The 57,671-nt window shown below is 63.7% G+C and carries 32 protein-coding genes and 1 pseudogene (1 of these 33 running past the window's edge); 25 read left to right on the top strand and 8 right to left on the bottom strand.

All coding sequences use genetic code 11. From position 1 onward, the window contains the following. From ACOVRJ_RS21270 to ACOVRJ_RS21220, 11 genes are all read left to right on the top strand, one after another. A protein-coding gene (locus ACOVRJ_RS21270; protein WP_422045819.1) for a VCBS domain-containing protein crosses the window boundary here: on the top strand, positions 1 to 13,009 show its 3' portion. Its footprint begins 7,604 nt before the window's first position; only the last 13,009 of its 20,613 coding nucleotides appear in the window; the start codon falls outside the window, past its left edge; it ends in the stop codon at positions 13,007 to 13,009. A 62-nt stretch (positions 13,010 to 13,071) separates the two neighbouring features. Continuing rightward, on the top strand, positions 13,072 to 13,356 hold the full coding sequence (locus ACOVRJ_RS21265; protein ID WP_295081154.1) for a DUF3467 domain-containing protein: 285 nt from the start codon (positions 13,072 to 13,074) through the stop codon (positions 13,354 to 13,356). Positions 13,357 to 13,438: 82 nt separating this feature from the next. Beyond that, positions 13,439 to 15,391, top strand: a complete 1,953-nt coding sequence (locus ACOVRJ_RS21260) for an efflux RND transporter periplasmic adaptor subunit (protein WP_422045818.1) — start codon at positions 13,439 to 13,441, stop codon at positions 15,389 to 15,391. 7 nt (positions 15,392 to 15,398) lie between these two features. Next, positions 15,399 to 17,570: a PqqD family peptide modification chaperone gene (locus ACOVRJ_RS21255; protein ID WP_422045817.1), complete on the top strand. Its 2,172-nt coding sequence runs from the start codon at positions 15,399 to 15,401 to the stop codon at positions 17,568 to 17,570. Then, positions 17,570 to 19,561, top strand: a complete 1,992-nt coding sequence (locus ACOVRJ_RS21250; RefSeq protein ID WP_422045816.1) for a hypothetical protein — start codon at positions 17,570 to 17,572, stop codon at positions 19,559 to 19,561. The genes ACOVRJ_RS21255 and ACOVRJ_RS21250 overlap by 1 nt, the downstream gene beginning before the upstream one ends. 5 nt (positions 19,562 to 19,566) lie before the next feature. Then, positions 19,567 to 20,439: an efflux RND transporter periplasmic adaptor subunit gene (locus ACOVRJ_RS21245; protein WP_422045815.1), complete on the top strand. Its 873-nt coding sequence runs from the start codon at positions 19,567 to 19,569 to the stop codon at positions 20,437 to 20,439. Between the two features lie 36 nt (positions 20,440 to 20,475). Further along, complete coding sequence (locus ACOVRJ_RS21240) at positions 20,476 to 22,560, top strand: POTRA domain-containing protein (protein ID WP_422045814.1); 2,085 nt, start codon at positions 20,476 to 20,478, stop codon at positions 22,558 to 22,560. A gap of 25 nt (positions 22,561 to 22,585) precedes the next feature. Beyond that, positions 22,586 to 30,625, top strand: coding sequence for a filamentous hemagglutinin N-terminal domain-containing protein (locus tag ACOVRJ_RS21235; protein ID WP_422045813.1), 8,040 nt, complete (start codon positions 22,586 to 22,588; stop codon positions 30,623 to 30,625). 264 nt (positions 30,626 to 30,889) lie between these two features. Beyond that, positions 30,890 to 31,225 (top strand): hypothetical protein, encoded by a 336-nt coding sequence (locus ACOVRJ_RS21230; protein WP_422045812.1) that lies wholly within the window; start codon positions 30,890 to 30,892, stop codon positions 31,223 to 31,225. Positions 31,226 to 31,456: 231 nt separating this feature from the next. Beyond that, entirely contained in the window at positions 31,457 to 32,512 is a 1,056-nt protein-coding gene (locus ACOVRJ_RS21225) for a sensor histidine kinase (protein WP_422045811.1), read from the top strand. Positions 32,513 to 32,572: 60 nt separating this feature from the next. Continuing rightward, the gene (locus ACOVRJ_RS21220) at positions 32,573 to 33,442 is read left to right on the top strand and encodes a LytR/AlgR family response regulator transcription factor (RefSeq protein WP_422045810.1); all 870 of its coding nucleotides are present in this window, start codon (positions 32,573 to 32,575) and stop codon (positions 33,440 to 33,442) included. Between the two features lie 43 nt (positions 33,443 to 33,485). On the opposite strand, the gene ACOVRJ_RS21215 is transcribed toward ACOVRJ_RS21220, so the two are convergent. From ACOVRJ_RS21215 to kynB, 7 genes are all read right to left on the bottom strand, one after another. Next, the gene (locus ACOVRJ_RS21215) at positions 33,486 to 33,671 is read right to left on the bottom strand and encodes a hypothetical protein (RefSeq protein WP_422045809.1); all 186 of its coding nucleotides are present in this window, start codon (positions 33,669 to 33,671) and stop codon (positions 33,486 to 33,488) included. A 156-nt stretch (positions 33,672 to 33,827) separates the two neighbouring features. Further along, the gene (locus ACOVRJ_RS21210) at positions 33,828 to 35,636 is read right to left on the bottom strand and encodes an aminopeptidase P family protein (RefSeq protein WP_422045808.1); all 1,809 of its coding nucleotides are present in this window, start codon (positions 35,634 to 35,636) and stop codon (positions 33,828 to 33,830) included. Positions 35,637 to 35,757: 121 nt separating this feature from the next. Then, positions 35,758 to 38,256, bottom strand: a complete 2,499-nt coding sequence (locus tag ACOVRJ_RS21205; RefSeq protein ID WP_422045807.1) for an ATP-binding protein — start codon at positions 38,254 to 38,256, stop codon at positions 35,758 to 35,760. A 4-nt stretch (positions 38,257 to 38,260) separates the two neighbouring features. After that, entirely contained in the window at positions 38,261 to 39,058 is a 798-nt protein-coding gene (locus ACOVRJ_RS21200) for a substrate-binding periplasmic protein (protein ID WP_422045806.1), read from the bottom strand. Between the two features lie 127 nt (positions 39,059 to 39,185). Next, positions 39,186 to 40,034, bottom strand: a complete 849-nt coding sequence (kynA, locus tag ACOVRJ_RS21195) for a tryptophan 2,3-dioxygenase (protein ID WP_422045805.1) — start codon at positions 40,032 to 40,034, stop codon at positions 39,186 to 39,188. Further along, positions 40,031 to 41,329: a kynureninase gene (gene kynU, locus ACOVRJ_RS21190; RefSeq protein ID WP_422045804.1), complete on the bottom strand. Its 1,299-nt coding sequence runs from the start codon at positions 41,327 to 41,329 to the stop codon at positions 40,031 to 40,033. Before kynU ends, kynA begins: the two co-directional genes overlap by 4 nt. A 19-nt stretch (positions 41,330 to 41,348) precedes the next feature. After that, the gene (gene kynB, locus ACOVRJ_RS21185; RefSeq protein ID WP_422045803.1) at positions 41,349 to 41,972 is read right to left on the bottom strand and encodes an arylformamidase; all 624 of its coding nucleotides are present in this window, start codon (positions 41,970 to 41,972) and stop codon (positions 41,349 to 41,351) included. 221 nt (positions 41,973 to 42,193) lie between these two features. Here kynB and ACOVRJ_RS21180 point away from each other — a divergent pair, with 221 nt between their 5' ends. From ACOVRJ_RS21180 to ACOVRJ_RS21115, 14 genes are all read left to right on the top strand, one after another. Continuing rightward, positions 42,194 to 44,545 (top strand): bifunctional salicylyl-CoA 5-hydroxylase/oxidoreductase, encoded by a 2,352-nt coding sequence (locus ACOVRJ_RS21180; protein ID WP_422045802.1) that lies wholly within the window; start codon positions 42,194 to 42,196, stop codon positions 44,543 to 44,545. A gap of 3 nt (positions 44,546 to 44,548) precedes the next feature. Continuing rightward, a complete protein-coding gene (locus tag ACOVRJ_RS21175) occupies positions 44,549 to 45,316 on the top strand; it encodes an SDR family NAD(P)-dependent oxidoreductase (RefSeq protein ID WP_422045801.1) in 768 nt (255 codons plus the stop codon). Beyond that, the gene (locus tag ACOVRJ_RS21170) at positions 45,316 to 45,858 is read left to right on the top strand and encodes a MarR family winged helix-turn-helix transcriptional regulator (RefSeq protein WP_422045800.1); all 543 of its coding nucleotides are present in this window, start codon (positions 45,316 to 45,318) and stop codon (positions 45,856 to 45,858) included. Before ACOVRJ_RS21175 ends, ACOVRJ_RS21170 begins: the two co-directional genes overlap by 1 nt. Then, on the top strand, positions 45,858 to 46,712 hold the full coding sequence (locus tag ACOVRJ_RS21165; protein WP_422045799.1) for an enoyl-CoA hydratase family protein: 855 nt from the start codon (positions 45,858 to 45,860) through the stop codon (positions 46,710 to 46,712). Before ACOVRJ_RS21170 ends, ACOVRJ_RS21165 begins: the two co-directional genes overlap by 1 nt. A 2-nt stretch (positions 46,713 to 46,714) precedes the next feature. Then, positions 46,715 to 47,869, top strand: coding sequence for an acyl-CoA dehydrogenase family protein (locus ACOVRJ_RS21160; RefSeq protein WP_422045798.1), 1,155 nt, complete (start codon positions 46,715 to 46,717; stop codon positions 47,867 to 47,869). Next, on the top strand, positions 47,866 to 49,485 hold the full coding sequence (locus ACOVRJ_RS21155) for an AMP-binding protein (protein WP_422045797.1): 1,620 nt from the start codon (positions 47,866 to 47,868) through the stop codon (positions 49,483 to 49,485). The genes ACOVRJ_RS21160 and ACOVRJ_RS21155 overlap by 4 nt, the downstream gene beginning before the upstream one ends. A 34-nt stretch (positions 49,486 to 49,519) precedes the next feature. After that, on the top strand, positions 49,520 to 50,713 hold the full coding sequence (locus tag ACOVRJ_RS21150) for an ABC transporter substrate-binding protein (protein WP_422045796.1): 1,194 nt from the start codon (positions 49,520 to 49,522) through the stop codon (positions 50,711 to 50,713). 10 nt (positions 50,714 to 50,723) lie between these two features. Further along, positions 50,724 to 51,644, top strand: a complete 921-nt coding sequence (locus ACOVRJ_RS21145; RefSeq protein ID WP_422045795.1) for a branched-chain amino acid ABC transporter permease — start codon at positions 50,724 to 50,726, stop codon at positions 51,642 to 51,644. A 12-nt stretch (positions 51,645 to 51,656) separates the two neighbouring features. Continuing rightward, the gene (locus ACOVRJ_RS21140; protein ID WP_422045794.1) at positions 51,657 to 52,634 is read left to right on the top strand and encodes a branched-chain amino acid ABC transporter permease; all 978 of its coding nucleotides are present in this window, start codon (positions 51,657 to 51,659) and stop codon (positions 52,632 to 52,634) included. Then, a complete protein-coding gene (locus ACOVRJ_RS21135; RefSeq protein ID WP_422045793.1) occupies positions 52,627 to 53,403 on the top strand; it encodes an ABC transporter ATP-binding protein in 777 nt (258 codons plus the stop codon). The genes ACOVRJ_RS21140 and ACOVRJ_RS21135 overlap by 8 nt, the downstream gene beginning before the upstream one ends. Positions 53,404 to 53,408: 5 nt before the next feature. Next, a complete protein-coding gene (locus tag ACOVRJ_RS21130; protein WP_422045822.1) occupies positions 53,409 to 54,110 on the top strand; it encodes an ABC transporter ATP-binding protein in 702 nt (233 codons plus the stop codon). Between the two features lie 4 nt (positions 54,111 to 54,114). Then, complete coding sequence (locus ACOVRJ_RS21125) at positions 54,115 to 54,558, top strand: acyl-CoA thioesterase (RefSeq protein WP_422045792.1); 444 nt, start codon at positions 54,115 to 54,117, stop codon at positions 54,556 to 54,558. Further along, a complete protein-coding gene (locus tag ACOVRJ_RS21120; RefSeq protein ID WP_422045791.1) occupies positions 54,555 to 54,968 on the top strand; it encodes a RidA family protein in 414 nt (137 codons plus the stop codon). The genes ACOVRJ_RS21125 and ACOVRJ_RS21120 overlap by 4 nt, the downstream gene beginning before the upstream one ends. A gap of 66 nt (positions 54,969 to 55,034) precedes the next feature. Next, positions 55,035 to 56,210 carry an acyl-CoA dehydrogenase gene (locus ACOVRJ_RS21115; RefSeq protein ID WP_422045790.1) on the top strand — a complete coding sequence of 392 codons (1,176 nt, stop codon included), beginning with the start codon at positions 55,035 to 55,037 and terminating at the stop codon, positions 56,208 to 56,210. A gap of 156 nt (positions 56,211 to 56,366) precedes the next feature. On the opposite strand, the pseudogene ACOVRJ_RS21110 reads toward ACOVRJ_RS21115, so the two are convergent. Beyond that, positions 56,367 to 57,395: pseudogene (locus ACOVRJ_RS21110) on the bottom strand (integron integrase); the annotation flags it as partial. Between the last annotated feature and the right edge of the window lie 276 nt (positions 57,396 to 57,671).

Here is a 57,671-nt window from a genome sequence, read left to right as displayed (position 1 = left end):
TGACCACCGCGCCGACACGGCCAAGACGGCCACGCTGGACGATGACACCGGCACCTTCGCCACCTTCAGCCTGACGGCGGTGGGTGAGAAGATGGCCTTCGACAGCAACCAGGGCCTGTACTCCTTGGCCGTGCGCGACGGTTCCGCCACGGTGGTGCAGAACGCCAACTGGCAACTCAATGCCGGCGACAAGGCGAGCGATGCCGATCGCCTCTATCTGAGCCCCAGCACGCCGCTGAATGCCGACGGCCTGGCCAGCATCAAGAAGGATGCATTCGACATCTGGGTGGACAGCGCAAGCAAGGCCACGGCCAAGCTGCCCATGCAGCTCTTGCTGTCCGATGATCTGGGCCAGTTGGCGATCCAGAACATCGAAGGCTTCGTCAACCCCATGCCGCTGGGTACTTTGGAGTTGAGTTTTGCCAATCTGGCCAAGGGCTTCGCCTTCATCGGCGGCGACACCTCCCAAGGGCTCATCAACGCCCAGGTGCTCGAAGCGGCCAAGCCGCCGCGTCCGCCCAGCACCGGCAATGGTTCGGGCAACACCACGCCGGAAGGCGCGCCTGTAGATACGGCCGATGCCAGGCTGCCTGGCAGCAACCTCAACCCTTACCAGGACAGTACGGCCGGGCAGGGCAGCAGCACCTCGGGTGCCTTGCCAGGCGGCCAAGCGCCGGGTAGCACCTCACCTTGGGGTACGGGGGGCACCAATCCCAGCTCGGCCGGCTTTGATCTCAGCTTGGTGCTGCCGAATCTGAAGAACTGGCAGAGCGTGATCACCAGCGTGATCGAGAAGGCCGGCGGCGGTGCGTCCACCGACGACAAGCCGATCAACTACTCGCTGATCTTCCTGCTGCGCGACCCGACCATCATCGTGAACACGGTCGACACCTTGCTCGGCACGGTGCAAAAAGGCCTGGACGCTTTCAGCTCGGTGCTGAATCTGCCCATCATCGGCGACAAGCTTAGGGATGCGACGCAGTTCATTGCCAACCTGCGCGGCAATCTGATCGATGCCTTGAAGGACGCGCTGAGCTCCGCCGTGGCGGAGTACGGTGGCCTGGACAATGCCCTGCGCATGTTCTTGTTCAAGCAACTGACGCTGGACAAAAATGGTGACGGCATCATCAACGCGATTGATCTGGCCGAAGAACCCTTCCGCAACTTTTTGCAGGACTACAACGGCGACGGCAAGATCACAGCGGACGATGTGGTGGTGGAGTACATCGCCGGGCCGCAGCGCCCGCTGGACCCGCGCCTGGCCAAGTATCTGGGCGTGGAGCAGGGCAATACCAAGCTGGTGATCCCGGCCATCTTGCCGGGTCAGCGCACCGCCTGGGTGACGGCTGGCGTCAACACGCCGGTCTGGGAAACCGACAGCAACGGCACGCCTTTGCTGGACGGCAATGGCGCCAAGATCCCCAAGCTCAATGCCGATGGTTCGCAGGTCTACACCCAGAGCGCCGGCAATGTGGTGATGGACGCCAGCCTGCGCAAAATCGTCGACGATGTGGTGGGCGCCATGACCAGCTCCGGCGCCACGCTGGAGGCCTTGTTCAACAAGCTCAAGGCCACCAACGACGACTTCAAGAAGAACGGCTATCCCGACACCATCGAGAAGATTGCCGAATTCGTGGTGAAGGCGGCGGCGGACGTCAACAAGTCGGGCTACAACTACGACGCACTGCTGCGCGACCTGTTTGGTGGCAGTGTGGCCATGGCCGCGGCCAAAGAGGTGGCGAAGAAGTTCAAGCCCAGCGATGCCGCCAAGAAGGACGCGGCCGACACGCTGAGCCGCGACTTCGCCAATGGCAGCTACGACGTTCCCGCCACCTTGCTCAATGAGTTCAAGCAAGCGGTGTTCAAGCGCGCCAGCACCATGGCGACCAATGTGGCCCTGGGGCAGAGCAGCGCCATCCAGTTCCGCATGAAGCTGGGGCAGACCTACACGCCCCAGCTGGATCTGGGCTTTGACATCGGCATGCCCGGCCTCAACCTCAAACTCGACGGCGGCCTGGATCTGCGTCTGGGCTGGACCTTCTATCTGGGCTTCGGCGTTGACATCAATGACGGTTTCTACGTCGTCACCAATATGCCGGGCACGGCCGGCATCGGCGAGCTGACCAATCTGAAGAATGACGGCACGGTGGATGCCAGCCGCCCCTTCGTCAGCAATCCGCTGGACGCGCACATCAACAACCTCTGGCTGGTGGGCAAGCCCACGCAAGCCAATGCGGTCAAGGAGCTGCAGTTCACGCTGGACGCCTACCTCAAGAGCGGCAGCGACGGCGGCCCGGCCTCTTTGAAGGCCGAGGTGCTGACCCTCAACGGCACGCTGACCGACAACTGGGACGGCTGGATCCGCGACAACGACGGCGGTATCTGGGGCAAGGGCGAAAACAAGGTGACCGGCGAGCAAATGAGCCCCACCTATGGCCGCACCGAGGAACTGTTCCGCGGCCAGACCGGCAAAGACGGTTCACGCACCCAGTTCCACGGCGCCTTCTCGGTGGACTTGAAGGACCGCGGCCTCTTTGGTGTGGCGGCGCTGAGCAAGCTGACCAATGGCCGATTGACCTACGCCGACCTGCGCGCGGGCAAGCTCAGCGATCTGGTGAAGGTGGACTGGGCCGCGCAAGCCCAGGTCAATATGCGAATGACGCTCGGCAGCACGCTCGGCCGCTCGCCGGGCGACAAGAAGGAGGGCTTTCTGCCTGAGGTCAAGGGCGATCTGCATCTGACCTGGCAAGACAGCAGCAAGAGCGCTGTGGCCAAGAAGATCGATGGCTTCTTCGCCGAAGGCTACGAGAAGCTGATTCACTACCAGCCCAGTGTCTGGATGACAGATATGTATCTGGACGCGGGCACCTTCTTCTCGCTGTTCCTGAAGCCGATTGTGGGTGTCGTCAATCAGGTCACCGGCCCCATCATGCCGGTGATCAATGCACTGACCACACCGATTCCGGGTCTGAGTGAATTCATGGGTCGCGACTACAGCGCGCTGGATCTGGCCTCGGACATGGCCAAGATTTCGGGCGGCAATGCCAAGGTCGACTTCGTCGTTGCGATGGCGAACATGATCCAAGTGCTGCAAAAGCTGCCGGAGAATTCCGACGGCCTGCTGCTGTCGGTCGCCAAGTCCATGATCATCATCGGTCAGAAAGATCGCAAGCTGAACTTCGGCGCCAGGTTGCCGGTGCCTGATGTCACGGTCAAGCTGCCTTACAAAGAACTGCCTTCGGTTCATGTGGATGCCGGTGACGGTGCCACGCATTTCGACCTGGACTGGGGCGTGGGCTTTGACAAGGACCTCAAGCTCAGCGATGCCATCAAGGGCAATCTGCCCAACTTCAGCTTCGACTTCAAGCTCAGCGCCGATGCCAAGGTGCCCGCACCCTACGAGACCTGGAAGGTCATCGACTTCACCATTGCTGGCCTCAAGGACACCACCGGTGCCGATGCCAAGTTCAAGATGGAGATCGGGGTTGGCTGGCAGAACCTGAAGGTGTCCGACATCTTGAGTGGCAATATTGCGCCGCAGTTCGACGTCAAGGTCACTTGCTCTGACATCAACTTCAATCTGCGCACCTTGCCGCCGCTGCAGATCAAGGTGCCCAAGATCACTGCCCGCGTGCTGGGCCAGGACTATGAGTGGACCACCGCCGGCGCGGATGCCAACGGCTACCTGAATGTGGAATGGGCCGGCCCGCTCAAGCTGCTGCAAAACAACAACCTGCCGCGCTACCAGATCGCGGATCTGAGTGGCGCCTCGATCGCGCTGCCGGAGATCAAGCCCTTCTTGTTGCCGGTGGAATTCAAGCCGATGACGGTGCACTGGGACTTGATGGGCAAGGAGCATGTCTGGAAGGCCTTCGACCTGAGCGCCGCTGCGGCCAAGTTCAATACCGACTATGCGCGCCTGATCGACTTCAGCTCGGGCCAGAAGGTCAGCGTCGCTCTGCCCGATGTCTGGTTGCCGACGCTGAATCTGCCGGACTTCCTGCCGGACTTTGACTTCAGCTTGCCGGACTTAAGCTTCCTGAAGAACCTGATCCCCAGCATCTCGGTGCCGGATCTGCCGGGCCAAGTTTCCATTGGCCTGGCTGACGGTATGAACGATTTCAAGGCGGCCTTGAAGAAACCGGGCAGCGCGCTGAAGTTCCCGGTGCTCGACGATCCGCTGGGTGCGGTGATCAATATGCTGAGCGGCAAGCCAGCGGACTTGATGACCTTCACGCCGCCCAAGCTGGAGGTCAATGTTGGCTTCCGCCAGCAGTTCCCGATTTACCCGCCGCTGTTCGGCGGACTCAAGGGCGAGATCAATCTGAAGGCCAATCTGACCTTCGGTTTCGACACCTTCGGTATTGCCCAGTTCCTCGAAAGCCAAAAGATCACCGATATCTTCAACGGCTTCTACGTCGGCGACAACATCGTGCGTGGCAAGGACATGCCCGAGGTGGTGCTGCAGATGAAACTGGCCGCCTTTGCCGAGCTCAACGGCGGCATCATCCGCGGTGGCGTCGAAGGCGGCATCCGCATGATCGGCACGCTGGATCTTTACGACGAGAACAAGGACAACAAGTTCCGCGCTTTGGAGATCATCGCGGCGGCCTCGGACGATCCTTTCGACGTGGTCGAGATGCATCTGAAGGGCACGGCCTATATCGCCGCTTACCTGGACGTCTTTGCACTGGTCAAGTACGTGCGGGTGTTCGAGTACACCTTCGTCGAAGCGACGCTGTTCGAGTGGAAGCACGACCCTGCATCCAAGAAGCCCGTGCTGGGCTCCATGGACGGTGATGTGCTGACCCTGCATATGGGTTCGGGCACGGCCGGTATCGACGGCAATGCGGCCATCGACAAGAGCGCGGCCGACCGCAAGCGCCGCGACACCACCGACGGTAACGAAGAATTCACGCTGACCGAGCAAGGTGGCCTGAAGGTGACCGCCCTGCTGCCGAACGGCAAAACCTATGACAAGACCTTCGCCGGCGTGCGCAAGGTCAAGGCCTACACCGGTGCGGGCGACGACAAGATCGATGCTTCGGCACTGTCTGCCAATGTTTCCGTGCTGTTCGTGGCGGGTGGTGGCAGGGACGTGCTGATGGGCGGCGCGGGTGACGATGTGCTGATCGGCTCTTTGAGCGGTCAGGCCACCTTGTACGGTGGCGGCGGCAATGACCGCCTGATTGCCCGAGGCGGTGTGACCCAGATGGAAGGCGGTGACGGCAACGACACCTACCGCTTCCTCAATGGCTGGGGTCAGGCCACGGTCAGCGATGCCAGCGGCGCCAATGTGCTGGACTTCAGCGCGCAAACCCAGGGTGTGGTGCTGAACGACGGCCTGCATCAGGTCAGCCAAGGCGCCAACAAGGCCAACTTCAGTGCCAGCGATCGCATCGACCTGGTCAAGGGCGGGCAGGGCGCCGATCTTGTGGACTTCTCGGTCAATCAGGCCGATCTGCTGATCACGCTCACCGGCATGAATGCGGGCTGGGTCAAGAACTCGGCCAGCGGCATGGTGCAGACCGGCCTGATCGCCGGTCAGGCGCAGACGCTGGCCGGTGATAACGCCGGCTTTGGCTACAAGTTCGAGGGCATGGAGCACATCATCGGCGGCCGCGGCAGCGATGTCATCCGCGTTCGCGACGGTGCTGGCGTCAGCGGCAGCCTGACCGGCGAGTCCACGCAGGGTGATTTGCCCAATCAGCGCAACACCTTGGACTTCTCCGAGTACCAGCGCGGTGTCACCGTCAATCTGGAGGGCAATAGCGCCTTCGGCAGCAGCGGCTTGAGCAATATCGTGGTGCGCGGCTTCCACAATGTGTTCGGTGGCGCGGGCAATGACCGCCTGACCGGTGATGGCCGCAACAATCTGCTGGTCGGCAATGGTGGCGCCGACGTGCTGGAAGGCCAGGCGGGCAATGATTTGCTGATCGCCGACAACTTCATCAGCTACAAGAACGAGGCGGCCAAGCCCAATGGTCTGCTCGCGATCAGCGACTATCTGAGCCTGCAAACCGCCGGCGGCTTGGCTGGCTTTGGCATGCCGGGGCAGAGCGTCAATCGCACCTGGATCTGGAAGGGTCAGACACTCGAGAACCTCAGCCTGGGCAATGCCACGCAGACCCTCAAGGGCGGCAGCGGCGACGACGTCCTGATGGGCGCCCTGGGCTCGGATACCTTCAATATCGGCGGCACCGGTGAAGGCAATGACACCATCATGGGTGACCTGGGCCAGATCGTGGTCGACTTCGAGTCCCGCCAGGCCTTGTTCGCCAAAACCTTTGGAGGCCTCGGCGGCAGCGCCGACACCATCTACTTGGGTGGCGGCAGCAATCTGGTGCTGGCGGGCAATGGTGGCGACACCATCGTCGGCGCCGACACGGCCAGCAGCAGCAACATCATCCTGGCCGATAACGGCGAGGTCAGCTTCAAGCGCGCCCTCAATGCCAAGGGCAAATGGACCTTCACCGAAGTGGATGGCTTCCAGCACATGCTGGACTACGCCACCAGCGTGGTGGGCGAAACCGGCGGCGGCAATGACACCATCTCCTTGGCCAATGGTTCGGCCCTGGTGATCGGCGGCGCGGGCAAGGACCAGATTGGCTTCTCGGCCGGGTCTTCGATTGCCAAGAACTTCCGCTTCATCGCCGGTGACCACGCCCGCGTGGAGACCGACGCCCGCGGTGGCATCAAGGCCTTCTACAGCCTTGATACGCAAGCCTCGACCGGCGGTGATGACCTGATCATGGTGGGCGACCCACGCGACGCCTCCGACCGCTTCCTCGGCAGCAATTTCATCATTGCAGGTGTGGGCAGCGACACGGTGCTGATCAGCGCCGGGCTCGACGCCGCGACCGGCGCCTACACCTACGGCCGCGCCCAAAGCAGCGATGTGATCATTGGCGACAACGGCCGCATCGAGCGGCATGACAGCGTCCCAGCGGCCGGCAGTGTGGCGGCCATTGGGAACCAACTCAAGAGTGTGCTGTCCACTGACTTTGCTGACGCCAGCATCCCTGCCAAGGACCTGATCGTCACCGGCAATGGCGACAAGACCATCATTGGCGGCTCAGGCGAAGACACCATCACGGTGGCGGCTTTCGGCGCGGATGCGGTGGTGGGTTCGCCGCAGTCCCAGGCCACTCGCTTGATCGCGGGCGATAACGCCAACATCAGCTTCGACGCCGCAGGCGGCATGACCGAGATGGTCTCGACCGATCAGCGCGCCGAGACTGCCGGTGCTGACCGCATCGCCGTCGGCAGCGCAGGGGACGCGTCGAACCATTTGCTGGGCAGCAACTTCATCATTGCCGGCTTCGGCAGCGATACGGTTTTGGTCAGCGCTGGCCTTGACGCCGCGACTGGCGTGCTCAGCTATGGCCGCGCCCAGAGCACGGACGTGATCATTGGTGACAACGGCCGCATTGAGCGTTCCGTCAGCGTGCCGGCCTCGGGCGGCCAGGCCGCGGTGCCGAACATCCTCTCGCGGGTACAGTCCACTGACTTTGCCGATACCAGCATCGCCGCCAACGACCTGATCGTCAGCGGCAATGGCGACAAGACCATCATTGCTGGCTCTGGCCTAGACCGCATCACGGTCGCGGCTTATGGCGCGGACGCGGTGGTGGGTTCGCCGCAGTCTCAGGCCACGCGTTTGATCGCGGGCGATAACGCACGCTTCAGCTTCGATGCCGCAGGTGCTATGACCGAGATGGTCTCGACCGATCAGCGCGCCGAGACCGGTGGCAATGACGTGATTCGCATCGGCAAGGCCGGCAGCAACACGGCGCTGGGCCTGAACTTCGTGATCGGCGGCATGGGCAGCGATGATCTCTTCATCGCCGGGGAAGTCGATGCCAACACCGGCCGGGTCATCAAGGGCACGGGTCTGAGCGAAGACGTGCTGATCGGAGATAACGGCCTGATTCAACGGGCGGCGCTCAGCAACAAGATGTTGCTTGTTCGTTCAACCGAGACCGATAAGGGCGGCAACGACCGCATCGTGACGGGCAACGGCGCCCAAGTGATGTTGGGCGGCTTCGGCAGTGACCTGCTGCAAGGCGGCAGCGGAACGGCGATTGCCATCGGCGACAACGGCGAACTCATCTACGACCAGCTGGCCAAGAACGGCGTGCTGCGCCAGGCGCGCAGCATTGACGAAGCCATCGGTGGCAATGACATCCTGGGTTTTGGCGAAGGCTACAAGCTCTTGATTGGCGGTTTCGGCCGCGACTCGGTCGAGGTCAGCGCCACTGGGCAAGGGGTGGCGGCCGATCTGGCCTTCGTCACCGGCATTGCGGGCTTGGTCAACACCACGGGTCTGAGCGGCGCCGCCTTGAAGGCCGCGCAAACCGAGAACCGTGGCCGCACCGGCCGCTTCGTGGCCGGCGACAACGCTCGTGCCTTGTTCGATGCCAAGGGGGGGCTGATCGAGTTCGGCTCCACGGATGCCATCAGCGCGACCGGCAGCGACGATGAGATCACCCTCGGCGCGCGCGACACCACGGCTGACCTCGGTTTGCAGGTGGTGATGGGCGGCATGGGCAGCGACCAGATCAGCGTGCGCTCGGGCAGCCGCAGCGAGGACGTGATCTTTGGTGACTCGGGCGAGTACAAGCGCCAAGCGCTTGGCTACGGTGTGCTGGCCATCAACAGCCTGGCGGCCGATAAGGGCGGCGACGACCGTATCAGCACCGGTGCCGGTGAGAAGATCGTGCTCGGCGGCATGGGGGGCGACCGCATCGATGTGGCCACGCGTGAGCGCAGCGACAACAGCATCGTGCTCGGCGACAGCGGCGCGCTGGCCTACGACCCGACCGGCAATGGCAATCTGCAAACCGTCAGCAGCCGAGAGTTGGGCTTCGGCGGCGATGACCTGATCAGCTTGGGCGCCGGCGAGATCGTAGCGCTGGGCGGCTATGGCCGAGACAGTATCAAGATCAATGCCGACAGCCGCAATATGCGGGTGGTGGTGGGCGATAACGCCGACCTGCGCTTCTACGCCGGTGCCACTCCGGGCGAGCGCAGCCTGGCCGAATTGGTCAGCTCCGACGCCAGCATCTCGACCGGTGACGGCGACCTGATCCAGGTCGGCGTGGCCGGTGCAGACCAGGCCGATATGGGCGAAGCCATTTTGGTTGGCGGCATGGGCGCCGACCTGATCAATGTCAGCGGCCGAAGCGCCAAGGTGGTGATGGCCGGCGATAACGTCGAGTTGCGCCGCCATGCCAATGGCCAGTTGCTGTCCATCGGCAGCTTGGGCCTGGACCAGGGTGCAGGGGACATCCTCAGCACCGTGGCAGGCGATGTGGTGATGATTGGCGGCGTCGGAGGCGACACGATCCGCGCCGGCAGCGGCAACAGCCTGGTGCTGGGTGACTCGGGCCGCTTCGTTTTCGATGCCTCCGGCTCGGGCACTTTGCGCCAGGCCATCAGCCTGGGCCTGGCCCTGGGTGGCAATGACGATATTGCCTTGGGCAATAGTGGCGCCACTCAAGACGGCGACAAGGTCGTGATCGGTGGCGGCGGTGCCGACACCATCCTGATCCAGTCGGTGCGTGGTTCCAGCGATTTGGCGGAACCGCGAGCCAGCGCGGCCAGCAATCCCGAACGTGCGGTGGCCGGCGACAACGCCGCGCTGCAGTTCGACAGCGCCGGCCGCCTGACCGACTTCATCACGCTGGATGCCGACCCGGCCACCGGTGGCAATGACGATATTCAGATCGTGATGAGTGGCTCGGCCCTCAATGCTACGGCCTTGACCGATGTGAATATCGTGGCCGGCGGTGTGGGCAACGACCGCATCAGCATCACCGGCGCCAGCCGCAGCCGTGACGTGATCAGCGGTGATAACCTCGAGTTCCATCGCACCGATGGCAGCGCGGCCGACCCGGCGCGGCGCTACCAGAACCTCTACGCCGAGGCCATCTATGGCGCGGTGGGCGGCGATGACGAAATCCGCATCGGCGCCGGCGAGAAGATCGTGCTGGGCGGCGCCGGCCATGACAAGCTGGAAACGCAGACCCAGGGCGGCGACGACTACAGCGTCATGCTCGGCGATGCCGGCAGCGTGGTGTTTGAGTCCGACGGTTCCGGCCGCCTCAAGCAAGTCTTCGCCACTCAGCCGCTGGTGGGCGGCAATGACCGTCTGCAAGTCGGTGGCGGGCGCAGCTATGTGCTGGGCGGCCGCGGCAGCGATGTGATCACGGTCAACGCCAGCGATGCGCAGCGCCGCATTCTGGTGGGAGACAACGGTCAAATCGACTTCCTGGCCGGTCAGCCCAGCTTTATACAGAGCACCGGGCCAGATATTGCCGACCCCAGCCTGAACGTCGACACCTTTGTGTTGCCGGCCACCGGCAGTCAGGTCTTGCTGGGCGGCAATGGCCTGGATCAACGCCTGGGCGGTGTCGCCGCGCGCGACATTCAATTGCCGGGCAACGGCAGCATCGATCTGCGCGACCCGCTCAACACGGTGATCAGCGTGACGGTGCTGGGTGAGTACGGCGAACTCGGCCTCTTCGGCCGGCCGCTGACCAAGCCCGATCCGAACAGTGGCGCAGGCAATACCGAACCCATCACCGGCAGCCCCAGCGGCGAAGGCCAGGTGGGCGAGGACGGCCAGCTCAGCGCCAGTGGCAAGCTCGGCCTTGCGGCCTTGGGTGGCGGGGCGGCGACCTTCCCGGTGCAGACCTTGGTGGGCCAGTACGGCCGCCTGAGTTTGTTGGCCGACGGCAGCTGGACCTATGTCCTGGACAACGCCAGTGCGCAAGTCCAGGCGCTCAAGAGCGGCGAAACCCGCTTGGACAGCTTCATCGTGCAAACCCTGGACGGCAGCAGCACCGTGGTGAGCATCACCGTCAAGGGCCAGGATGACGAGACCCTGTTCGGCGGCGATTTGCAGGCTGGCCTCAGCGAGAACCAAGGCTCCGCCTTGTCGGGCCTGATCAGCTTCAGTAATGCCGATGCTGGTTTGCTGCTCATGCAGATGCAGCAACGCCGCACGGCTTACGGCCAGTTCACGCTGACCGAGGGTGGTGCCTGGACCTATGTGCTTGACACCGCATCGGCCAGTGTGCAGGCCCTGGTGGCAGGTCAGCAAGTCGAGGACACGATCGAGTTGCGCGCCAGCAATGGCACGGTGAGCCTGCTCCGCATTCGCATCACCGGTGTCAACAACACGCCCGTGTTCGGCGGTAGCGCCGCTGCTGTGGCCGTGGATGGCAGCCAGCAGACGGTGGGCGGCCAGCTCACCGTTCTGGATGCTGATGCGGGTCAAAGCCTGTTTGTGGCCAAGCGCCAAAACAGCGCCTTCGGCCAGTTCAGCTTGGCGGCTGACGGCAGCTGGCAGTACCAGCTGGATTACGGCTCCGCCGCACTGCAGGCCTTGGCCGAGGGCGAGGAGCAACTGGATCGCTTCGAGGTCCTCAGCGCGGATGGCAGCAAGACGCAGGTCGTGATCACGGTGCGCGGCATCAACAATGCCGCTGTGATTGGCGGCGGCACCAGCGCGGGGCTCAAGGAAGACAGCCGTGAGCTGGCGCGCGGCCAACTCAGCATTGCCGATGCCGACGCGGCTCAGAGCCGCTTTGTGGCGAGCCAGCAGCGCAGCGCCTTTGGCCAACTCAGCTTGCAAGCTGACGGAAGCTGGGTGTATCAGCTGGATGCCCAGTCCACTGCGTTGCAGGCGCTGGTCGCGGGCCAGCAGCAAGTCGACCGCTTCGAGGTCCGCAGTGTCGATGGCAGCGTCGTGGCGATCAGCATCAACTTGACCGGCGTGAACAACGCTGCACAGATCGGCGGCAAGCAGACCGGTGTGGCTTTGCAAGGTGACAGCCAGGCGGTGCGCGGCCAACTGAGCGTTGTGGATGCGGACGCCGCGCAGTCCGCCTTCCGCGCCAGCCAACAGCCGGGCCAGTTCGGTCAGCTGAGTCTGGCGGCGGACGGACAATGGCAGTATGTGCTGAATGCCGAGTCCAGCGCCGTTCAGGCCTTGCGCGAAGGCGATTTGAGGCAGGAACGCTTCGAACTGTTCAGCGTGGACGGCAGTTCTGTGTCGGTCGTGATCGAGGTGCGTGGCACGGTGTCGCGACAGGTCGATGTGATCGCCCGCGAGTTGGAGCAAGCCCGCAATGAGGCGGGTGATGCGGCGAGTTTGCTGCTCGCCGTATCGCCCAACGCGCAGCGTGGTGGCACCTTGAGCGCGGCTGCTGCTGCTGCTGCCGGCTCGCCAAGCCAGACCGCTCAGCAGCTGAATCAGGAGATGGGCAGCCTGCTCGGCAACTCGGCCGCGGCGCGACCCGGCGAAGGCGCTGTTGTCGTGCTGGACTTGTTCAATGCCTCTCGCTCGAACGAGCAGGGTCGGGCTGCCCCGACGGCGTTTGATCGCGTGCAACAGGCATTGCGCGAGGCCGAACGCAGCGCTCCGCTGCAAGAGCGTGGCGAGTCGGGCGTGCTGGGTCTGTCCGTGGGCGAGTCGTCCGACCTGGCACCTGGGTTTGCGTCCGCAGGCACAAGCGCTGCGCAGGTCACGAGCTATGCCTTGGGTGCGCAGTTGTTCTGGAATGTGCAGACCGCTGTTCCGTCGGGCGTAGGTGTTGGCCTGGATGCTTTGCGCGCCCATGCCTTCGAGGGCGCTTATCTGGCCCTGATGACCGGGCCGGGTGAGTTGGCTGCTGCGACGGTCGGTGCAGCTGCCGAACTGCTTGGGGATAATGCGCAGCCGCAGCGGGATGTGGTGGCCGAGTCCAGCGCGTCTTCGAAAGACGGCGCCGTTGCTGACCCAACTGCGCTGCCCAAAGCCAACCCAGGCGAGGCGGCAGCGGCACCGCGGGCGGCGGCAGATTCGCAGGCCTTGTTGGCCGCGGGTATTGGCCTGGCGGCATTGGCGCGGCCTGCTGGGGCCGCCGCAGGCGCAGCACCCAAAGTGCGCTGGGATGTCAGGCCGGGCGGCGGGTCTGCCGGGTCGCGCAAACCCAGTGAAAACAGCCGTTTTGGCAAGTAGGGCGCTGCAGTACAGCGCCCCGCTTGATCATCATTTTTTTACCGAAGAAACGAGAGTTTTTGATGAGTACCGAGAACAAATCTCCAGTCGAAGCGATGCCCCAAATCACTTGGGACGATTCCAAGATGGAGACCACCTACGCCAATGTCTGCAATGTGCTGGGCACGCGTGAGGAAATCATGTTGCTGTTCGGGGCCAATCAAGCCTGGCAGACCCAGCAGTCCGAAGTCAAGGTCGCCTTGTCCAACCGCATCGTGTTGAACCCCTATGCCGCCAAGCGCCTGATGACCCTGCTGGAACTGGGCTTGCGCGAATACGAAACCCGCTACGGCGAACTCAAGCTCTGAAGACGCTGCACCTTAAGCCCAGGGCGCTCGCGCAGTCGAGCGCCCGTGTCGGCTGAGTTCCCTACCTTTTTCGACGGTCTCCATGCTCGCGTCCTCTTCCTTCGTCGCCGCACCGGTCTGGCAATTGCTGCTGGACGGCCCGCGCGCGGGCGATCGCCAGGCCTTTCATGCGGCCTGGCTGCATACCTTGGTGCAAGGCCTGCAGCCGGGTGTCAGCGAGGCCGTGCTGGTGCTCGACGGGCGCCACCTGGATGCGAACCCGGGTGAGCTGCAGCCGGCCGCGTTGTGGCCTTTGCATCAAGCCCCCAGCCCGGCATTGACCGGCTTGTGCGAGGAGGCCTTGGCGGTTCGCATGCCGCTGAGTCGTGATGGCATGTTGGCCATGCCCATGCTGGATCAAGTGGGTGTGCAGGCGCGAGAGCAGGGCACCGCTGAACCGGTCTTGCACGGTGTGGTCGGATTGGTTTTCGCGGCTGGGCAGGTCCCGCGTCATGCGCAAGACTGGTTGCGGTGGGGCTTTGGTTGGTTGTTGGGCCAGGGCAGCGCAGCCTCAGGCGAGCGCGCCGACCTGGGCGAGCATGAGCAGGATGCTCTGCGCGAACGCATGTTGCTGGCCTTGGAATTGCTAGTGGCGGTGCTGAGCTGCAGCGATCCCCAGGCCGCTTGCAATACCGCCGTGAACGAAGCCGCGCAGCGCTTGGGCTGTGACCGGGTCTCCATCGGCTTTGGCAGTGGCCGGCGTGTGCGGCTGCAAGCCTTGTCCAATGCGGCTGACTTCTCCCGCCGGCTGGATTTGGCCCATGCCATCGAGGCGGCCATGGATGAGGCTTGCGATCAGGCCCGCCCGGTTCTCTGGCGTGGCGAGCAGGCGGGACCAAGCGCCCCTGGTTCTCAAGCCGCACCGGATCAAGCCGCTGCTGTCGTGCACCGCGAGCATCAACAGCTGGGCCGTGGATTCGGCACGGACACCCTGCTGTCGGTGCCATTTTTCCAAGCTCCTGAGGCGGAGTTGGGTCGGCACGCTTATGGCGTGATCCTGTTTGAATGGACGGGCAAGACGCCCGATCCCCTGGGTTTGCAAATGGCCGAGGGCCTGCCGCCATTGCTGGGCCGGCTCTTGCTGGAAAAGCGCCATGCCCGACGCGCCTGGTATCTGCGCTGGCGAGATGGCTTCGAATCGCAGGCGCGCGCCCTGTTCGGCCCGCGTCATGCCTTGCGCAAGCTGGGTGCTTTGGGCTTGGTGGTGGCGACGCTGTTCCTGGCCACGGCCACCGGTCCGTTCCGCGTGGCGGCCCATGCGGCGCTGGAGGGGCAAGTCCGCCGCGTGGTGGCCGCGCCCTTTGACGGTTTTGTGGCCAGCTCCCTGGTTCGGGCCGGTGATGTGGTTCGGCAGGGTCAAGTGATGGCCTCGCTGGATGATCGCGATATGCGCCTGGAGGCCGAGAAGTGGAGCAGCCAGCAAACCCAGTACGCCAAGCAGGCGCAAGAGGCACAGGCACAGCACAGTCTGGCGCAGATTCAGATTTCGATGGCGCAGATTGCGCAGGCCGCTGCGCAACGTCGCCTGTCCGAGGCCATGGCCGCGCGCAGCGCCATTCGTGCGCCGCTGGACGGCCTGGTGGTCAGCGGTGACCTTTCGCAAAGCCTGGGCGCGGCGTTGAAGAAAGGGCAGAGCCTGTTCGAGATCTCGCCGCTGGACGCCTACCGCGTGATCTTGCTGGTGGATGAAGCCGATGTGGACTTGGTGGCGGTGGGGCAGCGGGGTGAGCTGATGCTGACGGCCATGCCTGGCCGCACCTACCCCTTCACCGTGCGCTTGCTGACGCCGGTGGCCCAGGCCAAGGACGGGCACAACCAGTTTCGCGTCGAAGCTGCGCTGGACTTGCCGCCCGAGGCCGTGCGAGAAGCCCAGCTGCGGCCCGGCATGGAAGGCTTGGGCAAGATCGATATGGGTGAGCGCCGCCTGATCTGGATTTGGACGCACCGCATGTCGGACTGGCTGCGTCTGAAGCTGTGGCAATGGTTGGGCCTGTGAACCAAGCATGAGCTCCAGCCTGTTTTCATCCGCCTGGTACCGCGTGGCCGAGATGCGGCCGCAGCTGCGCGGCCACGCCCGTCTGACTCGGCATCACTACCGCGGCAAACGCTGGTATGTGTTGCAAGACCAGGCCAGCGGACGCTTCATGCGCCTCAACCCAGAGGCGCATCGCATTGTTGCGCTGATGGACGGGCAGCGCACCCTGGCGCAGATCTGGGCGCTGTGCTGCGAGAACCTGGGCGATGCCGCGCCGACGCAAGATGAAGTCCTGCAACTCTTGACCCAGTTGCATCAGGCCAATGTGCTGCTGAGCGAGCGCAAGCCCGATCTGGAGGATTTGGACAAGCGCCGTCGCAAGCTCGGCTGGGCGCGGCTGAAGCAGTACCTGGGTAATCCGCTGTCGTTGAAGTTCCCGCTCTGGGATCCGGATCGCTTCTTGAGTGCCGTGGCCCGCTGCCTGCCGGCTGGGCTGCTGCCTTGGCTGGGGCTGGCGTGGCTGGCCTTGGTGGGCTCGGGCCTGGTGGGCGCCGCCATGCATTGGGAAGAGCTCAGTGCCGACATCAGCACCCGCATCTTCACCAGCGAGAACATGCTGCTGCTGGCCGTGGCCTTCCCGGTGCTGAAGGTCATTCACGAGCTGGGTCATGGCCTGGCGCTCAAGCTTTTCGGCAACAGCTGCCATGAAATGGGGCTGATGTTTCTGGTGGCCGTCCCTGTGCCTTATGTGGACGCCAGCCAGTCGACGGCCTTGGTGTCCAAGCGCCAGCGCATGATCGTGGGCTTGGCCGGCATGATGGCCGAATTGGCGGTGGCCTCGCTGGCCTTGTGGCTGTGGGTGCAGGCGCAACCGGGTGTGGGCAAAGCGTTTTTGCATCAGGTGTTGGTGGCCGCCGGTGTCAGCACGGTGATCTTCAATGCCAATCCCTTGCTGCGCTTCGACGGCTACTACGTGCTGGCGGACTGGTTGGAGATCCCCAATCTGGGCCAGCGCGCCAATCAATACCTCGGCCATTTGATCAAGCGCCACTTGTTCCGCATCGGTGCGGATCAGCCCGCCTCGCAGTTCCATCCCCCGCTGACGCAGCGCGAGGCGCCCTGGTTGCTGAGCTATTGCCTGAGCTCTTTCGTCTACCGCATGACGGTGGCCGTGGCCATTGTCCTGATGGTCGCGCAGCAGTTCTTTTTCATCGGCGTGCTGCTGGCCATTTGGTCGGCCTGGGGCACGGTGGGCGCGCCACTGGTCAAGCACCTCAAATACCTCTGGTCCCATCCCTCGCTGGAGGGGCGCAGAGGCTGGGCTTGGTCGCTGAGCCTTGGCTTGACTTCCGGCTTGGCTGCGATTGTTTTTCTGGTGCCCGTGTCGTCCTGGACCAATACCGAGGGCGTGATTTGGATGCCCGAACAATCGCGCGCACGCGCCAGCCATGCGTGTTTTGGCACCGAGCTTTTGGTGGCACCCGGCGCCCAGGTAGCTGCTGGGCAGGCACTGTTGGGTTGCAGCGATCCGGAGTTGGACGCGCAGTTGGCGCAGGCCGATGCCAAGCGCCGGGAAATCGAGGCCCGGCTGGCCCAGGCCCAGGCCATGGATCGCTTGCAAGCCCAGGTGCAAGAAGCCGAGCTGCGCCATGTGCGCCAGCGCCTGGCGGATTTGCGCCAGCGCCGCGAGCAACTGGCCATCACCAGCCCGGTGGCCGGGCAGTTTGTGATGGCTTCGCCGCAGGACTTCCCCGGCCGCTTCTACGAGCGGGGCGAGGAACTTGCCTATGTGCTGCAGCCCCGTAGCTTCAGCTTGCTGGCCGTGGTGGGCCAGGGCGATGTGGATCAGGTGCGCACCCGCACCAGCCGGGTGGAACTGCGCAGTGTCGAGAATGTCGGCCGCTTGCTGGCCGCGAGCCTGGACCGCGAGGTGCCTGCGGCCACCAACCAGCTGCCCAGCATGGCGCTGGCCTTGCAGGGTGGCGGCAGCATTGGTCTTGATCCGGCCAAGGATCAGGCGGGCCAGGGGCCGCAAACCTTGAACAGCCTGTTCCAGTTTGAATTGCGCCTGCTGGGCGATGAACTGCCCAGTGCAGTGGGGCAGCGCGTGCATGTGCAGTTCGTGCATCCGGATGAACCGCTGGCGCGTCAGTGGTACCGCCCCTTGCGTCAACTCTTCCTTCGTAGCTTCGCCACCTGATGCAGCGCACGCAGCCTTTTGCGCTCGGTTTCCGGGCCGATCCTTATGCACAACGCCGCGACTGGGGTGAGATCTCGGTCTGGGATCGTGCGGCCGATTGGTGCGCGCGTCATCTGCTGCGCCGCGATCAGTTGTCGGCGCGCAGCTTGAATCGCTTTGTCGCCGCCGTTCATCGCGCCGCGGCAGACCTGGAAGGGCTGTCCGCTGAAGCTTGGGGCCTCCAGATTGCGGAACTGCGCCTGGCCCTGGGACGCCAAGGCTTCACCCCGGCGCTGTGCGCCAAAGCATTTGCGCTGATTCGCCTGCAGTCCCAGCGCAGCCTGGGCCTGGCGCATTTCGACACCCAGCTCAAGGGCGCTTACGTCATGCTGCGCGCCCGCGTGCTGGAGATGGACACCGGCGAGGGCAAGACGCTCACCGCCAGCCTGGCCGCTGCCGCCGCCGCCTTGGGTGGCCTGGCGGTGCATGTGATCACGGTGAACGATTACCTGGCCGAACGCGATCGCGACAGTTTGCGCCCGCTGTACGAGGCCCTGGGCTTGAGCAGCGATGTGGTGCTGGAGGCCATGGACGAGTCCGCCCGCCGCGTGGCCTACCGCGCCGACATCGTCTATTGCAGCAACAAGACCGTGGTGTTTGACTATTTGCGCGACCGCCAGCATCTGGAAGAGCGCATGCAGGCTCTGCCCATGGCGTTGGCGCGTGTGTTGAAGTTGCAAGGCCAGCGACCCACGACCTTGCGCGGCCTGCACTTTGCCATCGTCGACGAGGCGGACAGCATCTTCATCGACGAGGCGCGCACGCCGCTGATTCTGTCGGCTCAGCGCTCCGACCCAGCGGCCCAGGCTTATGCCGTTCAGGCCATGGCGCTGGCCGAACAGCTGCGCCTGCCTGAGCATGCGTTTTTGGAGGCCGGGCAGGTCCGTTTGACGCCGGCGGGCCGCGATCATTTGCGCGCCTGCCTGCCGGTCTTGCCGCCGGTCTGGCATGCGCCGCTGCGCAGCGAAGAAGCGGTGCTGCAAGCGCTCACCGCGCTGCATGTCTATCAACGCGATGTGCACTACATCGTGCACGATGGCAAGGTGCAGATCGTTGACGAGAACACCGGCCGCGTGATGGCGGATCGCTCCTGGGAGCGCGGCCTGCATCAAATGGTGGAGGTCAAAGAAGGCGTGGACCAGTCCGCGGCGCGCGAGACCCTGGCTCGCATCAGCTATCAGCTCTTCTTCCGCCGCTATCTGCGTTTGGCTGGCATGACCGGCACTTGCCGCGAAGTGGCCGCCGAAATCGAAGCGGTGTTCGGCCCGGCCGTCACCCGGGTGCCGCCGCGCAAGCCCTCCATGCGCCTGGCCCAAGGCGAGCAGCTGTTGGCGACGATGGCCTTGAAGTGGGAGGCGGTGGCGCAAGCGGTACAGCTGCGCCTGGCGTTGGGTCAGCCGGTGTTGGTGGGCACGCGCTCGATCGCTGCTTCGGAAGCACTCAGTGCTGTCTTGCACGCGCATGGCTTGCCGCATGTGGTGCTCAATGCCAAGCAAGATGCCGACGAGGCCGCCATCGTCGAGGCCGCAGGCCAGGCTGGGCGCATCACCATTGCCACCAATATGGCCGGGCGCGGCACCGATGTGCCGCTCAGCGAGGCCGCACGCGCCGCAGGTGGTTTGCACACCATCCTGACGGAGCGCCATGACAATGCCCGCGTTGACCGCCAATTGATCGGCCGCTGTGCCCGCCAGGGCGATCCCGGCAGCTGGGAGGCCTTGCTCAGCTTGGACGATGAGTTGCTGGCGCAACGCCCCAGCCGCTTGTTGGAGACGCTGCGCCAGGTGCTCTTGAAGCACCCGGGGCAGCGCCAGGCTCAGCGCCTGGGCTTGTGGCTGTATCGCCGCGCCCAGGCGCGCAAGGAACGTGAACATGGCCGCGTGCGGCGCAATCTTTTGAAGACCGACTTCCAGACCCGGCAGTCGCTGTCGTTCAGTGGACAAATGGAGTGACGATGATGAACTTTCCGACCCCTCCGGGTCATCTTTCCGCCAGGGCGCTTGCCCAAGCTTTGCCGGGTACTCGCGTGCTTTCGCGCAGCCTGGCACTGCTGGCACTGGCTGTGGGTTTGTCTTTCGCACCCATGCTGGATTTGCAAGCGCAGCCGATGTTGAGCCCGGCGGATCTGGCCCGGCTGAATGCGGCGGGGGCTGCAGCGCCTATGCCTATTGCGGAGACCTTGTGCCTGATCGAGCCCTCGCAGGAAGTCAATGTGGGCACGCCGGTTGATGGGGTGCTGGAGGGCATTTATGCCGACCGCGGCGATATGGTTCGTGTCGGCCAAGTCTTGGCGCGTCTGAGTTCCGGCGTGGAGCAGGCGTCCGCTGATTTGCAAGCGGCCAAGGCCGAGTTTGGTGCCCGCAAGCGCGCACGTAACGAGGAATTGCATCGCAAGGAGTTGATCTCTCAGCACGAGTTGGATGAGCTCAACACCGAGTTGCAAATCGCCGAGTTGGAACTCAAGGAGCGCCAAGAGCTACTCAAGCTGCGCGCGGTGGTCAGCCCGATCAACGGCGTCATCGTGGATCGCCTGCGCAATCGCGGTGACTTGGTCAAACAAGAGCGGATTTTTCGCATCGCCCAGATCGATCCCTTGCATGTGGAGGCCGTGGTGCCGGCGAGCCGTTTTGGCCGTATCCAGGTCGGCCAAAGCTACGATGTGCAGCTGCTGCTCGCCGGAGGTCGTGTACGCGCCCAAGCGACCCAGGTGGACCGGGTCATTGACGCCGCCAGCAACACCTTTCGCGTGCGCCTGAAGCTCGCCAATCCCAACCATCAAATTCCTCCTGGCCAGCGTTGCCAGATCCAGTTCGGCGCCCCGCGCGGCTGATCCTGAAATAGATAAGCGCTTTTGACCCTGAAAACCATGAAAACAATGAACCGTCCAACGGGAGTACAAGCTAACTCGCAGGCCAAGCTGACTTGCGCCTTGCTGATGTTTGCGCCGGTGCTGGCGCCTGCAGCCAACCCGGACATGGAGCGTCCGGATGTGGGTGTGGTGGCGGAAAGCCTGCGCCGCGTCGATGAACGCCCGGCCCTGCCGCGCTCGGCCAACAAGACCGTGATCCGCGCCAATCAGCCGCGCGTGCAAACGGGGCTCAGCAGCCTGCGCATGTCCTTGGGAGAGTTGCGCTTCGAAGGAGATTCGGGCGTTTCCAGCACGGAGCTGAACAAGGTCTTGGCGCCCTGGGCCGGGCGTGAGCTGAGTTTTTCTGAATACGAAACCGCCGTGCATGCGGTGGCGCAGTACCTGCGTGAGAACGGCCACCCGCAGGCCGAGGTGCGGGTCTCGACGGCGCAGGTGCAGGGCGGCCAAGTGGCTATCGCCATCCAAGGCCTGACGCCGGTGGTTTCATCCACCCAGCTCGCGCAAGCACCCGCAGCGCCCGAGCTGCCGCCGCAACAAGCGGAACCGCGCGTTTTCGTCAAAACCTTCAAGGTGGACGGTGTGGTGCAAGTCTCGGCCGCCGAGATTCAAGCCAAGCTGGAGCCTTTTGCCGAGCGCGCCTTGACACTGCAGCAACTGGACCAAGCCACCGCGGCTGTGGCGGGCCTGCTGCAAGAAAAGGGCTATGGCCTGGCTCAAGCCTATCTGCCGCCGCAGCGCATCGACGGCGGCGAGGTCACGATTGCCGTGCAGCAAGGTCTGGTGGATGCCACGCCCGGCCAGCGCGGGCTCAAGATCGAAGGCGCTGGCGAGCGTGTGCAGGCCAAGGTGATTGAAGCACTGCTGGCGCCAGCGGTGCGGCCAGGTGAGCCGCTGAATACGCTGGAGTTGGACCGCGCCCTGCGCTTGGTGGCCGAAGTGCCGGGTATCAAATCCGCACGCGCCGCTTTGAGCCCGGGCGAGCAGCCCGGCAGCACACAGGCCGTGGCCACGGTGGAAGAGGCACGTCTGATCAGTGGCTCGGTGTGGGCGGATAACCATGGCAGCCCTTACGTGGGCACCGGTCGTAGCAATGCTCTGGTGAACCTGAATAGCCCGGCCGGTCTGGGCGAGCAGTACAGCCTCAATCTGAGCCATTCCTCGGGCATGGACAGCCTCAAGCTGGCCTCGCAGATGCTGGTGGGCGCGCAAGGTGGCAAGCTGGGTGCCTCTTGGTCAAATATGCGCATGAATCTGGGCCAGGACGTGACGGCACTGGACTTGAACAGCCGCAGCACCATCTTCTCGCTGTTCGGTAGCCAGCCGATGGAGCGCTCCTTGCGCCGCAACAGCACCTTGCTGGCCAATCTGGACATCAAGCGGCTCGACAACCGCGTGGTCGGCACGCTGCGCCAGACACGCTCGATCGACGTGGGCAGCCTGACTTGGGTGGGCGACTCGCTGGATGCCAGTGGCGCCCAGTGGGCCTGGAATGGCACGGCCTCGCTGGGCCGCTTGAGCGCGCCTGAAGGCTCGGACTTGGCCGCGATGGACCGCCAGACCGCTCGCAGCATCGGCTCTTTCGGCAAGCTCAATGCAGGCTTCAGCCGCCTGGCCCGCTTCGCGGATGCTCCGGCCTGGTCCTTCTACGCCAGCTTGTCCGCGCAGTTGGCGAGCCGCAATCTCGACGGTGCCGAGAAATTCCAGCTTGGCGGCCCGACCGGCGTGCGCGCCTACCCCGTGGGCGAGGGCCTGGGCGACGCGGGCTGGCTGGGCACGGCGGAGCTGCGTTACAGCATCGTCTTGCCCCAGGGCCAGATGCAGCTGTTTGCCTTCTACGACGCGGGCGGCTTACGCCAGTACAAGGATCTGTGGCAGAACGCGCTGCCGGCAGGCCGTCCCAACTACTTCACCCTGCATGGTGCAGGCTTAGGCGCTCAACTCAGCTATCAAGACCAAGGCAGCGTCCGACTGGTCTATGCCAACAAGCTGGGCAGCAACCCCAATCCCACGGCAGCGAATACAGACAGCGATGGTCAGACCAAGAACAGCCGCATCTGGGTTATCGGCAACATCGCCTTCTGAAGCAGCTTCGCGCGAGACAAGAGCAATGAGCAAGAATTCTCACCCCACGCAAATGGCCGGCCGCAAGGCGTTGGCCTGTTTCCCTTATCCGCTGAGCGGTTTGTCGGTGGCCGTGTCCCTGGCCTTCCAGCCGCTGTTGCTGATGTCGGCCCAGGCCGCGCCGCCAGCCCCTAACGCCTTGCCTGTGGGTGGCCAGGTGGTCGCTGGCCAGGCGGTGATCTCGCAAGCCGGCCAGCAAATGCTGGTGCAGCAAAACAGCCCCAAGCTGATCACGAACTGGCAAAGCTTCAATGTGGGCAGTCAGGCCGCCGTGGTGTTCCAGCAGCCGGGCAGCGCCTCGGTGGCGCTGAACCGCGTGCTGGCGGGCGATGCCTCGCAAATCATGGGCAAGCTCAGCAGCAATGGGCAGGTCTTCCTGATCAACCCGCAAGGCGTGGTCTTTGGCAACACGGCGCGGGTCGATGTCGGTGGCTTGATGGTGTCCTCGCTGCCGATGGCAGACAAAGACTTCCTGAGTGGCAACTACCAGTTCGGTGGCAGCGCCATCGATGCCGCACAGGCTGGCCTGATCCGCAATGAGGGTCAGGTTCAAGGCCGTTATGTGGTGCTGGTCGGCCCTGAAATTGAGAACAGCGGCCGCATCGAGGCGGCGCAAGGCCAGGTGGGCCTGCTGGCCGGCAGTGGCGCCAAATTGCAGCTGGATGCCCAGGGCTTGGTGTCGGTTCAGCTGGATGCGTCGACTCGTGCCCGCATTGACAACAGCGGTGCGATCTTGGCCGACGGCGGGCGCGTGCTGATGAGCGCGCAGGCGGCCGCACCCGGACTGGCCGCGGCGATCAACCAAAGCGGCACGGTGCGCGCAGACAGCTTGCAGCAGCGCAATGGCGAGATTTGGCTGGACGGCGGCCGCGGTCGCGTCGAGTTGCAAGGCCAGACCTTGGCGCAAGGCGGTCAAGGCCTGAGCGGCGGCAAGATCGTCGCCACGGCTGCGAAAGTGGCGGTGGACGGGCGTGTGGATGCCTCCGGCCAGCAGGGCGGCGGCACGGTGCTGCTCGGCGGCGGCGTGCAGGGCAAAGACGCCAGCGTGCGCGAAGCCGGCACGATTGGCTTGAGTACAAACAGTGTGGTGGCGGCCGATGCGCTGAGCAGCGGGCAGGGCGGCCAAGTGGTGGTGTGGTCTGCCGAGCGCAGCAGCTTGGCCGGCCAGATCAGCGCCAAGGGTGCGGGGGGGGCCAAGGGCGGCTTCATCGAAACCTCCAGCCGTGGCCAGCTCGATGTGGGCGGCCGGGTGCAAACCGGTGCCGGCGGCACTTGGTTGCTGGACCCCAGCTCCTTGACCATCGACAGCAGCAATAAGGCGACCTACGAGGCCCAGCTCAATGGCGGCGGTAATGTGCAGGTGCAGGCCACGGACACCATCAATGTCAACGATGACCTGTCCAAGACCACCGGCCCGGATGCCACGCTGCAGTTCAAGGCCGATGGGGTGATCACCCTGGCCAGCGGCAAGGCCATTTCATCCCTGGTCGGCAAGCTCAATATCGACTTCTGTGGCAGCGCCACCGGGGCTTGCAGCACCGTGGGCGGAGGCAGTGTCAACCTGGCCGGCCAACTGGCGACCAATGGCGGCAATGTGCACTTCTACAAGGACACCACCCTGGCCAGCTCGGCGCCAATTTCGACCAAGCTGTTGGGCGTGAGCTCCGGCGCCTCCGGCGATATCGTCTTTCACAAGGATGTGACCCTGGCGTCCTCGACCTTGGGGGTCAACATCAGCAGCCAGGGTGCGCAAAGCGGTTCGACCTATGTAGGCACGGGCGGCTTGATCGATTTCCAGGGCAAGATCAGGTCTGGCGTGGTCACCGGCATCGGCAGCCTGGTGCCGCAAGGCCTGACTCTCGACAGCACCGGCACTGTGCCGGGCGCCATCACCCTGGGCGATAGCGTGGGCACGGCGGCGGCGCCGCTGGGCAAGCTGGTACTGGCCGGGCCCACCGAAGTGGCGCTCAATGCGGCTGAAGTCAATCTGCGCGCCACCTCCGGTGATGTGCTGACGGCTTCCTCCGCCTTGGGCATGCCCAAGCTGGTGCTGGGAGCTGCGACCACCGATATCCGCGTCACCGGCGGCACGGTCAACGGCGTGACGGGTTATGCCGACTACAAGCAGGAAACCTTTGACATTGGTGTCAAGGACGCCACGGCGCGCACCTTGACCATCACGGCCGATCGCTCCATCAAGATCAAGAACCGCAGCATTGACGGCGAAGCCAATGCCGGCGCCAGCGCGCTGACGCTGAACCTCAAGTCTTACCAGGCCGACGCGGCCGGTGGTGGCGCGATTCATCTCAACAACGCCACCCTCAAGACCAATGGCGGCGCCTTGCAGCTGGGCGGCAGTGGCACGGCGGCCAATGGCGCGGCGGTGGGCACGGCCAATGACCCGGATGGCAATACCGACGGCATCCAGATCTTCAACAGCCAAATCGCCTCCAAGGGCGGCAACATCAGCTTGAACGGCCGTGCGCCGGACAGCTTGGCTGGCGGCGCCGGCGTGCATGTTTTCGGCCTCAGCACCCTGGACAGTGGCAGTGGTTCCCTGAGCATTCAGGGCGCGGTGAACCAAGCCTCCAGTGCCGGCAATAAAGATGCCGTCTTGATCGGTGAAGGCAGCTCCTCGCAGGTGTCGCTGCTGGCCAGCGGCAATGGCGCCATCAGCATTCAAGGCGATGCCAGCGGCGTCGGCAGCAATGTCACCTCCGGCTCCCGCTATGACGGCGTGATCATCTCGCAAGGCGCCTTGGTGAAAACCGCGGCCGGCAATATCCGCGTGATCGGCAAGGGCGGTGGTGGCAACGACTATGTGTCCGACCAGAACCATGGCGTGCGCCTGGACACGCTCAACACCCGCGTGCTGTCGGACAGCGGCAGCATCCTGATCGGCGGCGTGGCCGGCGGCAAGATGGGCAGCTACGGCGTGTTCGCCGCAGGCAATGCCATGTGGCTGGGCCGCCTGGATGGCGGCAGCGCGACCGGCAATATTGACCTGGTGGCCGACAGCCTCTTCCTCACCAACAGCAGCTCGGCACGCCTGAAGGCGGCCAGCAGCGGTGAGCTGCGCCTGCGCACCTGGACGGACAACCGCGACATCCTGCTCGGCAGCGCGGACAGCAATGGCTGGGGCAGCGCCTTGGGCCTGTCCAGCAGCTGGTTCAGTGGCAGCAATGCCATCTTCCAAGGCGGCTTCAGCCACGTCACCGTGGGCGGCGCGGCCGAGACCCCGGTGGCCGGCAAAGGCACGCTGACGGTGGACGCGGCAACGACCGTGCGCGACAACCTGAATTTGGCCATGCAGGGCAGCGGCGGCAAGGTGCAACTCAATGCCGCACTGACGGTGCAGGGTGCCAGCGGCGTGGCCAATGCCGACAAGCGGACGGCCTCGCTGCGCGTGGACCAGGGTGCGACCGGCGCCGGCCTGCTCAGCGTGGACAAGCTGCAGCTGATCGGCAAGGGTGACTTTGTACTCACCGGCCCCAATTTGGTCGGCACCTTGGCCGGCAATGGCCTGGACGGGCAGGTCGCTTTCAACAATGCTCAGGCGCTCAACGTCGGCAGCGTGGGTTCGACCAGTTATGGCGTCGCCAATGGCCCGGCCCTGGGCCTGAGCACCATCAACGACAAGGCCGTGAGCTTGAGCACCAGTGCCGGCAATCTGAGCCTGGATCAATCCATTCAAGTAGGCCAAGGGCGGGTGAGCTTGCAGGCCTTGGCCGGTGCCGTCAATGAGACCGGCAGCGCCATCGTCAGCGCCGATCAACTGGCGGTGCAGTCGCTCAACGGCGGCAGCCTGATGAATGCGAACACCGTTCGCGGCCTGGCGGTGCGCGTTAACGGCAGCAACCAGGACTTGAGCTTCAAGAATCAGGGGGCGCTGACGCTGGAAACCGTGGCTGCCACGCCGTCCATCAATGTGGCAGCAGTCAGCGGCGTCAACGTGAGCGGCACGGCCTGGTTGGAGAGCCAGACCGGCGGCATCAACCAAACCGAGGCGGTGCAAGCCAGCAAGCTCGGCCTGCAAGCCCAAGGCGATATCGCCCTGGACCTGCAGCGCAATGGCGTGGCCCCGAACCGGGTGGGCACCGTGGCCGCTCGCAGCACCAACGGTGAATTCAAGCTGCTCAACGGCCAGGCTTTGACCATCGGCGCGGTGGGCACGACGGCCGCTGGCAGCACCTTGGCGGGCATTGACACGAGCAGCGCTGCCCGTGGCGTGCGTGTCGACGTGGCCAACGGCAATCTGGTGCTGGCCAATAGTGTCAATGCCGGTAGCGCCAGCGTGAGCTTGAGCGCCACTACGGGCGGGGTCAACACCTTGCGCGTGGCCAACGGCCCCGAAACCACGGCCCCCATCATCACGGCCGGGCGTTTGCAGGTGTCCGCCCAGGACCACTCCGACCTCAGCAATGACAACGCGGTGGGCGTGCTCGCCGTGAATATGACGGGTGCACCGAAGGACTTCACCTTCGTGGCCAAAGACGGCCTCGTCATCGACAGCATCAGCGATATCGGCGGGCGCCAGGTGGACGGCGTCAACGTCAGCGGCAATGCCTGGCTGCAAGCCAATAACGGCACGATCACCCAGACCCAGGCGGTCAAGGTCGGCGGCCTGGCGGCCAAGGCCAGTGGCGCCATCACGCTTGATCTGGGCGCGGGCGCCACGCCTGCCAACCTCATCGGCAAGCTGGCCGCCGCCAGCGCTGGCGGCAGTGTCAATGTGCTGAACAATGCAGCGCTGCAAGTCAGCAGCGTGGGCACGGCCGCAGGCAATGCGCTTGCGGGCGGGCCACTGCAAGGTGTGAGTACCAATAACCAGGACATCACCCTGCGCACGGCGCAAGGCCGCATCGGGCTGGATCAGTCCATCAGCGCCGGCTCAGCAGTGCTGAGCTTGGAAGCCGCCGTAGGTGTGCAGCAAAGTGGCGGCAGCCTGAGCGCCGACCGCCTGCGCGTGCTGGCAACGGGCAGCGGTGCCATCGACCTGCAGCAAGCGGGCAACCGTGTTCGCGTGCTGGCGGCTTCGGCCGCGGATGGCAGTATTGCCTACCGCGACGCCGACGCTTTGGAACTCGGCAGCGTGACGGTGGCCTTGGGTGGCCTGGCCGGCAGCACGGCGGGTATCCAAAGTGCTGCGACCGGCAAAGACCAGCTGATCAAGACCGGCGGCGCTTTGACGCTGAGCCAGAACCTGGCAGCAGGCCGTGGCGTGGTGAATCTGGAGAGCGCGACCGGCGGCATTGCCCAAGTCGGCGGCGTCATTCAGGCGGACAAACTGCGTGTGCTGGCCGAAGGCAGCGGCGCAGTGGATCTGCAGAACGCCAATACGGTGGGTGTGTTGGCGGCACGGGTGCAAAACGGCACCTTGGCCATCAATAACGCGGCCGCCTTGACAGTGGGCAGCGTCACCCGCGGCCTCGGTGCGCCGAGCAGCGATGCAACGATTGCCGGCGTCAACACCGCCGCAGGCAACCAGCAGCAGCTGATCAAGAGTGCAGGCAAGCTGAGCCTGGAGCAAGGCCTCGCAGCCGGCACCGCCATGGTCAATCTGGAGGCCGCTAACGGCGGCATCCAGCAGACCGGTGGTGTGATCAGCGCCGACAGCCTGCGCTTGCTGGCCGGTGGCAGCGGTGCGGTGGATCTGCAAAAGGCCAATGCCGTCAATGTGCTGGCCGCCAAGGTGCAGGGCGGCACATTGGCCTTCAACAATGCCCAAGCCCTCAGCGTGGGCAGCTTGACCCGCAGCGTGGGTCAGGGCGCTGGCGTGGCCGTGGCCGGTGTGGATACCGCGGCCGGCAATGGCGAGCAATTGATCAAGAGCGCCGGCAAGCTGACTCTGACGCAAGCCCTGAGCGCCGGCAGCGCCACCCTCAGCATGGAAGTTGCCAACGGCGGCATCCAGCAAAGCGGAGGTGTGATCAGCGCCGACAAGCTGCGCATCCTGAGCGCAGGCAGCGGTGATGTGACGCTGCAGCAGGCCAATAAGGTCGCCAACTTGGCCGGGCAAGTCAACGGCGGCAAGCTGGCATTCAACAATGCCCAAGCCTTGACGATTGCGGCGCTGGCGCGCAATGTCGGTGCCGATGCCGGCGTGAGCCTGGCCGGCCTGGACACCAGCGCGGCCAATGCAGACCAACGCATTCAGAGTAGCGGTGCGCTGACTCTGGCCCAAGGCTTGAAGGCCGGCAAGGGAACGGTTGAGTTGCTGGCCAGCAATGGCGGCATCAGCCAGACCGGCGGCAGCGTGTCTGCGGCGCAATTGAAGCTGACGGCCGAGGGCAGCGGCAATGTCGATCTGCAACAGGCCAATGCGGTGGGCACGCTCAGCGCCAAGCTCAATGCCGGCGATCTGGACTTCGTCAATGCCGGGGTCTTGACCCTGGCCACGGTGGACACGGCAGCAGGCAATAAGGCGCAGCGCATCCGCTCCGGCGGCAAGCTGACGCTGACCGAGCAGATTCAAGCCGGCAGTGGCAGCATTAGCCTGGAAAGCACCAGCGGCGGCATCGCCCAAACGGCGGGCAGTGTCCAGGCCGGCCAGTTGAACCTGCGTGCTCAGGGCAGTGGTGATGCGGATCTGCAGCAGGCCAACCGCGTCGGTACGCTGGCGGCCAATGTGGCCGGTGGCAGCCTCAGCTTCCGCAATGCGGCTGAGCTGAAACTGGCGGCCATCGATACCTCGGCAGCCAACAAGGATCAGCGCATCGTCAGTGCCGGTCGTTTGACCCTGAGCGATGCCGTCAACGCCGGCAGCGGCGCGGTGAATCTGGAAAGTGCCGCTGGCGGCATCACCCAGACTGCGGGCCTCGTGAAGGCCGGCAAGCTCAATCTGGCGGTGCAAGGCGCGGGCCATGCTGATTTGCAGCAAGCCAACCGCGTGGGCACGCTCAGCGCGGTGCTCGCCGACGGCGCGCTGTCTTTTGCGAATGCGCAGGCCTTGACGGTCGGCGTGGTCAACACTGCGGCGGGCAACAAGGATCAGTTGATCAAGGCCACCGGCGGCCTGACATTGAGCGATCAGCTTCTGGCAGGCAAGGGCGCGCTTAACCTGGAAGTGCAGGGCGGCGGCATCCGCCAGACCGGAGGCGTCTTGAACGCCGACAAACTGCGCGTCCAGGCCACGGGTGCCGAGGCGGTGGAACTGCGCCAGGCCAACCGGCTGGCCAGTGTGGCCGCGCGTACCGAAGGCGCTTTCGCGCTGGAGAATGCGCAGAGCCTGAACGTGGCCGAGGTGGGCAATACCAAGGGCGTGCAGGCCGGCGGTGAGGTCTACATCCGTGCAGAGGGTGATCTGGGTCTGGATGCCGCTGTGCGCAGCACAGCGGTCTCCCAACAAACGGTTGTTCTCGCCGCGTCCCAAGCCTTCCGCAACCGCGCAGGCGCGCAAGCGGTTCAGGCCGATGCGGGTCGTTGGCTGATTTATGACGACAACCCGACGCTGGACCTGAGCCGCCTGGGCGGCCTGCCCTTTGCCTTCATGCAAACCGGCGTGACGCTGGCCAGCCTGCCGCCGCAAGAGGTGCTGGGCCTGGGCTCTGGCTATCTGACCACGGCCAAGCTGCTGCCTCCTGAGCAGTTCGCACGCTTGGTGGGGGGCACGACCCAAGCCGAGAACTCGGGCAATCTGTCTACGCACATCGGCGCTTCGCGCCCGCTGGCTGCCTCAGTCAGTGCTCCGGCCTGGTCACAAACGGAGGCTGCTCAAGGGTTTGCACCACCGCCTCTGGCGCAAGATGGCAGCCGCCTGCAAACCGCCTGGTCGGTGAAGTTGCAGGCCGGGCAGCGCTTTGTCAGTGATGTGGCCGCCTTGCTGGGCCAAACACCCGCCGGCCTTGAAAAGCTGCAAGTGGCCGATGGCGTCGACTTGCCTGCCTGGCTGCACTACGACGCCGACAAGCGTCAATTTGCCGGTTTGGTGCCACCCGATCTGGCCAAGCCCATCCGGGTCCGGGTGCAGTTGCAGGCGGCCAAGGACAAGGCGCCGCAGGCCTTTGAGCTGGATTTCGTGCCCTGAGTTGAATGCCGGTTTCTTCCGGCACTCCGCCCGGGCTCGAAAGGCGGCTCGGCGGCACTGAACCTGTCGGGGCCGCGCCGCCCTGTTTGAGTAGGCGGGCGCTCTCTTCGAAGAGGGCGCCCGTCGTCACCAGCGCCCTTTGCCAACGTTCCAGAAAGCGCTGCACGTCGCCGTTTTCAGGGTGCAAGACCTGCCGAAGTCGCGTGGGGTGTGGTGCGGTGCGTGAGAGGCCCTGAGCTTGTTGGTGCTTGGGCCATCACGCGAATGCCCCAATTAGGGGGTGTTCTGTTTTCGGTGTTTCTCGACCAAAGTGCGGCTTTTGCAAGACGCAGTTGGGTGCGGGAGCTGACCATGTATTTTGAAGAGGTTGACACGGGCGACTACCGGATCTACGCGGGAGCCATTGATCGCATGAATAGCTACGGCTATGTCGCGGCCGTGGTGGTGATGCGCGTGGGTGGTGGGCAGCCCAGGCAGGAAGCGTTTCGTGATGAAAGCTTGGCCGGAGGTTTTTGCTGGTCAACACCGCGCGAGGCGCTGCAGTTCGCCTTGAATGCCGGGCGTGATGTGGTGATGTGTCGGCTTGGCGCTCGCGCATAGCCCTTGATCCTGGCCGTTGTTCAAAAGTGTTCCGTGCTGCGAGTTCTTCCGCGCACACGCTTCGCTGCCTGAGGCCAGAAAACCGTGACTCGTCGCTTCTGCGCGCTGTAGACCTTGCGAGCGAATGCGCAGGGCGGCTACGCTGCGCACATGCTTAAAGACCCCGCTTCACCTTCCTCGCCCTCATTGATCGCTCCCGAAGTGAGCCACGCCCAAGCATGGCAAGGGTTTATGGCGTACTTGACTCCGCAACGCCTGGGTCTGGCGCTGGGTTTGGCAACGCTTGGCGCCTTGTTGCTGAGTCCGATTTTCGCGACCCCTTTGCCGGTGCTCCTGGGGCGCACCTTGTTTGTGGGTTTGCTCGGGCTGATGGCGTTTTCTGCAGCGGGCCAATGGCCGCGCCGTTTGCCCGTTTGGCTGGCGCGCTGGCTGCTGCAAGTGGTTGTGGTGGTGGTCGCTGTGCCTGTCGCGACTCTGGTGGTCTATTTGGTTGCGGTGGGAGGGGATATCGAGTCCTTGCTTCGCAGCCCGGGTCGCGTGATGGGATTCATGTGGATTGCAGGCTCCGGCCTGCTGGTGGCGCCATTGCTGGCGATGGGCGCCCTGTATCGGCAGCGTGATGCAGAAGCCCGCAATGAAGCCCTGCGTTTCGAGTTGGAACGCAGTGAATTGGAGCGCCAGGCATTGGATGGCCGTTTGCGGCTGTTGCAGGCGCAAATCGAGCCGCATTTTTTGTTCAATACATTGGCCAATGTTCGGGCCTTGGTTGAGACCGGCTCTCCGCAAGCGGCGCCAGTGTTGCGCAGCCTGATTGCCTACCTGCGTGCGGCGATGCCGCGGCTTCAGAATGAGTCCGCCAATTTGGGCGACGAACTTCACCTGGTGCGCGCCTATCTGGAATTGATGCATTTGCGCATGCCGGATCGGCTTGATTTCCGAATCGAGGTGCCAAGTGAGTTGCTGGCATTGAGGTTTCCGCCCATGGCTTTGCTGACTCTGGTGGAGAACGCGGTTCGGCATGGCATTGATCCGAGTGAAGAGGGGGGGCGCATTGATGTGGGCGGCGAGTTGAATCCCAAAGATCAGTCGGTGCGCTTATGGGTCAGCGACAGTGGCGTTGGCATGACGCAGAGTGCGGGTACAGGCACAGGACTGCGTAACTTGAGCGAACGACTGAAGGTCTTCTACGGGGCCGCTGCTCGTTTGGGTTTGAGCGAAAATTCCCCTCATGGGCTTTGCGCTGAAATCTGTTTTTTAGCGCATGACTTGACGCCACCGGCTTCTTGAGGCTTCGCCCAATCAAGCGCCGACCCATAGTGTGAATTCATCAGGCCGAATCCCAACAGCATGAGCACTCAGGACCTAACCATTCAGACGGGCGGTGCTGCCCCCACCGCTTTGATTGCCGATGACGAGCCCCTGTTGCGCGACAGCTTGGTGCGCGCTCTGGCTGTCGCTTGGCCTGAATTGCTCGTGCTGGGACAGGCACGCAATGGGCGCGAGGCGCTCGAGATGTATGAGGAGCTTCAGCCTGAGTTTGTGTTTCTGGACATTCACATGCCTGGTTTGAGCGGCATTGAGGTGGGGCGCCAACTGGCACGTCGAGCGCATTTGGTCTTTGTGACCGCTTATGAGCAATATGCGGTGCAGGCTTTTGACCAAGGGGCGGTGGACTACTTGATCAAGCCGCTGGATGAGCTTCGACTGACAGAAACGGTCGAGCGACTGAAGGCTCGATGGGCCGAGCGTCGCAAACAGGGTGCGGGTTTGGCGGGTGAAACGATGGAGGCGGTGCTGAGCAAACTGCTGGAGCGCCTCGGACAAACGTCAGTCCCATCGAACGCAAGAACCGGAGCGGGGATTGATGCGGGTCAGACGCAGCCCGGCAAGCCCTATCTGCGCTGGATCCGAGCGTCAGTGGGCGCGGCGCTCAAGTTGATTCCGGTTGAGGAGATACTTTATCTGCGGTCGGATGAGAAATACACCTTGGTGGCCTGGCGCGAGGGCGAGGCGCTGATTCGAACGCCCATCCGTGAGTTGCTCGAGCAGATGGATCCCGCGTCTTTTGTGCAGGTCCACCGTTCGGTGGTGGTGAACCTGCATGCCATCAGTCATGTCACCCGTGGCCCCAATGAAACCGCGGATGTGCACCTGAAGGGGCGCAGCGAGGTGCTGCCGGTCAGCCGCAGTTATTTGCACTTGTTCCGGCAGATGTGATGGGTCAGTGGTTCGCGTCTTTGCTCGGCTTTGGCGCCCCGTTTCAGCGCCCCGTTTGCGCCTGACCTGTGATCACGACGGGCTCCAAGCGCCACAGCACTGGGGTGCCGCCCTCGGGGGTGAAGAACAAGGCATCGACGAGGCCGATCAGCAGGACCACAAACAGGGCAATCAAAAGCGCTGAATGCAGGCCAGATTCGGAAAAGGTGTGAATCTTGTGACTGGACATGAGCTTCTCCTTGGCGCATGAAACAAGACCATGCCTTGAAACTCTATGCGCTGCCGGTCTGATCTTCCAGGGGCTTGGCCAATAAAAAAAGCGCGGATCCACCGCGCTTCTTGACGCAAGCCTTGGCGCTTGGGCTGCGAGTGTTGGCGCCGGTCTTCAGATGGCTTGCGTGCGGGTTTCAAGCCAGGCCAAGGCTGCGCCGTTCAGCAAGGGCGACAGCTTGGTGCGGACATGTGCGTGGTAGCGGTTCAGCCAAGCGATGTTGTCGGCACCCAGCAGTTCCTTGTCGATACAGCGGGTATCGATCGGGCACAAGGTCAAGGTTTCAAAGGCGAGCATGTCACCGAACTGGCCTTTCTCAGGCGTCTCGAGCGGCACATTGAGCACCAGGTTTTCGATGCGAACCCCCCATTTGCCAGGGCGGTAGATGCCCGGCTCGATGGAGGTGATCATGCCGATTTCCATCGCCATATTGGCATCGGGCAGGCCTTTGGAAATGTTCTGCGGGCCTTCGTGCACATTCATGAAGTAGCCCACGCCATGCCCAGTGCCATGACCGAAATCCAGGCCATGCTCCCACATGGGTGCGCGCGCCAGCGCATCCAGCATCGGGCCCAGCGTACCGCGTGGGTAGCAGGCGCGCGACAAGGCCAGCGTGCCCTTCAGCACCAGGGTGTAGTCGCGTTTTTGTTCGGCAGAGACTTCGCCGATGGGCCAGACGCGGGTGATGTCGGTGGTGCCGCCCAGGTACTGCGCGCCGGAGTCGATCAGCAGCAGGCCATTGCCTTCGATGACTGCATGAGACTCGGCCGTGGCGCGGTAATGCGGCATGGCACCGTTGGCGTTGAAGCCGGCAATGGTGGGGAAGCTCAGGCCCACAAAGCCGGGGCGGCGCGCGCGGGCTGCGCTCAGATGCTCATCCACGCTCAGCTCGGTCAAGCGTTCTTTGCCCAGGGCTTGCTCAAACCAGGCATAGAACTCGCACATGGCGGCGCCGTCCTGCGCCATCGCTTCGCGCACAAATGCGGCTTCAGCGGCGGTCTTGCGGCTCTTGGCCAGGGTGCTGGGGTTGATGGCCTCCAAGACTGTGGCGTGGCCGGGAACGGCCTCACGCAAGCCGAGGGTCACGCGGCGCGGATCCATCAAGACGTAGGACTGGGCCGGCAGTGCTGCCAAGGCAGCGGCAGCGGCGGTGTAAGGAGCAATCGTTACACCGTCCTCGGCCAAACGCGCCTTCAGTGCTTGGTCAATCTTGCCGTCGGCCACAAACAGGGTGGCACTGTCGCGGCTGAGCAGCGTGTGCGCCATGAACACCGGGTTGTAGCTGACATCGGCACCGCGCAGATTGAACAGCCAGGCGCTGTCATCCACGCTGGAGATGAAATGGTGGCTGGCACCGTGGCGCCCCATCGCGGCGCGCACATCGGCCATTTTTTCGGCCCGTGACACCGTGGCCTGAGGGGGCAGATGCTCGTAGATCTTTCCGGTGGGGAGGCCCGGACGATCAGGCCAAATCAGGTCTATCAGATCGACATCGGTGCGCATGACGATGCCAAAGCGCTGCATGGCACTGCGCAATTGCTGGGCCAAGCCCAAACCCAGTACTTGGCCGTCGATGGCCAGAGTCTGGCCGGCCTGCAACTGGCTGCCGATCCAGTCGATGTAGTGGGTCGCAGCCGCGGTGGGGATTTTCTGCAGCTCAATGCCGGTGCCGGCCAACTCCGCCTCGGCTTGTGTCCAGTAGCGGCTGTCAGCGAAAACAGCGGCCCGATCGAGGGTGACGACCAGGGTTCCGACCGATCCGGTGAAGCCGGAGAGCCATTGCCGGGCTTGCCAGCGCTCGGGCAGATACTCGGACAGATGGGGGTCGGCGGACGGCACCAGGCAGGCGTTGACGCCCTGGGTTTTCATCGCATCACGCAGTTGTTCGATACGCAGCGTGATGGTCGAGGTGCGGGAATCCATGGCTTGTCTCCAGCGGTCCGCGTGGCGCTGGATCGGCGCTGCAGTCCGCTTGTTGTGGTTGCGGGTAGGGCGAGTTCGAATTGTAGGGCGAGGCGAGAAACCGAGTGCTCTTGCCGCGCGATCAGGCCGCGGGCAAGCGCAGCTCGAACTGTGCCCCGCCTTGTGCGTGGTTGCGCGCGCTGATGCTGCCGCCATGCGCTGACAAGATTCGGCGGCAGACCGCCAAGCCCAAGCCGGTACCGCCTTTGCTGCCCTGGCCGTGGGCTGTTGATGAGAATTTTTTGTTCAGGGCGCTCTGAGAGAAGGGCTCGAAAATGCTCTCGAACTCGGCCACGGGAATCCCCGGGCCTTGGTCAATCACGTGGATGCAGCTGCCATTGGTATCTCGGAACAGTTGAATCTTGATCTGGCCGGCAGGCGGGGAGTAGCGCAGGGCGTTGTCGATCACATTGCGCAGTGCTTGCTGCAGTCGGGTGGCATCCACCGAAGCGAGCAAGTCAGGATCCAGGACCTGCAAGTCCAATTGGATGTTTTGTTTGTCGGCCTGGGGCCGCATCTCGTTCACCACGGCGCTCACCAAGGGTGCCAGGTCTTGCTTGTTCAGAGAGAGATTGCCGATTGTGCTTTCGAGCTTGGACAGATCGAGCAAGTTGTTGACCAGATCTAGCATGCGCAATCCCGAGCTATGGATGAGTGCAAACATGTCTTGTAGCCGCGCGTGCTCGCCGCTGCGCTCGATGCCCAGCTCCGAGAATCCGATGATGCTTTGCAGCGGAGTGCGTAATTCGTGGCTCATATTGGCCACGAACTCGGTCTTGATGCTGTTGGCACGCTCGGCAGCATCGCGGGCCTCGGCAATCTGGCGTTCCGCTTCGACGAAGCGGCTGATGTCGATGGCGCTGGCCAGCACACCCGCAGGCTTGCCTGCCGCGTCCAGGTAAACCGCGCGGTGGGTGAGGAAGTTGCGCCCGCGATCCTGAACCTCCAAATGCTCGCTGCCGCCCTGAGTCAATAGTTGTTTGTCGCGAGCTTCGACCGGATCGGCCAGCGCGGCAGGACGCAGTTCGCTGAGCTTGCGGCCCAGCGCCAGGTTTTTTTCGACCCCGGTCATGTCGGTCCAAGCTTGGTTGACCATTACGAAGCGCAGGGCCAGATCCTTGGCAAAGATGGGGATGGGGCAGACGTCGATCAGCCGGGCCGTGAACTCCAACTGCGCTTGCAGGCGCAGCCGTGCATCCTCGCGCTCGGTCACATCCAGGGCAAAACCCACGTAGCCGAGCAACATATCGTCTTCATTCTTGATCGGTGTGACGCTGACCTCGAGCACCCGCTTGCGGCCCTTCTTGGCGGCCAAGCGCAGGGTGACCGGCAGGTTCAAGAAGCCCGCGGTGCTGCGGTACAAACCCCTGGCGCGGGCTTGGTCAGCCGGATCCACCAGGCTTTCAAAAGGCAGGCCGATCAATGACTCGGCATTGCTGACCCCAAGAAACTCCGGGTGGTTGATGAACTGCAGCAGGCCCTTGGCGTCGGTGTGAAACATCAATTCCTGCACATTGTTGATCAGCAGGCTTTGTTCCCGGTCTCGGTTTGCCAAGTTGCGCAGGGCTGCCTCCAGATGAAGGCGGGCGCTGTCATAGGCGCTCAAGGCCCGCCAAGCCATCGCACCCAATCCGCCAATGACGAGCAGGCCGGTCGACAAGGCCAGCCCGGCCAACTGAAGGTCGCCCGTCCAATGCGACCAGATGACGGACATCGGCAACTCGACAATGAGCGCCAAGGGCTGGTCTCGAACCAAGCGGTAGCTCCCTATGCTGGCTTGCTGGTCCAGGCCTTCGCCGCGGAAGCTGCCAAACTCACGCAGGGGCACGGCTTGTTTGAACGCCGCATGCTCACTCAGTCGGGTACCTGGCTTGAGCTCCAGGGCCTGCGTGCTCGAAATCAGCTCGCCATTCAACCCCAGCAGGGCGGCGTGGTGTTCACCTTCGCCGATCAGCAAGGCAAAGAAGTTGGCGAAATAGTCCGGGTTTAAGGCCGCAACCCAGTACTGGGGACCCTGGGGGTCGGGGGCCTCCCAAGTCAGCGGCAATAGGAAATGCTTGGCCTGGGCTGCGGTTTCTGCCTTGCCTTGGGTTTGCTGGGCCAAATGGTTCAGGTCACGCCCGACCATCAAATGGCCCAGGCCTTGGGGTGCTTGCTGCTCCTTTTGCTGCAGCAAATGCAGGGGGATCAAGAGGCCCACATTGCTGGCATTGCTGCTGGCGATCACCCGGCCTTTGGCGTCCAGCAGGGACAAGCTGCGGACATAGGGCATGCTTGCTAAGGGCAGGCTTAGTCGGCTGCTCAGTTCGGCATCCGAATCCGGCTGGGGTTTGGCCTCTGCCGACCGCGCCAAACCTTGCAGCGTCAGCTTGGCGGTGTTCAGCGTCAGGCTGATATGGCTTTCCAGCGTCCGCGCAAACAAGTCATTGTTAGAGGTCTCGGCTCTCAGGTGATTCTTGTGCTCCAGCCAAATGAAGCTCAAGGCGGTCAGCAACATCGCCAATCCCAGCAAGCCGGTCCCCCAAAGTGCCATCTTCCGGTTGACCCAGGCGGGCAGGGTTTGTGGGGCGCTGGGCTGCATGGTGTCAGTTGCGCAGCAAGATTTCACTCAAGCCGTGTTGCTTGGCATAGCTTTCCAGGCGCCCATCTTTTTTGACCTTGGCCACAAATGCGTTGATGCGCGTGAGCCAAGCCTCGTCACCGGGCTTGACTGCATAGGCATAAGGCATCAAGTGAAAAGGGGCGGGCGGCGAGACCAGCCGGGCCCAGTCGGCCGTCGCCAGCCAGTGCCGGCTGTAGGGGTAGTCGGCCATGAACACATCCACCCGGCCGGACTCCAACTCCTGTTCACGGGATTGGGGCGCCTGGAGCACCACCAACTCCGCTTGCTTGAGCCATGCCGCCATCACCGGTTCGATGAAGGTTCTGGCGGGAACGGCCACCCGGATACCCGGCTTGTCGATGTCCGCCCAGGACTTGATCACGCGGTTGGCCTTGGTGGTGACGCCGTACACATCGCTTTGCAGATAAGGCGTCGAAAAGCGCAGGTGCTTTTGGCGCTCGGCTGTGATGCCGATGGCGAACATGGCAATGTCGCAGCGGTTCTGGTTGAGGTCATCCACCAGCTTGGCATAGTTGGAGTCGACGTATCGCAGTTTGACGCCCAGGTCTTTGGCGAGGGCGGCGGACAGGTCAATATCGATGCCGCTGAGTTCTTGGGTGCGTGGGCTGCGATAGCTGACGCCGTGGTAGGCCGGTGAGATGCAAACCTGCAGCGTGCGTCCCGTTTGAACCCGTTGCATCACCTCTCCGGCGAGACTGCCTCCTGCACCACTGCTCCACAAAGCCAAGACTGAAATCAGACAGCGCAGCGATACAGGCATGACAAGAATCCCTGAGTTTCTCGGCCAGGAGGATCCGCTTCTGTTGTGGCGGCGCTCCTGGAGTCCGACTCTATCGCAAGGCCGAGACCTGTCAGTGCGAAAACTTGGCTGATTTCAGCTGGCTTTTTCAGAGTTCGGTGCGCAGGGCCCACAACTCGGGGAAGAGCACCACATCCAGCATCTTGCGCAGATAGCCCACGCCCGAGGTGCCGCCGGTGCCGCGCTTAAACCCGATCACCCGCTCGACGGTGGTCACATGGCGGAAGCGCCAAAGCCGGAAGGCATCCTCCAGATCGACCAATTCCTCGCCCATCTGATAGAGGTCCCAGTGCTTGCTCGGGTCCCGGTAGACCTCCAGCCAAGCGGCCTTGACGCCTTCATCGGCGCTGCGCGCTTGCGTCCAGTCGCGCTCCAGGGCCTCAGCGGGCACCGCAATGCCGCGCCGCGCCAGCAGGCGCAAGACCTCGTCGTAGAGCGAGGGTGCGCGCCAGGCGGCCTCCACATCGGCCAGCAGGTCCGGCCGGTGCGCATGGGGTTTCAGCATGGCCGCGTTCTTATTGCCCAGCATGAATTCGATGCGGCGGTACTGCGCGCTTTGAAAACCGCTGCTGTTCGACAGATAGGGCCGGATGGCGGTGTACTCGGGCGGCGTCATCGTGGCCAGCACATCCCAGGCATGCACCAGTTGTTCCATGATGCGCGACACCCGTGCCAGCATCTTGAAGGCCTCGGGCAGTCGGTCCGCCGCCACGCAAGCCACAGCCGCCTGCATCTCGTGCAGCATCAGCTTCATCCACAGCTCCGAGGTCTGGTGCTGCACGATGAAGAGCATCTCGTTGTGCTCGGGCGAGAGCGGATGCTGGGCGCTGAGGATTTGGTCCAGATGCAAGTAGTCGCCGTAGCTCATGTCCTTGGAGAAGTCGAGCTGGGCCTTCTCTTCGCGAACAATGTTCTCGGTGTGGTGCGGGCAACTCATGTCACGGCTCCTTGCTTTTGAAACTCAGGGCGCTGCCATTCCTTCAGGCTCAGGACCTGATGCAAATGCTCGACGGCATCGAAGACATCGGTAAAACCGATGTAGAGCGGGGTGAAACCAAAGCGCAGGATGTGTGGCACTTCGGCGAGGCGGCTGGGGTCGCCGGCGCGGAAGTCGCCGATCACGCCGCGCGCGATCAAGGCTTGGATGACGGCATAGCCAGCTTCGTGCAGTGGCGCATCGAGGCTCAGGCAGACTTGGCTGCCGCGCTTGGTTTCGTCGCGCGGCGAGGCCAGGCGCACGCCCAGCTTGGCGCAGCGGGCCTCGGCCAGCTCAATGAAAAGCTCGGTCAGTGCGATGGACTTTTTGCGCAGGGCGGCCATGCCGCCGAAGGGCTCGGCCGCCAAGACCGTGTCCACGCCGCATTCCAGCGCCGCCAACGAGAGCATGGCCGGTGTGCCGCAGATATAGCGCTTGATGCCCGCCGCCGGTTGGTAATCGGTAGTGAACTGGAAGGGCGCTGCATGGCCCAGCCAGCCCGAGAGCGGCTGCCAGAAACGCTCGGCATGGCGCGGGTGCGCCCACACAAAGGCCGGAGCGCCGGGGCCGCCGTTCAGGTACTTGTAGCCGCAGCCGATGGCGAAGTCGGCGTTCGCGCCCTTCAGGTCCACCGGCACCGCGCCAGCCGAGTGGGCCAGGTCCCAGATCACCAGCGCGCCGGCGGCGTGTGTGGCGGCCGTCAGCGCACGCATATCGTGGCGATAGCCGGTGCGGTAGTTCACCTCCGTGAGCATCAGCACGCCCAGCTCGGCATTCAGCGCGGCAGGAATTTCATCCACATGGTCCACCAGCTTCAGCGTCCAGCCATGTTGGCGGGCCAGGCTTTCGGCGATGTAGAGATCGGTGGGAAAGTTGCTGCGCTCGGAGACCATCAGCTTGCGCTCGGGAGAGAGCTGCTGGCTGATGCCGATGGCGGCGGACAGCACCTTGTACAAATTCAGCGAGGTGGAGTCGGCCACGATCAACTCGCCGGGCGCCGCGCCCACCAGTCGCGCGATCTTGTCGCCAATGCGGCTGGGCAGGTCAATCCAGCCGGCGGTGTTCCAGCTCTTGATGAGGTCTTGGCCCCATTCTTTTTGAATCACTTCCTGCACGCGGCCCAGTGTGGCGCGTGGCAGCACGCCGAGCGAATTGCCGTCCAGATAAATCGTGCCGGTCGGCAGATCAAATTGATGCTTTAGTTCGCGCAGCGGATCTTCTTGGTCCAGCACATCGCAGTCTTGTCTTGTGGTCATGGGGGACTCCTGTGGGAATTCAAAGTTCGCGCAACACGGCGCGGACGGGGGATGCGCAAGCGCCAGCCAGCTTCAGCGGCAGCGCAATCAATTCATAGTCGCCCTCGGGCACCCCGTCCAAAACGAGGTTCTCCAACACGCGCAGGTCCAGGCGCAGCAGTTGCTGGTGGCTGTCCAGGCTTTTGCTGCTGCTTGGGTCCACGGAGGGGGTATCCAGGCCGATCAGCTTCACGCCATTTGAGGCCAGCCAGGCCACGGTCTCGGGGGCGAAGGCGCTGAAGTCGGGGTTCCAGGTGGTGTCGGCGCGCTCGCAGCAGCGCACCAAGACGCGCGCCGGCAGATTGGCCGCCGCATGGCGCAAGTGCTCAATCTGAATCAGCGGGCCGCAGTCGATGGCATGGATCACCCGGCAGCGCCCGAGATAGGGGTCCAACTCCACCTCGGCGCTGCTGGGTGCACCGTTCGCGTAGTGCAGCGGCGCATCGGCATGCGCGCCCACATGGGGCGACATGGTGATGGCACTCAGATTGACCGGGCAGTTCGGCGAGAGCGTGGCCGTCCAGTTCAGGCGGTAGGGTTCGTCGCCCGGAAAGATCGGCGCCTCAGCGCTGACCAGCGGGGAAATATCCCAGAGTTTTTTCATCGGTGAAAGCCTTTCTTGGGCTTGCGTTTGCGCAGCGGGCGAGACCATAACAACGCTTGCGCCTGCGTGGTGTCGGTTAATTCCAACATCGCACCGTCGGCTTGGCAAGCGCTTGTTTTTTGAAATCTGCTGCGGGAATCTCCGGGTGCTGAGTCTTGGGTAATTTGATTGACACCTAAACTATCAAGACCTAAAGTGGCTGCAAACGAGGAGACTCCAGCATGCGCATCACCTGCATTGGCGGCGGCCCGGCCGGCCTGTATTTCGCGCTCTTGATGAAGCAGCAAAACCCTGCGCATCAAGTGACGGTGCTAGAGCGCAACAAGCCTGGCGACACCTTTGGCTGGGGCGTGGTGTTCTCGGACCAGACCCTGGGCGCCATGCGCGAAGCCGATGCGAAGACGGCCGATGCCATCCTGGGTGCCTTCAATCACTGGGACGATATCGAGGTCCATATGCAAGGGCGCACACTGCGCTCGGGTGGACATGGCTTCTGCGGCATCGGCCGCATGAAGCTCTTGAACATTCTGCAAGCGCGCTGCGTCGAACTGGGCGTGGATCTGCGCTATGAATGCGATGTGGTGGATGACGAAGGCCTGGACGCCGATCTCATCATCGCCTGCGATGGCTTGAACAGTCGCATCCGCAACAAATACGCGGCGACCTACCAGCCCGACATCGACCTGCGCCAATGTCGCTTTGTCTGGCTGGGTACGACCAAGCTCTTCGACGCCTTTACCTTTGATTTTCAAAAGACCGAGCAGGGCTGGTTCCAGGCTCATGCCTACAAGTTCGACGACACCCATTCGACCTTTATTGTTGAAACGCCGGAGTCGGTGTGGCAGGCCGCTGGCCTGGAGTCCATGAGCAAGGAAGAGGGCATTGCTTTTTGCGAGCGACTCTTCGCCAAGGTTTTGGACGGGCACAAGCTCATCAGCAATGCCGCGCATTTGCGCGGTTCGGCGCAGTGGATTCGCTTCCCGCGCGTGGTCTGCAAAAACTGGGTTCATCACAACGGCCGCGCGCCGGTGGTCTTGATGGGCGACGCCGCCCACACCGCACATTTCTCTATCGGCTCCGGCACCAAGCTGGCTCTGGAAGACGCCATTGCCCTGGCACGCGACATCGAGCAGGCTGGTGGCGATCTGGACGCAGCGCTGACTGCCTATCAAGCCAGCCGCTCGGTGGAGGTCTTGCGCATTCAAAACGCGGCGCGCAACTCGACCGAATGGTTCGAGAACGTGGAGCGCCATGCGCGCCTGGCGCCCGAGCAGTTTGCCTATTCGCTGCTGACCCGCTCGCAGCGCATCTCGCATGAAAACCTGCGCCTGCGCGATGCTGCCTATGTCGATCAGTTCGAGACTTGGCTGGCCGCGCGCTCTGGTCTGCCCGTGCAAGCCGGCGTGCCGCCAATGTTTACGCCTTTCAAACTGCGCGAGTTGACGCTGAAGAACCGGGTGGTGGTCTCACCGATGGCTCAGTACTCTTGCCAGGACGGCCTGCCCGGCGACTATCACCTGATGCACCTGGGCGCGCGTGCCGCCGGCGGCGCAGGCCTGGTTTTCGTGGAGATGACCGCGCCCTCGGCCGAGGGTCGCATCACCCCGGGTTGCCCAGGGCTCTACACCGATGAACAAGGCGAGGCCTGGGGCCGCATCGTGGACTTTGTGCACCGCCACAGCAGCGCCAAGATCGCCATGCAGCTGGGCCACTCCGGCGCCAAGGGTTCAACCCGGCTGGGCTGGGAGGGCATCGACCAGCCGCTGCACGAGGGCAACTGGCCGCTGATCTCTGCTTCGCCGCAGCAGTATTTGGAGGGTGTGAGCCAGACCTCGCGGGCCATGAGCCGCGCCGAGATGGACCAGGTGCTGGCGGACTTTTGCGCCGCCACCGAGCGCGCTGCGCGTGCAGGATTCGACTGGTTGGAGCTGCACTGCGCGCATGGCTATTTGCTCTCCAGCTTTCTCTCGCCCTTGACCAATCGTCGCGACGATGAATACGGCGGTTCGCTGGAAAACCGCCTGCGCTTCCCGCTGGAAATCTTCAAGGCCATGCGCGCGCTGTGGCCACAGGAACGGCCGATGTCGGTGCGCATCTCGGCGCATGACTGGGTGGAGGGCGGCAACACGCCGGAAGATGCGGTGCAGATGGCGGCGGCCTTCAAGGCGGCCGGGGCCGATTTGATCGATGTGTCCTCCGGCCAGGTCAGCAAGCAAGAGAAACCGCGCTACGGCCGCATGTGGCAAACCCCGTTCTCGGAGAGCATTCGCAACCGGGTGGGCATCGCCACCATGGCGGTGGGTGCCATCTCCGAGGCCGACCATGTCAACAGCATCATCGCTGCCGGCCGCGCCGATCTCTGCGCGATTGCGCGCCCGCATCTGGCCAATCCGGCCTGGACGCTGACCGAGGCTGCCCGCATTGGCTACACCGGGCGGGTGGGCTTGGACTGGCCCAAGCCCTATCTCTCGGGCAAGTCGCAGCTGGAAAAAGAATTTGAACGTCAACGCACGGCCTCGGCGGCAGCGGCGGGTGCAAGTCAGGATGAGGCCAACAAAGCCTTGGGAGTTTGAGTGGTGAAATCTCTGAACCTGCAAGGCCTGCATGCGGTGGTGACCGGCGGCGGCAGCGGCATTGGCGCGGCGGTGGCCCGCGCGCTTTTGGAGGCCGGCGCCTCGGTGACGGTGATGGGCCGCAATCTGGAGCGTTTGCAGGGGCAGGTGGCGGCCTTGATGCCGCTCGGTGTGATCGATTGCTGCGAACTGGATGTGAGTGACGAGGCCAGCGTGAAGTCCGCGTTTGCGGCTCGGGCCAAGGTGGACATCCTGGTTAACAACGCCGGTCAGGCCGAGACCGCGCCGTTGGCCAAGACCTCGCTGGACCTGTGGCAGCGCATGCTGAACGTCAATCTGACCGGCACTTTCTTGTGCTCTCGCGAAGTGCTGGCCGGCATGAGCGAGCGCGGCTTTGGGCGCATCATCAATGTGGCAAGCACCGCTGGCCTGACCGGTTATGCCTATGTGGCCGCTTATTGCGCGGCCAAGCATGGGGTGGTGGGCATGACCAGAGCTTTGGCGCAGGAGGTGGCCAAGAAGGGCATCACGGTGAATGCCGTTTGCCCCGGCTACACCGAGACCGAGATTGTGGACCGTGCGATTGCCAACATCATGGCCAAGACTGGCCGCAGCGCCGAGCTGGCGCGCGCAGAGCTGGCCGCCAGCAACCCGCAGGGGCGGCTGGTGCAGCCGCAAGAAGTGGCCGACGCTGTGCTGTGGCTGGCGCGGCCCGACAGCGCGGCCATGAACGGGCAGGCAATTTCGATTTGCGGCGGGGAACTGAGCTGATGGGCTTGGACCTCGAATCCCGCGCGCTGGCGGAAGACCACCAGGCTCTGCGTCTTTGGCTGCGCCTGCTGGCCTGCACCAATCGGGTGGAAGGCGTGATCCGCAAGCGCTTGAGCCAGGACTTCGCCACCACCTTGCCGCGCTTTGATTTGCTGGCCCAATTGGAGCGTGCGCCGCAGGGCCTGAGCATGCGCGAGCTGTCCAAGCGCTTGATGGTGACCGGCGGCAATATCACCGGCATCACCGATCAGCTGGAGTCCGAAGGCCTGGTGCTGCGCGAGGCCCACCCCAGCGACCGGCGCTCCTACACGGTCAAGTTGACGCCGGCCGGCAAGCGCTTGTTCAAGCGCATGGCGGCCACCCATGAGCAATGGGTGATCGAGTTGCTGGAGGGCTGGAGCCCGGACGAGAAGACCCAGGTTTACGGCCTCCTGGCCGGTTTGAAAAGCCATTTGAGCGGCCTGGAGTCCGACCCGCCGGCCAGCAAAAAAACCGTGCGGGCGCCTCGTGCGGCCCGCCCATTGAACAAGGAGTTTGTGTGATGAATCCCCAAGGCATCAGCCCCCATCTGCTTGAGGGCAATCGACAAAGCCTGCAAGGCTTTGCCCCGCAGCATTTCGGCTGGCAGGTGGAAGGGCAAGTCGGCGTCATCACGCTGAACCGCCCGGAGCGCAAGAACCCCTTGACCTTTGAATCCTATGCCGAGCTGCGCGATCTGTTCCGGCGCTTGAGCTATGTGGACGAGGTGCGCGCCATCGTGCTGCAAGGCGCCGGTGGCAATTTCTGCTCGGGCGGCGATGTGCATGAAATCATCGGCCCGCTGACGCAGATGTCCATGCCCGATCTTTTGGCCTTCACCCGCATGACGGGCGATCTGGTCAAGGCGATGCGGGCCTGCCCGCAGCCCTTGATTGCTGCGGTGGACGGCGTGTGCGCCGGGGCGGGGGCCATCATGGCCATGGCCTCCGATTTGCGAGTGGGCACGGCGCGCTCCAAGACGGCGTTCTTGTTCACCCGCGTCGGCTTGGCGGGCTGCGATATGGGCGCTTGCTCCATCCTGCCTCGCATCATCGGCCAGGGGCGCGCCTCCGATCTGCTTTACAGCGGACGCAGTCTGGGCGGCGAGGAGGGCTTGAACTGGGGCTTCTTCAATCGCCTGGCCGAGCCCGAGGAACTGCTGGGCGAGGCGGTGGCCTGGGCGCAGCAAATCGCCAGCGGCCCCAGCTTCGCCCATGCGATGACCAAGAAGATGCTGCATCAGGAATGGGCCATGGGCGTGGACGAGGCCATCGAAGCCGAAGCCCAGGCCCAGGCCATTTGCATGATGACGCAGGACTTTCACCGCGCCTACCAGGCCTTTGTGGCCAAGCAGCGGCCCGAGTTCAAGGGAGATTGAGCATGAATCCGCTGAAGCATTTGGAATGGCCGTTCTTTGAAGACCGCCACCGTGAGTTGGCGCTGCAACTGGAGGCCTGGTGCAGCGAGTATCTGCACAGCGGCCATGGCGACGATGTGGATGCGGAGTGCAAGTCCCTGGTCAAGGCCTTGGGGCAGGGCGGCTGGCTGAAGCATGCGATTGCGGGCGCGGCCTTGGGCGGCGCGGCCGAGGTGATCGACACCCGTGCCATTTGCATCCTCCGGGAAACGCTGGCGCGCTACAACGGGCTGGCGGACTTTGCTTTTGCGATGCAGGGCCTGGGCTCCGGCGCTATTTCCTTGGCTGGCACTGACGCACAACGTCAGCGTTATCTGCCTCGCGTGGCGCGTGGCGAGGCTCTGGCGGCATTCGCCTTGTCAGAGCCCCAGGCCGGCTCGGACGTGGCGGCCATGCAGTGCAGCGCGGTGCTTGACGGTGACGACTATGTCTTGAATGGCGAAAAGACCTGGATCTCCAACGGCGGCATTGCGGACTTCTACATTGTCTTTGCGCGTACGGGGGAGGCTCCGGGTTCAAGGGGCATCTCGGCCTTTATCGTCGACGCGGAGCTGCCCGGCTTTGAGATCGCCGAACGCATCCAAGTGATTGCCCCGCATCCGTTGGCCCGGCTGCGTTTCAACAACTGCCGTGTCGCCAAGAGCCAGATGATTGGCGCGCCCGGCGAGGGCTTCAAGCTGGCGATGCGCACGCTGGACATCTTCCGCACCTCGGTCGCCGCAGCGGCCTTGGGCTTCGCGCGCCGAGCGCTGCAAGAAGGCTTGCAGCAGGCCAAGAGCCGGGCCATGTTTGGCTGCACCTTGGCCGAGCTGCCGCTGACCCAGGCCAAGCTGGCCGATATGGCTTGCAGCGTGGATTCATCGGCCTTGTTGGTTTACCGCGCCGCTTGGCAACGCGACCAAGGCCAGAACGTGACCCGCGAGGCGGCGATGGCCAAGCTGATGGCCACCGAGGGCGCGCAGCGGGTGATTGACTCGGCGGTGCAGCTTTTCGGCGGCCGCGGCGTGCAAAGCGGCGAGGTGGTGGAGTCGCTCTACCGCGAGATTCGCGCCTTGCGCATCTACGAAGGTGCCAGCGAGGTGCAGCAACTGATCATCGGAAGGGATTTGTTGAAATGATTGCCTCTGCCCATCTCGACACCTTCACCCGCGACCACCTGCCTGCGCCCGAGCTGTGGCCCGAGCTGATCTTTGAGCTGCCGGAGCTGCAGTTCCCCGAGCGACTCAACTGCGCCACCGAGCTGCTGGACCGCTGGGTCGAGCAAGGGCAGGGCGAGCGCCTGTGCCTGCAAGGCGCGGACGGGCTGCGCTGGACTTATGCCGAGCTGCAGCGCCAGGCCAATCGCATCGCCCATGTGCTGGTGCAGGACCTGGGCCTGGTCAGTGGCAACCGCGTCTTGCTGCGCGGCGCCAACACGGCGGAGATGGCGGCCTGCTGGTTTGCGGTGCAAAAGGTCGGCGCGGTGGCGGTGGCCACCATGCCGCTGCTGCGCGCCAAGGAACTGCAGCAAGTCATAGCCAAAGCGCAGATCAGTCATGCGCTGTGCGATCACCGTTTGGCGGAAGAGTTGCAGCTGGCGCAGGCGCAATGCCCGCAGCTGCGCAGCGTTTGCTACTTTCACTCGGAGGCTGAAGACGGCTTGGAGGCCCGCGCGGCGCGCCACAGCGAGGTCTTCGCCAATGTGGATACCGCCGCCGATGACTGCTGCCTGATTGCCTTCACCTCGGGCACCACCGGTGCGCCCAAGGGCACCATGCACTTTCACCGCGATGTGATGGCCATCTGCCGCTGCTGGCCGCCACAGATGCTGCGCCCGCAGCCTGACGATGTCTTCATCGGCAGCCCGCCGCTGGCCTTCACCTTCGGGCTGGGCGGCTTGCTGCTGTTCCCGATGACGGTAGGCGCGTCCACCGTCTTGTTGGAAAAGGCCTCGCCCGAGGCCTTGTTGCCGGCAATAGCCCGCTTTGGCGCCAGCGTGATGTTCACCGCACCCACCTCCTACCGGGCCATGGCGCCGCAGGTGGGGAACCATGATTTGAGCAGCTTGCGCAAATGCGTCAGCGCCGGTGAGGCCTTGCCGGCCGCCACCCGCCAGCTCTGGAAAGAAGCCACCGGCATCGAGCTGATTGACGGCATTGGCGCCACCGAACTGCTGCACATCTTCATCTCACACGACGAGGCCCATGCCAAGCCGGGTGCCACCGGCGTGCCGGTGCGCGGATACCGGGCTTGTGTGCTGGACGAGCAGGGTCAGGTCTTGCCTGCGGGGCAGGTGGGACGGTTGGCGGTCAAAGGGCCGACCGGCTGCCGCTACCTGGCCGATGCGCGCCAGCGCAACTATGTCTTGAACGGCTGGAACCTGACCGGCGACGCCTATCTGGTCGATGAGCAAGGCTACTTCGTCTACCAAGCTCGCACCGACGACATGATCATCTCCGGCGGCTACAACATCGCGGGGCCCGAGGTCGAGGCGGCGCTGCTGCTGCACCCGGCGGTGGCCGAGTGCGGCGTGATCGGCCAGCCGGACGAAGAACGCGGTCAGATCGTCAAGGCGGTGGTGGTTTTGCGCGAAGGTTTCACGCCCGGGCCCGAGTTGCACAGAGAACTGCAAGACTTCGTCAAGGCGACGATAGCGCCCTACAAGTATCCCCGTGCCCTAGAGTTCCGTAGCAGTCTGCCGCGCACCGAGACCGGCAAGTTGCAGCGTTTCCGCTTGCGCTCGCAAGCATCCTGATTGATCGATGTTCAAACCTGTGTTGGAGATATCCATGACGATGAAGCGTTCGATGATGAGTACGGCCTTGGTGTTGACGGCTGGCGTGGCGCTGGCCAGCGGCGCGATGGCGGCCGACAAGGTCAAGGTCGGCATGCTCAGTACCTTGTCTGGCCCCGGCGCCGGGCTGGGCGTGGACATCCGTGATGGCTTCAATCTGGCGCTGAAACACAGCGGTGGAAAATTCGGGGGCCTGCCGGTCGAACTGGTGATTGCCGATGACCAGCAAAACCCCGAGGTGGCCAAGCAGACCTCGGACCGCCTGATCAAGAGAGACCGGGTGGATCTCATGACCGGCATCGTCTTCTCCAACATCATGCTGGCCGTGGGGCCGAGCGTGTTCGAGAGCAAGACGCCCTATATCAGCGCCAATGCCGGACCCTCGCAGTACGCGGGTGATCAGTGCAACCCCTACTTCTTCAACGTCGCCTGGCAAAACGACAACCTGCATGAAGCGGTCGGCAAGACGGTGCTGGACAAGGGCTTCAAAAAGGTCGTCCTGCTGGCGCCCAACTATCCGGCCGGCAAGGATGCGCTGGTGGGCTTCAAGCGCTTTTACAAGGGCGACAAGGCGGTGGTCGCCGATGAGATCTACACCAAGCTTGGACAACTCGACTACGCGGCCGAACTGGCGCAGGTGCGCGCGGCCAAACCGGATGCGATGTACATCTTCTTGCCCGGTGGCATGGGCATCAACTTCATCAAGCAGTTTGTTGGCGCCGGTCTGTCCAAAGACATCACCTTGTTTGGCCCCGGCTTCTCGGCCGATGAAGACGTGATCAAGGCGGTGGGCGAGCCGATGCTGGGCATGTTCAACAGCTCGCACTGGGCGCACGATATGGACAACGCCGCCAACAAAAAATTCGTGGCCGATTTCCAGAAGGACTACGGCCGCTTGCCCTCGCTGTATGCCAGCCAGGGCTATGACGCGGCGCTGCTGATGGACGCGGCCGTGCGCGACGTGAAGGGCAAGATCGAGGACAAGCCGGCCTTGCTGAAGGCGCTCAAGGCGGCCAAGTTCAACTCGGTGCGTGGCAGCTTCAAGTTCAACAACAACCAGTATCCGGTGCAGGACTATTACCTGCGCATCATCGGCAAGGACGCGCAGGGTCGGGTCACCAACAAGACCCTGGGCAAGATCTTTGAGAACCATGCCGATGCCTATGCGGCCTCGTGCAAGATGAAGTGAACGCCTGAACATGGACTGGATTCTTGTCACCGAGCAGGCGCTCAATGGCCTGCAGTTCGGACTGATGCTGTTCTTGCTGGCGGCCGGCCTGACGCTGGTGTTCGGCATCATGGACATGATCAATCTGGCCCATGGCTCGCTTTATATGGTGGGGGCCTACTTGGCCGCCGCCGTGTTCCAGGCGAGTGGCTCTTTCGGCCTGGCGGTGTTGGCCTCGCTGTGCGGTACCGCCGTCTTCGGCATGCTGCTGGAGATGACCCTGTTGCGTCGCCTGTATCGGCGAGATCATCTGTCGCAGGTTTTGGCGACCTTCGCGCTGATCCTGATCTGCAATGAGGGTGTGCGCATGATATGGGGCTCGCAGCCGGTGATGCTGAACACGCCGGCCGCCTTGTCGGGGCCGGTGGAGTTGTTGCCGGGCCTGATGTATCCGGCCTATCGGCTTTTGATCATCGCGGTGGGCCTGGGCGTGGCGGCCTTGCTTTATGTGCTGGTCGCGCGCACGCGCATCGGCATGTGGGTGCGGGCCGGGGCCTCGAACCGGGACATGGCCACAGCCATGGGCGTCAATATCCGCTGGCTGTTCACGGCAGTGTTTGGCTTTGGTGCTGCGCTGTGCGCCTTGGCGGGCTCGCTGCTCGGGCCTTTGTTGGCGGTGCAGGTCGGCATGGGCGAGAGCATCTTGATCCTGGCCTTTGTGGTGATCGTGATCGGCGGCATCGGCTCGATCCGCGGCGCCCTGGTGGGCGCGCTCTTGGTCGGCATGGTCGACACCTGCAGCCGCACCTTGCTGCCTGCTTTGTTGCGCCAGTTGGCCTCGCCCGAGGTCGCGGCCAATCTGGGCCCGGCTTTGGCCGCCATCTTGATTTATGTGTTGATGGCCGGCGTGTTGTTCTGGAAGCCGCAGGGTTTGTTCCCGGCGCGCGGTTGAGGGGGAGATCCGATGCAAGTGCTTCAAGAGCAAAACAGTCGGCTGCACCACCGCGGCCTCAAGTCCTGGGCCTGGCCCTTGTTGCTGGTGTTGGCGGCATTGCCGCCGCTGCTGGCGGCCTTGGAGATGGAGTTCTATGTCGGCGTGGCCAGCCGCGTGCTGATCTTTGCCATCGCCGCCTCCAGCCTGAACCTGATCCTGGGATTTGGCGGCATGGTCAGTTTCGGGCATGCCGCCTATGTGGGCCTGGGCGCTTATACCGTGGGCATTTTGATGGATGCTGGCGTGCAATCGGCCTGGATTGCCTGGCCGGCGGCGATGCTGGTCAGCGGGCTGGCCGCCGCCCTGATCGGCTGGGTCAGCCTGCGCACGCGTGGCGTCTATTTCATCATGATCACGCTGGCCTTCGCGCAAATGTTCTATTACTTGCTCGTCTCGCTGAAGACCTATGGCGGCGAGGATGGCCTGCCCTTGAGTGGCCGCAATCAGGTGGCCCCTTGGCTCAGCTTGCACAACGATGCCCATTTCTATTGGCTGCTGCTGGCCCTGGTCGGTGTGTTGATGGTGGGGCTGACGCGCTTGATCAACTCGCCCTTTGGTCAGCTGCTGCAGGGCATCAAAGAGAACGAGACGCGCATGCATGCGCTCGGTTGCCGCGTCTTTGTCGTGCAGTGGCAGGCCTTTGTCTTGGCCGGTGCGCTGGCCGGCTTGGCCGGTGCTTTGCTGGCCAATCTGAATGGACTGGTCACGCCGCATACCTTGCATTGGTCGCAGTCCGGGCAGTTGATGATCATGGTCATCCTCGGCGGCGCGGGCACGCTCTGGGGCGGGGTGCTGGGCGCTGCCGTTCTGCTGCTGTTGGAGGAGTTCCTGGCGGGCTACACCCTGCATTGGCAAATGGCCCTGGGCCTGCTGCTGCTGGCGGTGGTTCTGCTGGTGCCGCAAGGCTTGGCGGGCTTGTTTGCGCGAGGACGGGGGCGTCATGGTTGAGCCGCTGTTGAAGGTTGACCGATTGGTCAAACGATTTGGTGCGCTGGCCGCGACCGATGAGGCCTCCTTCGAGGTGATGCCGGGCGAGATCCATGCGCTGATCGGCCCCAATGGCGCCGGCAAGACCACGCTGATCCATCAGATCTCCGGCGCCTTGCCGCCCGACGCCGGCCAGATCCTGTTCCAGGGGCGGGATGTCAGCCGTGTTGGCATGGCAGCGCGGGTGCAGTCTGGCTTGGTGCGTTCTTACCAGATCACCAGCATCTTCAAACGTTTCAGCGTGCTCGATAACCTGGTCTTGGCCTGTCAGGCGCGCCGGCCTGGGCAGCCCAGCCTGTGGCGACGCGCCAGCGCCGATGCGCGGCTCTATGAGGAGGCCCACGCCTTGGTCGATCAAGTGGGGCTGACGGCTCAGTCAGCGCGCATTGCTGGCGACCTGGCCCATGGTGAGCAGCGTGCGTTGGAGGTGGGGCTGGCCCTGGCTGCGCGGCCGAGTCTTTTGTTGCTGGACGAGCCGATGGCGGGCATGGGGCCGGACGAATCGGAAAAAATGGTGGCCCTCTTGCAGCGCTTGAAGAGCGGTGAGGGTGGGCAAGGCCTGACCCTGCTCTTGGTGGAGCACGATATGGAGGCGGTGTTTCGGCTCGCCGACCGGATCTCGACGCTGGTGTTTGGTCGCGTGATTGCCAGCGGCACGCCGCAGCAGATCCGCGAACACCCCGAGGTCAAACGTGCCTACCTGGGCGATGAAATGGAGGTGGCGCTGTGACGGCCTTGCTTGAAATCCGCGATTTGCAGGCCGGCTATGACGGCAGCCAGGTCCTGTTTGGGCTGGACCTGAACGTTGAGGCCGGCGAGGTGGTGACCTTGCTGGGCCGCAATGGCATGGGCAAAAGCACCACCTTGCGATGCCTGTGTGGCTGGATGAAACCCAGCAGCGGCAGCATCCGCTTTTGTGGCGAGAACATCAGCGGCTGGTCGGCCGATCGCATCGCACGGCTGGGGCTGGCCATCGTGCCCGAGGGGCGGCAGGTGTTTCCCAATTTGTCGGTCCGCGAGCATTTGACCGCCTTTGCGGCGAACCGCTGCGCCAGCCAAACGCCCTGGGATGTTGAGCGCGTGTTTGATTTGTTCCCGCGCCTGCGTGAGCGCAGCGCCAATATGGGCAACCAGTTGTCCGGCGGCGAGCAGCAGATGCTGGCGATCGGGCGCGCCTTGGTCACCAACCCACGGCTGATGATTCTGGACGAAGCCAGCGAAGGCTTGGCGCCCTTGATTCGCGAGGAAATCTGGCGTTGCCTGGACCTCCTGCGTGCGGCCGGACAAACCATTTTGGTGGTGGACAAGTATGTGCGCCGCTTGATCCGCCTGGCCGATCACCACAGCATCTTGGAGCGCGGCCATGTGGTCTGGCGCGGCTCTTCGGCCGAGTTGGATGCCGACCATGCGCTCTGGCAGCGTTATCTGGGGGTTTGAATCTATGCACCATTGGGTTTATCAGCGTCAGGAGTTGGTGCGTTTCGGCCATTGCGATCCGGCCGGCATCGTCTTTTATCCGCGCTATTTTGAGATGCTGAACGCCCTCGTCGAGGACTGGTTCACCGAGGGCTTGGGCGTCAACTACGCCGCACTGCTGGGGCCGCGCCGGGTGGGCATGCCGACCGTGCATCTGCGCAGCGACTTCAAACGCATCAGCCGCATGGGCGAAACCCTGAGCCTACGGGTGGCCATTGAGAAACTGGGGCACACCTCACTCACGCTGACCCTTCATTTCGACGGGCCGTCGCACAGCGCACAACTCGATGATGGCCGTGTGGCCTTTCAGCAGGTTTTGGTGTGCACCAACCTCGACACCCACAAACCGCAAGCTTTTCCGCCAGATCTGCGCGCCGCCCTGGAGCGCGCCCAAGGAGTATCCGTATGACAAACCCTCTGCTCAAACAAGTTCTGCAACCGGCCGATTGGGCCCAGCCGCGAGGCTATGCCAATGGGGTGGTCGCCAGTGGGCGGCAGGTGTTTGTGGCCGGCCAAATCGGCTGGAACGGGCAGTGCCAGTTTGAGAGCGACGACTTCATTGACCAGGTGCGCCAGACCCTGTTGAACATCAAGGCCGTCTTGGCCGAAGCCGGCGCCACGCCGGCCCACATGACCCGCATGACCTGGTATCTGCTCGACAAGCGCGAGTATCAAGCGCGTGGCCGCGAGGTCGGCCAAGCCTACCGCGAGGTCATGGGCGCCGAGTACGGTGTCGCCATGGCGGCAGTGGTGGTGTCCGGCTTGATGGAAGATCGGGCCAAGGTCGAGATCGAAGTGACGGCCGTCGTGCCCGACTGAGACGGCCATTCAAGCCCCACCCCCCGCAGCGGTTCATTTATTTATCAAGTCAGACGAGACATCACCATGAGCAAAGCCAAATTCCACTGGGACGACCCGCTGCTGCTGAACGAGCAACTCAGCGAAGACGAACGCATGATCCGCGACGCCGCCCAGGCCTATTGCCAAGAGCGCTTGGCGCCACGGGTGCGCGAGGCCTTCCGGCATGAGCGTACCGATCTGGAGATCTTCCGCGAGATGGGCGCCATCGGCCTGCTCGGCCCCACCATTGCGCCGGAGTACGGCGGCCCGGGTCTGGGCTATGTCGCTTACGGCTTGATCGCCCGCGAGGTGGAGCGCATCGACTCGGGCTACCGCTCGATGATGAGTGTGCAAAGCTCGCTGGTGATGGTGCCGATCAATGAGTTCGGCAACGAGGCCACCAAGCGCAAATACCTGCCCAAGCTGGCCAGCGGCGAATGGATTGGCTGCTTTGGCCTGACCGAGCCCAACCACGGCTCCGACCCGGGCAGCATGATCACCCGCGCCAAAAAGGTGGACGGCGGCTATGTCTTGAGCGGCGCCAAGATGTGGATCACCAACTCCCCGGTGGCCGATGTGTTCGTGGTCTGGGCCAAGGACGACGGCGGGCAGATCCGCGGCTTTGTGTTGGAGAAGGGCTGGAAAGGCCTGTCGGCACCGGCCATCCATGGCAAGGTGGGCTTGCGCGCCTCCATCACCGGCGAAATCGTCATGGACGAAGTGTTCTGCCCGGAGGAAAACGCTTTTCCCGAAGTGCGCGGCCTGAAGGGCCCGTTCACCTGCTTGAACAGCGCACGCTACGGCATTGCTTGGGGCGCCTTGGGCGCGGCCGAAGACTGCTGGCATACCGCGCGCCAGTACACCTTGGACCGCAAGCAGTTCGGCAAACCGCTGGCTGCCAACCAGTTAGTGCAAAAGAAACTGGCAGATATGCAGACCGAAATCACCTTGGGCCTGCAAGGCTGCTTGCGCCTGGGGCGCATGAAGGACGAAGGCTCGGCCGCTGTGGAAATCACCTCCATCATGAAGCGCAATAGCTGCGGCAAGAGCCTGGAGATCGCCCGCATGGCCCGCGACATGCTTGGCGGCAACGGCATCTCGGACGAATACGGCGTGGCCCGCCATTTGGTGAACCTCGAAGTGGTCAACACCTATGAGGGCACGCACGACATCCATGCCCTGATCCTGGGCCGCGCGATGACGGGGATTGCAGCGTTCTGAGTCGCCGCAAGCTCTGAGGCGCGGCCGACGGGGCGCGCCTCCGTATCAGCGCAGCCAAGGCGGCTGTCGGCCTTGTGTTTGTGCTTGTGCTTGTGCTTGTGCTTGTGCCTGCGCCTGGGCCTGCGCTCGCTCCTGTTCCTGCTGCGGTCCAGGCATCAAGCCTGGCAAGCGGTCTACGGGGCTGCGCACCGCGCCGCCGCCGAGATTGAGCACATGGGTGTAGATCATGGTGGTGGCCACATCGCTGTGCCCCAGCAGTTCTTGCACCGTGCGGATGTCGTAGCCGGCCTGTAGCAAATGGGTGGCGAAGCAATGGCGCAGCGTGTGTGGTGTGGCTGGCTTGCTGATGCGAGCCGCTGAGATTGCCCTTTTGAAAGCGCGCTGAAACGTCTCGGCATATAGGTGGTGGCGACGAATCACCCCACTGCGTGGATCGGTGGACAGCTGCGCTTGCGGAAACACCCAGAACCAGGCCCAACTGCTGCCCGCGCGTGGGTACTTGCGCTCCAGGGCGTAGGGCAATTCCACGCCTGCTTGCCCGGCTTCCACATCGGCCCACCAGATGGGCCGAACGCGTGCCAACTGATCCCGGAGTGCGGGGCTCAAGGAACTGGGCAACATGACCACCCGGTCTTTGTCCCCTTTGCCTTGGCGCACATAGATGGCACCCTGGGCAAAGTCCAGATCCTTGACCCGCAGCCCCAGGCCTTCAGAAATGCGCATGCCGGTGCCGTAGAGAAGCTGGGCCAGCAATTGATGCTCGCCCGCCATGGCGTGCAGCACCGACGACACTTCATCGACGCTCAAGACCACCGGCAAACGCCGCTTGGGCACAGGCCGGCCAATGTCCTTCATCCAGGGCAGTTGCAGCCCCAAGACCTGGCCATACAGAAAGAGCAGGGCAGACAAAGCCTGCCTGTGGCTGGACGGCGCTAAGCCCCGGTCCGCCGCGAGGTGGGTCAGGTAGGCCTCAACTTCTGCTCCGCCCATGTCCTGAGGGTGGCGCAATCCATGAAAACGGATGAAGGCCCGACACCAGTACACATAAGCCTGCTCCGTACTGCGGCTGTAGTGCAGCAAGCGAATCTTCTCGCGGAGCCGATCCAGCAACTTCACCGGGCGCAGCGGTGACGGGTCTTGCTGCTGTTGTTGATGTCGTTGATGTTGTGGCGAAAGCTCGCCCACTTCTGCGCCGGAAACCTGTGAGCTTCGCCCCCTTTCGGGGGGCGAGATAACGTCATGATTTGATGGCAACATACGCACCAGCCTTCCGCCTGACGGCGCCGCGCGAACCGGTCAGAGTGTTTGTAACAGGCGCGGCTTTTGTCGTGAAATTTAATACTGTATGGAAAAACAGTCAACCAATAAGAAAATGCAGTGCCGACAAGCACTTAGCTGTCGAAATGTGCAGGCGGTTATTACGACGTCAGCTTTGATAAGCGGCGCTCCATGCCGCTATAC

The organism is Roseateles sp. (assembly GCF_049240545.1).
Taxonomy (GTDB): Bacteria; Pseudomonadota; Gammaproteobacteria; order Burkholderiales; family Burkholderiaceae_C; genus Paucibacter_A.
The sequence above is the reverse complement of the archived record's forward strand: the minus strand, read 5'-3'. Positions and strand labels throughout refer to the sequence as shown.

What these genes read in the sequence shown, in the direction of transcription:
- ACOVRJ_RS21265 (WP_295081154.1), top strand. Translation starts at nt 13,072, where the DNA reads ATGAGTACCGAGAACAAATCTCCAGTCGAAGCGATGCCCCAAATCACT.
- ACOVRJ_RS21260 (WP_422045818.1), top strand. Translation starts at nt 13,439, where the DNA reads ATGCTCGCGTCCTCTTCCTTCGTCGCCGCACCGGTCTGGCAATTGCTG.
- ACOVRJ_RS21255 (WP_422045817.1), top strand. Translation starts at nt 15,399, where the DNA reads ATGAGCTCCAGCCTGTTTTCATCCGCCTGGTACCGCGTGGCCGAGATG.
- ACOVRJ_RS21250 (WP_422045816.1), top strand. Translation starts at nt 17,570, where the DNA reads ATGCAGCGCACGCAGCCTTTTGCGCTCGGTTTCCGGGCCGATCCTTAT.
- ACOVRJ_RS21245 (WP_422045815.1), top strand. Translation starts at nt 19,567, where the DNA reads ATGAACTTTCCGACCCCTCCGGGTCATCTTTCCGCCAGGGCGCTTGCC.
- ACOVRJ_RS21240 (WP_422045814.1), top strand. Translation starts at nt 20,476, where the DNA reads ATGAAAACAATGAACCGTCCAACGGGAGTACAAGCTAACTCGCAGGCC.
- ACOVRJ_RS21235 (WP_422045813.1), top strand. Translation starts at nt 22,586, where the DNA reads ATGAGCAAGAATTCTCACCCCACGCAAATGGCCGGCCGCAAGGCGTTG.
- ACOVRJ_RS21230 (WP_422045812.1), top strand. Translation starts at nt 30,890, where the DNA reads ATGCCCCAATTAGGGGGTGTTCTGTTTTCGGTGTTTCTCGACCAAAGT.
- ACOVRJ_RS21225 (WP_422045811.1), top strand. Translation starts at nt 31,457, where the DNA reads ATGGCGTACTTGACTCCGCAACGCCTGGGTCTGGCGCTGGGTTTGGCA.
- ACOVRJ_RS21220 (WP_422045810.1), top strand. Translation starts at nt 32,573, where the DNA reads ATGAGCACTCAGGACCTAACCATTCAGACGGGCGGTGCTGCCCCCACC.
- ACOVRJ_RS21215 (WP_422045809.1), bottom strand. Translation starts at nt 33,671, where the DNA reads ATGTCCAGTCACAAGATTCACACCTTTTCCGAATCTGGCCTGCATTCA.
- ACOVRJ_RS21210 (WP_422045808.1), bottom strand. Translation starts at nt 35,636, where the DNA reads ATGGATTCCCGCACCTCGACCATCACGCTGCGTATCGAACAACTGCGT.
- ACOVRJ_RS21205 (WP_422045807.1), bottom strand. Translation starts at nt 38,256, where the DNA reads ATGCAGCCCAGCGCCCCACAAACCCTGCCCGCCTGGGTCAACCGGAAG.
- ACOVRJ_RS21200 (WP_422045806.1), bottom strand. Translation starts at nt 39,058, where the DNA reads ATGCCTGTATCGCTGCGCTGTCTGATTTCAGTCTTGGCTTTGTGGAGC.
- kynA (WP_422045805.1), bottom strand. Translation starts at nt 40,034, where the DNA reads ATGAGTTGCCCGCACCACACCGAGAACATTGTTCGCGAAGAGAAGGCC.
- kynU (WP_422045804.1), bottom strand. Translation starts at nt 41,329, where the DNA reads ATGACCACAAGACAAGACTGCGATGTGCTGGACCAAGAAGATCCGCTG.
- kynB (WP_422045803.1), bottom strand. Translation starts at nt 41,972, where the DNA reads ATGAAAAAACTCTGGGATATTTCCCCGCTGGTCAGCGCTGAGGCGCCG.
- ACOVRJ_RS21180 (WP_422045802.1), top strand. Translation starts at nt 42,194, where the DNA reads ATGCGCATCACCTGCATTGGCGGCGGCCCGGCCGGCCTGTATTTCGCG.
- ACOVRJ_RS21170 (WP_422045800.1), top strand. Translation starts at nt 45,316, where the DNA reads ATGGGCTTGGACCTCGAATCCCGCGCGCTGGCGGAAGACCACCAGGCT.
- ACOVRJ_RS21165 (WP_422045799.1), top strand. Translation starts at nt 45,858, where the DNA reads ATGAATCCCCAAGGCATCAGCCCCCATCTGCTTGAGGGCAATCGACAA.
- ACOVRJ_RS21160 (WP_422045798.1), top strand. Translation starts at nt 46,715, where the DNA reads ATGAATCCGCTGAAGCATTTGGAATGGCCGTTCTTTGAAGACCGCCAC.
- ACOVRJ_RS21155 (WP_422045797.1), top strand. Translation starts at nt 47,866, where the DNA reads ATGATTGCCTCTGCCCATCTCGACACCTTCACCCGCGACCACCTGCCT.
- ACOVRJ_RS21150 (WP_422045796.1), top strand. Translation starts at nt 49,520, where the DNA reads ATGACGATGAAGCGTTCGATGATGAGTACGGCCTTGGTGTTGACGGCT.
- ACOVRJ_RS21145 (WP_422045795.1), top strand. Translation starts at nt 50,724, where the DNA reads ATGGACTGGATTCTTGTCACCGAGCAGGCGCTCAATGGCCTGCAGTTC.
- ACOVRJ_RS21140 (WP_422045794.1), top strand. Translation starts at nt 51,657, where the DNA reads ATGCAAGTGCTTCAAGAGCAAAACAGTCGGCTGCACCACCGCGGCCTC.
- ACOVRJ_RS21135 (WP_422045793.1), top strand. Translation starts at nt 52,627, where the DNA reads ATGGTTGAGCCGCTGTTGAAGGTTGACCGATTGGTCAAACGATTTGGT.
- ACOVRJ_RS21125 (WP_422045792.1), top strand. Translation starts at nt 54,115, where the DNA reads ATGCACCATTGGGTTTATCAGCGTCAGGAGTTGGTGCGTTTCGGCCAT.
- ACOVRJ_RS21120 (WP_422045791.1), top strand. Translation starts at nt 54,555, where the DNA reads ATGACAAACCCTCTGCTCAAACAAGTTCTGCAACCGGCCGATTGGGCC.
- ACOVRJ_RS21115 (WP_422045790.1), top strand. Translation starts at nt 55,035, where the DNA reads ATGAGCAAAGCCAAATTCCACTGGGACGACCCGCTGCTGCTGAACGAG.